Source organism: Flavobacterium sp. GW823-FHT04A11, from assembly GCF_058796535.1.
The window spans coordinates 807,400-865,070 of record NZ_CM179503.1 but is presented as its reverse complement, the minus strand read 5'-3'; the positions used below and the strand labels follow the sequence as shown (position 1 = coordinate 865,070).

At 33.7% G+C, this 57,671-nt stretch carries 50 protein-coding genes (2 of these 50 only partly in view); 17 read left to right on the top strand and 33 right to left on the bottom strand.

The annotated features are described in order from the left end of the window. Positions 1-417, top strand: partial view of an ADP-ribosylglycohydrolase family protein gene (locus AC3QL1_RS03930; RefSeq protein WP_492495289.1) — the final stretch only. 531 nt of this gene lie to the left of the window's left edge; the window shows 417 of its 948 coding nt (coding positions 532-948); its start codon lies off the left edge, out of view; its stop codon occupies positions 415-417. Then, complete coding sequence (locus AC3QL1_RS03925; RefSeq protein ID WP_492495288.1) at positions 414-1,883, top strand: nicotinate phosphoribosyltransferase; 1,470 nt, start codon at positions 414-416, stop codon at positions 1,881-1,883. Before AC3QL1_RS03930 ends, AC3QL1_RS03925 begins: the two co-directional genes overlap by 4 nt. 155 nt (positions 1,884-2,038) lie before the next feature. Here the strand turns inward: AC3QL1_RS03925 and nadD are convergent, their stop codons facing one another. The 5 genes from nadD to AC3QL1_RS03900 all read right to left on the bottom strand — a co-directional run bounded on the left by nadD (position 2,039) and on the right by AC3QL1_RS03900 (position 5,457). Beyond that, positions 2,039-2,620: a nicotinate (nicotinamide) nucleotide adenylyltransferase gene (gene nadD / locus AC3QL1_RS03920; protein ID WP_492495287.1), complete on the bottom strand. Its 582-nt coding sequence runs from the start codon at positions 2,618-2,620 to the stop codon at positions 2,039-2,041. 86 nt (positions 2,621-2,706) lie between these two features. Continuing rightward, entirely contained in the window at positions 2,707-3,279 is a 573-nt protein-coding gene (gmk, locus tag AC3QL1_RS03915) for a guanylate kinase (RefSeq protein WP_492495285.1), read from the bottom strand. 17 nt (positions 3,280-3,296) lie between these two features. Continuing rightward, a complete protein-coding gene (locus AC3QL1_RS03910; protein ID WP_492495283.1) occupies positions 3,297-3,905 on the bottom strand; it encodes a hypothetical protein in 609 nt (202 codons plus the stop codon). A 6-nt stretch (positions 3,906-3,911) separates the two neighbouring features. Continuing rightward, a complete protein-coding gene (locus tag AC3QL1_RS03905; RefSeq protein ID WP_492495281.1) occupies positions 3,912-4,772 on the bottom strand; it encodes a YicC/YloC family endoribonuclease in 861 nt (286 codons plus the stop codon). Between the two features lie 331 nt (positions 4,773-5,103). Next, positions 5,104-5,457, bottom strand: coding sequence for an arsenate reductase family protein (locus AC3QL1_RS03900; protein WP_492495279.1), 354 nt, complete (start codon positions 5,455-5,457; stop codon positions 5,104-5,106). 77 nt (positions 5,458-5,534) lie between these two features. Here AC3QL1_RS03900 and AC3QL1_RS03895 point away from each other — a divergent pair, with 77 nt between their 5' ends. After that, positions 5,535-5,990 (top strand): DinB family protein, encoded by a 456-nt coding sequence (locus tag AC3QL1_RS03895; RefSeq protein WP_492495277.1) that lies wholly within the window; start codon positions 5,535-5,537, stop codon positions 5,988-5,990. Positions 5,991-6,022: 32 nt separating this feature from the next. Here AC3QL1_RS03895 and AC3QL1_RS03890 read toward each other — a convergent pair whose 3' ends face one another. The 6 genes from AC3QL1_RS03890 to AC3QL1_RS03865 form a co-directional block, all read right to left on the bottom strand. After that, entirely contained in the window at positions 6,023-6,514 is a 492-nt protein-coding gene (locus tag AC3QL1_RS03890) for a septal ring lytic transglycosylase RlpA family protein (RefSeq protein WP_492495275.1), read from the bottom strand. Positions 6,515-6,603: 89 nt separating this feature from the next. Further along, complete coding sequence (locus tag AC3QL1_RS03885; protein ID WP_492495273.1) at positions 6,604-7,026, bottom strand: hypothetical protein; 423 nt, start codon at positions 7,024-7,026, stop codon at positions 6,604-6,606. A gap of 105 nt (positions 7,027-7,131) precedes the next feature. Next, on the bottom strand, positions 7,132-9,867 hold the full coding sequence (locus AC3QL1_RS03880; RefSeq protein ID WP_492495272.1) for a TonB-dependent receptor: 2,736 nt from the start codon (positions 9,865-9,867) through the stop codon (positions 7,132-7,134). Positions 9,868-10,258: 391 nt separating this feature from the next. Next, a complete protein-coding gene (gene pgi, locus AC3QL1_RS03875; protein ID WP_492495270.1) occupies positions 10,259-11,902 on the bottom strand; it encodes a glucose-6-phosphate isomerase in 1,644 nt (547 codons plus the stop codon). A 128-nt stretch (positions 11,903-12,030) separates the two neighbouring features. After that, positions 12,031-12,522, bottom strand: coding sequence for a lipocalin-like domain-containing protein (locus AC3QL1_RS03870; RefSeq protein WP_492495269.1), 492 nt, complete (start codon positions 12,520-12,522; stop codon positions 12,031-12,033). A gap of 10 nt (positions 12,523-12,532) precedes the next feature. Further along, positions 12,533-13,093: a short chain dehydrogenase gene (locus tag AC3QL1_RS03865; RefSeq protein ID WP_492495268.1), complete on the bottom strand. Its 561-nt coding sequence runs from the start codon at positions 13,091-13,093 to the stop codon at positions 12,533-12,535. Positions 13,094-13,185: 92 nt separating this feature from the next. On the opposite strand from AC3QL1_RS03865, the gene AC3QL1_RS03860 reads away from it, so the two are divergent. Next, on the top strand, positions 13,186-14,034 hold the full coding sequence (locus tag AC3QL1_RS03860) for an AraC family transcriptional regulator (RefSeq protein WP_492495266.1): 849 nt from the start codon (positions 13,186-13,188) through the stop codon (positions 14,032-14,034). 9 nt (positions 14,035-14,043) lie between these two features. Here the strand turns inward: AC3QL1_RS03860 and AC3QL1_RS03855 are convergent, their stop codons facing one another. From AC3QL1_RS03855 to uvrC, 10 genes are all read right to left on the bottom strand, one after another. Then, on the bottom strand, positions 14,044-14,664 hold the full coding sequence (locus tag AC3QL1_RS03855; protein WP_492495264.1) for a hypothetical protein: 621 nt from the start codon (positions 14,662-14,664) through the stop codon (positions 14,044-14,046). Between the two features lie 53 nt (positions 14,665-14,717). Continuing rightward, positions 14,718-15,323, bottom strand: a complete 606-nt coding sequence (locus tag AC3QL1_RS03850; protein WP_492495262.1) for an SMI1/KNR4 family protein — start codon at positions 15,321-15,323, stop codon at positions 14,718-14,720. Between the two features lie 61 nt (positions 15,324-15,384). Continuing rightward, on the bottom strand, positions 15,385-16,608 hold the full coding sequence (locus AC3QL1_RS03845) for a M23 family metallopeptidase (RefSeq protein ID WP_492495261.1): 1,224 nt from the start codon (positions 16,606-16,608) through the stop codon (positions 15,385-15,387). A 21-nt stretch (positions 16,609-16,629) separates the two neighbouring features. After that, positions 16,630-17,571: a tryptophan 2,3-dioxygenase family protein gene (locus tag AC3QL1_RS03840; protein WP_492495259.1), complete on the bottom strand. Its 942-nt coding sequence runs from the start codon at positions 17,569-17,571 to the stop codon at positions 16,630-16,632. Beyond that, positions 17,571-18,341 carry a DUF3108 domain-containing protein gene (locus tag AC3QL1_RS03835; RefSeq protein ID WP_492495257.1) on the bottom strand — a complete coding sequence of 257 codons (771 nt, stop codon included), beginning with the start codon at positions 18,339-18,341 and terminating at the stop codon, positions 17,571-17,573. The genes AC3QL1_RS03840 and AC3QL1_RS03835 overlap by 1 nt, the downstream gene beginning before the upstream one ends. Before the next feature lie 298 nt (positions 18,342-18,639). Beyond that, the gene (gene hppD, locus AC3QL1_RS03830; protein WP_492495255.1) at positions 18,640-19,800 is read right to left on the bottom strand and encodes a 4-hydroxyphenylpyruvate dioxygenase; all 1,161 of its coding nucleotides are present in this window, start codon (positions 19,798-19,800) and stop codon (positions 18,640-18,642) included. Positions 19,801-19,892: 92 nt separating this feature from the next. Continuing rightward, positions 19,893-20,252 (bottom strand): four helix bundle protein, encoded by a 360-nt coding sequence (locus tag AC3QL1_RS03825; protein ID WP_492495253.1) that lies wholly within the window; start codon positions 20,250-20,252, stop codon positions 19,893-19,895. Between the two features lie 177 nt (positions 20,253-20,429). After that, positions 20,430-21,587 (bottom strand): homogentisate 1,2-dioxygenase, encoded by a 1,158-nt coding sequence (locus AC3QL1_RS03820; protein ID WP_492495251.1) that lies wholly within the window; start codon positions 21,585-21,587, stop codon positions 20,430-20,432. Positions 21,588-22,239: 652 nt separating this feature from the next. Next, complete coding sequence (locus AC3QL1_RS03815) at positions 22,240-24,594, bottom strand: patatin-like phospholipase family protein (RefSeq protein WP_492495249.1); 2,355 nt, start codon at positions 24,592-24,594, stop codon at positions 22,240-22,242. Positions 24,595-24,603: 9 nt separating this feature from the next. Continuing rightward, a complete protein-coding gene (uvrC, locus tag AC3QL1_RS03810; RefSeq protein ID WP_492495247.1) occupies positions 24,604-26,397 on the bottom strand; it encodes an excinuclease ABC subunit UvrC in 1,794 nt (597 codons plus the stop codon). A gap of 136 nt (positions 26,398-26,533) precedes the next feature. Between uvrC and AC3QL1_RS03805 the strand changes: the two genes are divergently transcribed. Both AC3QL1_RS03805 and AC3QL1_RS03800 read left to right on the top strand, forming a co-directional pair. Then, positions 26,534-27,520 (top strand): succinylglutamate desuccinylase/aspartoacylase family protein, encoded by a 987-nt coding sequence (locus AC3QL1_RS03805; RefSeq protein ID WP_492495246.1) that lies wholly within the window; start codon positions 26,534-26,536, stop codon positions 27,518-27,520. Beyond that, positions 27,507-28,076 carry a 5-formyltetrahydrofolate cyclo-ligase gene (locus AC3QL1_RS03800; RefSeq protein ID WP_492495244.1) on the top strand — a complete coding sequence of 190 codons (570 nt, stop codon included), beginning with the start codon at positions 27,507-27,509 and terminating at the stop codon, positions 28,074-28,076. The genes AC3QL1_RS03805 and AC3QL1_RS03800 overlap by 14 nt, the downstream gene beginning before the upstream one ends. Positions 28,077-28,347: 271 nt before the next feature. Here the strand turns inward: AC3QL1_RS03800 and AC3QL1_RS03795 are convergent, their stop codons facing one another. The 8 genes from AC3QL1_RS03795 to AC3QL1_RS03760 all read right to left on the bottom strand — a co-directional run bounded on the left by AC3QL1_RS03795 (position 28,348) and on the right by AC3QL1_RS03760 (position 37,861). Then, entirely contained in the window at positions 28,348-29,094 is a 747-nt protein-coding gene (locus AC3QL1_RS03795) for a tetratricopeptide repeat protein (protein WP_492495242.1), read from the bottom strand. An 85-nt stretch (positions 29,095-29,179) separates the two neighbouring features. Next, positions 29,180-30,928, bottom strand: a complete 1,749-nt coding sequence (locus tag AC3QL1_RS03790) for a BatD family protein (RefSeq protein ID WP_492495240.1) — start codon at positions 30,926-30,928, stop codon at positions 29,180-29,182. Between the two features lie 108 nt (positions 30,929-31,036). Continuing rightward, the gene (locus AC3QL1_RS03785) at positions 31,037-31,807 is read right to left on the bottom strand and encodes a tetratricopeptide repeat protein (RefSeq protein WP_492495238.1); all 771 of its coding nucleotides are present in this window, start codon (positions 31,805-31,807) and stop codon (positions 31,037-31,039) included. Between the two features lie 145 nt (positions 31,808-31,952). Beyond that, entirely contained in the window at positions 31,953-32,987 is a 1,035-nt protein-coding gene (locus AC3QL1_RS03780; protein WP_492495235.1) for a VWA domain-containing protein, read from the bottom strand. Between the two features lie 108 nt (positions 32,988-33,095). After that, entirely contained in the window at positions 33,096-34,097 is a 1,002-nt protein-coding gene (locus tag AC3QL1_RS03775; protein ID WP_492495233.1) for a vWA domain-containing protein, read from the bottom strand. Further along, a complete protein-coding gene (locus AC3QL1_RS03770; protein ID WP_492495231.1) occupies positions 34,097-35,731 on the bottom strand; it encodes a hypothetical protein in 1,635 nt (544 codons plus the stop codon). The genes AC3QL1_RS03775 and AC3QL1_RS03770 overlap by 1 nt, the downstream gene beginning before the upstream one ends. A gap of 183 nt (positions 35,732-35,914) precedes the next feature. After that, the gene (locus tag AC3QL1_RS03765) at positions 35,915-36,778 is read right to left on the bottom strand and encodes a DUF58 domain-containing protein (RefSeq protein WP_492495229.1); all 864 of its coding nucleotides are present in this window, start codon (positions 36,776-36,778) and stop codon (positions 35,915-35,917) included. A 78-nt stretch (positions 36,779-36,856) separates the two neighbouring features. Then, on the bottom strand, positions 36,857-37,861 hold the full coding sequence (locus tag AC3QL1_RS03760; RefSeq protein ID WP_053473368.1) for an AAA family ATPase: 1,005 nt from the start codon (positions 37,859-37,861) through the stop codon (positions 36,857-36,859). 224 nt (positions 37,862-38,085) lie between these two features. Here AC3QL1_RS03760 and AC3QL1_RS03755 point away from each other — a divergent pair, with 224 nt between their 5' ends. From AC3QL1_RS03755 to AC3QL1_RS03745, 3 genes are all read left to right on the top strand, one after another. Then, on the top strand, positions 38,086-38,961 hold the full coding sequence (locus AC3QL1_RS03755) for an aldo/keto reductase (RefSeq protein WP_492495227.1): 876 nt from the start codon (positions 38,086-38,088) through the stop codon (positions 38,959-38,961). A 140-nt stretch (positions 38,962-39,101) separates the two neighbouring features. Beyond that, positions 39,102-39,857: an SDR family NAD(P)-dependent oxidoreductase gene (locus tag AC3QL1_RS03750; RefSeq protein ID WP_492495225.1), complete on the top strand. Its 756-nt coding sequence runs from the start codon at positions 39,102-39,104 to the stop codon at positions 39,855-39,857. Positions 39,858-39,933: 76 nt separating this feature from the next. After that, positions 39,934-41,073 carry an ATP-binding protein gene (locus tag AC3QL1_RS03745; protein WP_492495223.1) on the top strand — a complete coding sequence of 380 codons (1,140 nt, stop codon included), beginning with the start codon at positions 39,934-39,936 and terminating at the stop codon, positions 41,071-41,073. A 127-nt stretch (positions 41,074-41,200) separates the two neighbouring features. Here AC3QL1_RS03745 and AC3QL1_RS03740 read toward each other — a convergent pair whose 3' ends face one another. The 3 genes from AC3QL1_RS03740 to AC3QL1_RS03730 form a co-directional block, all read right to left on the bottom strand. Further along, on the bottom strand, positions 41,201-41,509 hold the full coding sequence (locus AC3QL1_RS03740) for a hypothetical protein (RefSeq protein ID WP_492495221.1): 309 nt from the start codon (positions 41,507-41,509) through the stop codon (positions 41,201-41,203). A gap of 10 nt (positions 41,510-41,519) precedes the next feature. Beyond that, entirely contained in the window at positions 41,520-41,996 is a 477-nt protein-coding gene (locus tag AC3QL1_RS03735) for a DUF6932 family protein (RefSeq protein WP_492495219.1), read from the bottom strand. A gap of 69 nt (positions 41,997-42,065) precedes the next feature. Then, the gene (locus AC3QL1_RS03730) at positions 42,066-42,809 is read right to left on the bottom strand and encodes a DUF3298 and DUF4163 domain-containing protein (RefSeq protein ID WP_492495217.1); all 744 of its coding nucleotides are present in this window, start codon (positions 42,807-42,809) and stop codon (positions 42,066-42,068) included. 105 nt (positions 42,810-42,914) lie between these two features. Here AC3QL1_RS03730 and AC3QL1_RS03725 point away from each other — a divergent pair, with 105 nt between their 5' ends. Beyond that, on the top strand, positions 42,915-44,057 hold the full coding sequence (locus AC3QL1_RS03725; protein WP_492495215.1) for a cystathionine gamma-synthase: 1,143 nt from the start codon (positions 42,915-42,917) through the stop codon (positions 44,055-44,057). A gap of 58 nt (positions 44,058-44,115) precedes the next feature. Here AC3QL1_RS03725 and AC3QL1_RS03720 read toward each other — a convergent pair whose 3' ends face one another. Then, entirely contained in the window at positions 44,116-44,907 is a 792-nt protein-coding gene (locus AC3QL1_RS03720; protein ID WP_492495213.1) for a THC0290_0291 family protein, read from the bottom strand. Between the two features lie 321 nt (positions 44,908-45,228). Between AC3QL1_RS03720 and gdhA the strand changes: the two genes are divergently transcribed. The 7 genes from gdhA to AC3QL1_RS03685 all read left to right on the top strand — a co-directional run. Then, positions 45,229-46,572, top strand: coding sequence for an NADP-specific glutamate dehydrogenase (gene gdhA, locus AC3QL1_RS03715; protein ID WP_492495212.1), 1,344 nt, complete (start codon positions 45,229-45,231; stop codon positions 46,570-46,572). Between the two features lie 345 nt (positions 46,573-46,917). Further along, positions 46,918-49,203, top strand: a complete 2,286-nt coding sequence (gene porZ / locus AC3QL1_RS03710) for a type IX secretion system anionic LPS delivery protein PorZ (protein WP_492495210.1) — start codon at positions 46,918-46,920, stop codon at positions 49,201-49,203. Between the two features lie 179 nt (positions 49,204-49,382). Then, positions 49,383-50,096 carry a DNA repair protein RecO gene (gene recO / locus AC3QL1_RS03705; protein WP_492495208.1) on the top strand — a complete coding sequence of 238 codons (714 nt, stop codon included), beginning with the start codon at positions 49,383-49,385 and terminating at the stop codon, positions 50,094-50,096. A gap of 86 nt (positions 50,097-50,182) precedes the next feature. After that, a complete protein-coding gene (locus AC3QL1_RS03700; RefSeq protein ID WP_492495206.1) occupies positions 50,183-52,075 on the top strand; it encodes an outer membrane protein assembly factor BamB family protein in 1,893 nt (630 codons plus the stop codon). Between the two features lie 53 nt (positions 52,076-52,128). Beyond that, positions 52,129-54,048, top strand: a complete 1,920-nt coding sequence (locus AC3QL1_RS03695) for a hypothetical protein (protein ID WP_492495204.1) — start codon at positions 52,129-52,131, stop codon at positions 54,046-54,048. A 201-nt stretch (positions 54,049-54,249) separates the two neighbouring features. After that, complete coding sequence (gene ileS, locus AC3QL1_RS03690) at positions 54,250-57,651, top strand: isoleucine--tRNA ligase (protein ID WP_492495202.1); 3,402 nt, start codon at positions 54,250-54,252, stop codon at positions 57,649-57,651. A gap of 10 nt (positions 57,652-57,661) precedes the next feature. Further along, positions 57,662-57,671 carry the 5' portion of a TraR/DksA family transcriptional regulator gene (locus AC3QL1_RS03685; protein WP_026983623.1) on the top strand. 371 nt of this gene lie beyond the right edge of the window, so 10 of the gene's 381 nt are visible here — the first part of the coding sequence; the start codon lies at positions 57,662-57,664; the stop codon falls past the right edge of the window.

Sequence of the window (57,671 nt, the reverse complement as noted above, 5' to 3'; positions counted from 1 at the left end):
GAGATTCTAAAAGATAAAGATAAATTCGAGGCTTATAATGAAATGCAAAATGTTCTTTCAAAATTTCTGGAAGATAAAAAATACAATCCTATCGAAATTCAATTTTTTGATAGGGTTTTAAATAATGATATTTCAAAGTATCCTGAAGTTAATATTCATTCATCAGGATATGTATTGCATAGTCTAGAAGCAAGTTTGTGGTGTTTTTTAAATTCAGATTCTTATGAAGAAACAGTTTTAAAAGCTGTTAATTTAGGAGAAGATACAGATACCACTGGAGCAATTGCTGGAGGGTTAGCAGGAATTTATTATGGAATAGAAAATATTCCAAAAAAATGGATTGAGGATTTGGTTAGAAACAACGATATAAAAGAATTAGCACAAAGATTATCAAAAAATATAAATTTAAGCCTATGAACCCACTATTATTAACAGACGGTTACAAAGTTGACCACAGAAGACAATACCCGGACAAAACAACATTAGTATATTCTAACTGGACACCAAGAAAATCAAGAATCGAAGGACTTGATGAGGTGGTGTTTTTTGGATTGCAGTATTTTATCAAAAAATATATTATTCATGATTTTGATGCTGATTTCTTCAAAAAACCAAAAGAAGAAGTAGTTAAAAAATACGCGCGAAGAATCAATAATTATTTAGGCGAAAACCAGGTTGGAACAAAACATATTGAAGATTTACATGATTTAGGATATATTCCGATGGTTTTTAAAGCGTTGCCGGAAGGATCAAGTGTTCCGTTGCGAGTTCCAATGTTTACGATGTATAACACGCTTCCGGAATTTTTCTGGTTAACGAATTATTTCGAAACCTTACTTTCTGCCGTGATTTGGCTGCCTTGTAACTCTGCTACAATCGCCAAAGAATACAGAAAAGTTCTGGACAAATATGCTGATGAAACTTCATCTGTTCCTGAATTTGTAGATTGGCAGGCGCATGATTTCTCAATGAGAGGAATGGGCGGAATCGAAGCGGCAATAACTTCTGCAGCCGGACATTTATTAAGTTTTACAGGTTCTGATACGATTCCGGTAATTGATTTCTTCGAAGATTATTACAATGCCAATTCTGATTCAGAATTAATCGCAGGTTCAGTTGCAGCTACAGAACATTCTGTAATGTGTATGGGAACGACGGAAGGCGAATGTGAAACTTTCAAAAGATTAGTGACAGAAGTGTATCCAAAAGGAATTGTTTCTATCGTTTCTGATACCTGGGATTTATGGAAGGTTTTAACTGATTATTTGCCACGTTTAAAAGAAGATATTGTTGCCAGAGAAGGTAAAGTTGTAATTCGTCCTGATAGTGGGGATCCGGTTGATATTATCTGCGGAAATCCAAACGGAAAAACCGAACAAGAAAAGAAAGGTGTTATTGAGCTGCTTTGGGATGTTTTTGGAGGAACAACCAATGCAAAGGGATATAAAGAGCTTATTCCTCAAATTGGAGCTATTTACGGCGATAGTATTACGGTAGCAAGAGCAACTCAAATTGCAGAAAGATTAAAAGAAAAAGGATTTGCATCTACAAACGTGGTTTTAGGAATTGGTTCTTTTACTTATCAATACAATACCAGAGATACTTTTGGTTTTGCCATGAAAGCAACTTACGGAGAAGTAGACGGTGAAGGAAGAGCGATCTTTAAAGATCCAATTACTGATGACGGAACTAAAAAATCGGCTAAAGGATTAATGAAAATTGATTTAGTTGATGGAGTATATCATTTAACGGATAACGTTTCATGGGAAGAAGAAAAACAAGGAGAATTGAAAGAAGTTTTCAGAGATGGTAAACTTTTAAAAGATCAATCTTTGAGTGAGATTAGAGCGAGAGTTAAAGCTCAAATTAGCGTTTCATTATAAAAACAAAAAGCCTGAATTTTTAATTCAGGCTTTTTTTTGTCTTATTTGTCATTTCGACGGAGGAGAAATCACATCCAGAGAGAAACGTACTTTATGTCTTTACTTTATGTGATTTCTCCTCCGTCGAAATGACAAAAATGCTGTAAATAGTTTTTTTACTTCTTATAAAAATTATTGTGATAAATATATTGCCAAACTTTTGCAGGCAATAAGGGCTGAATATTTTTCCCTTCCTTTATACTATTGCGAATAAAAGTCGAAGAAATCTCTACAATTGGCGCATCAATAATATGTACTTTTGGATGTGATTTTAATTCAATATTTTCCTCTTCTTCAGAAATTCTGGGATAAACATAAATATCATAATGATCCAGAATCACTTCGTAGTTTTTCCATTTATGAAGCGTCTTTAAATTGTCTTCGCCCATAATTAAAGAAAAATCATGAGTTGGATATTTCTCCTGCAAATGGACCAGAGTATTTACCGTATAATTGGGCTGAGGTAATTTGAATTCAATATCCGAAGGTTTGATTTTTGGATAATCTTCTGTGGCCAGAAAAACCATTTCCAGTCGTTGATGATCGTCCAATAGGGTAGATTTTTTCTTTACCGGATTATGAGGCGTAACGACCATCCAAATCTGATCTAAGTCAGCAAACTCAGCCATATGATTCGCAATGATCAAATGACCAACATGAATGGGATTATACGTTCCGAAATAAAGGCCTATTTTCATTTTTAAGAGTTTCGCAGAGATTCGCTAAGATAGCACAAAGATTCACGAAGTTTTAAAGGTGCTTTGTGAATCTTCGCGGAATAAAATTATTTATTTACGAAATCCTTCACTAACTGATATGCTTCTTCTTTAGCGGTATCCAAATCGTAATTTTTTATAATAGTATCAAATTGCGGAGCAGTTGCCAACTCAACTGACGCTTTTGCAATTCGCATATTGATTTTATCGTCACTTTCGGTAGAGCGCTCTTTTAAGCGGCGTTTTAGTTCATCTACACTTGGAGGTTTTACAAAAACGGCAAGAGTTTGTTCCGGAAATTTATGTTTAATACGTAATCCGCCAGCAACATCAATGTCAAAAATCACATTTTTACCCAAAGCCCAGATACGTTCGATTTCAGCTTTTAAAGTACCGTAGAAATTATCACGGTAAACTTCTTCCCATTCCAGGAAATCTTCGGCTTTAATGTGTTTTTTGAATTCTTCCAGTGAGATAAAATAATAATCTTTTCCGTGTTCTTCTTCTCCGCGTGGATCGCGTGAAGCCGCTGAGATCGAAAATTCTAAATTTAAATCCTCTTTCCCAAGTAAATGCCTTACTATAGTTGTTTTTCCTGATCCTGATGGTGCAGAGAAAACAATTAATTTTCCTTTGTTCATTCTTTATTTATATGTGATCAATCGGTCCAGAGATTAAGCTCTTTTTTTAGGATTGATAATATTTCATTATATGCAATTAACTCGTCTACTTTTGGATAAAATTTTAAATAGGTTTCTGGATTATAAAAAGAAAAGTTATTTTTCATCTTTCCGTTTTTAATATAAACCTGATATCCCGCTCCATCTGTTACAAGAACTTTTTTTCTGTTAAATACCTTTTCTCCGTTTTCTAAATCTATAAATGGAGCACTTAATTTATATTCTACGTTTTCCATATCTGGAAGAAATTCCACATTGGTTAACAGTAAATTGAGCCAAATCGAGTTTGGATCTTTTGGTTTTAGTTTTCCAATGTTTTCTTTAGGAAAAAGTAATCCATCAATTTTAGTTACTTGTTTTAACGTTTTTGAATAGGAATAGATATAAACTATCCAATTGTTTCTCCCGTTATCATACATTCTAAATATTTGCATGGTGCTGGTAATGGAATAATCTTTATAAATACGAATTTCCTTTTCAAATTCTAACATATCCGGTACTTCTAAAACCTTATTGATTTCTGAAATTTCCTGGGCTTTAACATGAAAGCTAAACAAAAGAATAATCGAAATAAAAAAAAGTTTCATTAAGATCTAAAGCACATTTAAAACCTGTTCTTTAATCTTCTCCAATTCATCCTTCATCATTACCACCAATTTCTGCATTTGCGCGTGATTCGATTTAGAACCCATAGTATTGATCTCGCGACCCATTTCCTGAGTAATAAAACCTAATTTACGGCCATTAGCTTCAGTACCTTTTATAGTTTCTAAGAAATAATCTAAATGATTTGTCAAACGAACTTTCTCCTCAGTAATATCCAGTTTTTCTAAATAATAAATCAATTCCTGTTCAAAACGATTTTCATCAACATTTACTTTCAATTCAGAAATTGCAGTTTGCAAACGATCTTTTATAGCCTGAACACGTTCCGGATCAAGAGCCAAAGCATCATTCATGTATTGGCGAATATTCCCGATTCTAAGATTAAATTCTTTTTCAAGCGATTCACCTTCGTCTTTTCTAAAGTTTAAAATGTTCTGAATCGCTTCTTCGATAATAACCTGAATTTGCTCCCAGTCATTTTCGTCAATTTCTTCACGTTCAGTTTTTAAGGTGTCCGGCATACGAACCGCCATTTTCATTAATTCAGTTTCATCTGCAGCAGGATATACTTCTCTTAACTGAGCGATATAATTTTTTACAACAGGAACATTTACTTTAGTCGAAGTTTGTTCGGCAGTACTTTCAATGTAGATTGCGAAATCAATTTTTCCTCTTTCAAGTTTTGTAGAGATAAAAGTTCTTAGACCTAATTCCATTTCGCGATAAAGAGACGGCATTCTTACGTTTAAATCTAAACCTTTACTATTTAAGGATTTTACTTCGACGGTAATTTTTTTTGTAGGCAATTGCAAAGAAGCTTTGCCAAACCCTGTCATAGATTGTATCATATAATTGAGTATAAAGGCGCAAAGATAAATAAAAGTTTGCTGTGTTTAGTTGTAAAATGTCTAATCTGTTCAGAGCAAACGGTTTTAAAGTTTTTTGCCACGAATTTCACGAATTTACACTAATAAGAATATTAATTTGTGAAAATTGGTGCAATTAGTGGCTATCTTTTTTAGAGTCGAAATTTTAATTTGGGCGTTCCCTCCGGTCGGGCTATGCGCTCCCAATCTTTTTTTGAGCAGAAAAAGCTCAAAAAAAGGATTTCCGCTTCAAACGAAGTTCACTGAACACTAAAATAAAATTATAGTGAAGTAATCCCTGCATTTTAAAACTTTATTTTTCTAAAGCTTTCATAACCTGCAAAGTCACAGGTTGCGTATTGCCAACATAAATTTTTTCATCAATAATAAAAACCGGACGGCTTATAAAAGTATAATGCTCTAAAATGTACTTTTTATAATCAGCTTCCGTAAGGTTTTTATTTTTCAAATCCATTGACTTATACAATTGTGCTTTTTTACTGAACAAAGCTTCGTAACTGCCGGCAAGCTTGTACATTTCTTCCAATTCGGCTTCAGTTATTGGATTTTGCTTGATATCGTGAAAAACCAGATTATTATCTTTTGGCAAACCTTTAATAATTTTTCGACAAGTATCGCACGACGCTAAGTAATATATTTTGTTCATGATTTCTATTTTAGATCACTACAAAGAAAATCCATTTGAAATAGAAAATTGCCTAATTTTATAAAAAAAATATACCTATGAATTCAGTTTTTGAAACACAGAAAACCATTAGAGAAGTTCTTCTAAAAATTTTGGATAATTATTCATTAGAACAATTGAATAAAATTCCGCAGGGTTTTAATAATAACATCATTTGGAACGCCGCACATTGTGTTGCTGTTCAACAAGCTTTGGTTTATAAATTGTCCGGTTTGCCAACAAAAGTTTCTAATGAATTTATACTAAAATATTCAAAAGGAGCAAAGCCCGAAGGTGATGTGAGCCAGGAAGAAGTTGATGAAATTAAAACATTACTTTCTACGACTTTGCATCAGGTACAAAAAGATTATGAAGATCAAATATTTGTAAATTTTCATGAATATACAACCAGTTTAGGAAACACACTTTGGGAGATAAATGGCGCACTCGAATTTAATAATTACCATGAAGGAATTCACACCGGTGTAATTATGAGTATTAGAAAATTTGTTTAAAATAAAAAAGTCCCAATTAATGGGACTTTTTTTTATTCTATTATTCGTTCTATAGTGACTTTCATTGCGCCTGAACCCCTGCTTTTGGTTATTTCCATAAAAGCTCTTTTTGAGAGGTCTAATTCACGTGTTTTTACAAACGGACCGCGATCAGTAATTTTTACGATTACAAATTTTCCGTTTGCTTCATTGGTTACTTTTATTCTGGTACCAAATGGAAGTTTTTTGTGTGCTGCGGTGTATTTGTTATTGTCGAATCTGCTTCCGTTTGCTGTTTTTCTTCCTGTAAATTTATCAGCGTAATAAGATGCGTGTGCGTTTTTTTTGTAGGGTTTTAATTTTAAACCATTGTCGGTAAATATAGAATCATTTTCCGTAGGCGGGACTGATAATTTTCCGATTTTTACTGTGTCCTGAATTTTAGGAGACTCTATTGCTGCTTTGTTCTGACTCATTATAGTCGTAAAACAACTTAAAAATGTAACTGCAAATAGGGAGAGTGTTGTGTTTTTTTTAATTCTCATGGGTTATTGTTTTTCAGACTTGGGGACTTTGTACAAATAATATGCCGAGATAAAAAAAGCCCTAATTTTAGGGCTTTAGTTGATGGTTGTTAGAACCACAGATTCCATGGGATTCTACTTAAAATAAGCAATAATCCTAAACCGTAAAAAATAGCAAACGTTTTAAATTTTGCTTCGCTATTGATAAGTTTTTTATGTTTAGACCATCCGATAGTAATTAGGATGATAGCGATAATATTAACAAGAGGATGTTCTAATGAAGTTAATCGAAGTTCTGCGTTAGACATTTGTCCGAAAGCCGCCTTTCCTAATGGAGATACAAAATAAAGGATCAAACCGATTAATAATTGAGTATGTGTTCCGATCAAGGCAAATAAGGCAATTTTACGATCTTTACCGGTAAATTCTTTTTTTGAAGTAAATCCGATTATTGCATTTACAACTGCAATCAGTAAAAGTAATAATGCTAAATAAGCCCAACCGGAATGAAATTTTTGTAGAAAATAATACATAAATTGTTTTTTTGTTTAAAACAAATATAATAAAAAAGGGCATAAAAAAAACGGCGTTGGACTAAAAGTCAACGCCGTTTTTGATATTTATTTAGATTCTAAATATTAGAAATCGTAACGGAAAGTAAAGTTCCAAGTTCTTCCGTAACCGAAGTAAACTCTGTTGTCAGTTGCAACACCTTTATAAACAGCTCCAGCTTGTTGATAAGTTACTGCCGGATTACCTCCTGCAGCTGGTGTTTTTACGTCGTCTGCAAATATGTTAGTAAATGACTCATTGATATATATTTTATCAAAAACGTTGTTTACGTTAAGTCTGAAGTTTAATGCACCTAATTTATCGCTTAATACCCATTTGTAAGATATACCAGCATCTGTAGTTGCAAAACCAGGTAATTCCATAGCTCCTTTGTTGTCTTCTTTTATAAAACTTGAAGGAGTAATGTTTCCATATAATTTTTCAGAGTAGTTAAGGTTTGCATCCACATTCAAACCGTTGAAGATTTCGTATGCAGCTCCAAGTGCCATTGTAGTCTGAGCAGCATTTCCAACTTTAACTCCGTCAAGGTATAAAGTTTGAGCTGTTCCTCCAGCAACTGGTTGGTATTGATTGTCAAAACGATTACTTTTTGCATTTCCATCATATTTCCAGTCACCAACAGAAATCATTCCGTTTAATTTTAACTTATCAATTGGTCTTGCAGTAACGTCTAATTCTACACCTGTATGAATTTCATTAACACCGTCAAAAGTGTATAATCCTCCTGGGTTTGATGCCGCATCAGGATCAGGACCAGTTGTAAATCTGTCTTTCCAAGTTGTATAATAAGCATTTAAATTTGCAGTAAAGATTCTTGAACGGAAACCATAACCAAGTTCAATAGCGCTAATTTTCTCATTCGTTAAATTTGGATTAGTAACTGAAAGGAAGTTAGGATAAACTGATGTAAAGAAAGGTTGTTTAGAGTAGTATCCTCCATTAACAAAAACATTATGTTGCTCGTTAATGTTATAATTAACTCCCGCTTTTACGTCACCACCTGTAAGGTTTTCGTAATCTGTACTTGAAAGAGGGTTTGTTGGAGCATAGTTAAAGTGATCTTCTCTTTTGTATCCTTGTGAAGAAATAGCACCTTGAAGGAAAGCAGATAAATTACCTTTTGAATACTCTAATTGAGAGAAAGCACCATAGTAATTAACTTTACTGTCATAAGAATAACCAAGTCTTTCCTGATAATCTGTACTTACAAATGGATTTCCAGTTGGTCTGGCTGCATATGTAGTAGATAGAACTGTGTTAATTGGAGTTACACTATCGCCGCTTTTATTTGTTCTGTCAAGGTAGTTAGTCGCTCCAAATAAATCGATAAGTGTTTGATAGTGAACTGCAGTATAAGTTCTTCCTTCAACTCCGAAGTTTAAATTAAAACTGTCAGATAATTTTTTATCTAAATTTAAAACCGTACCGTACCAGTTATGAGAGTTTATAGAAGAATACTCTGTAATACCTGTAGATAAGTTTGTTGCACTTCCAGTAACAGTACTATTTTGGTAAGCACCACCTGCAATAGGAGTTCTTGTTCCTAATGTTGTTGGTTGTCCTGAGTTCCATGCCTGAATTAAATCAAATTTAATCAAACCATCAGCATCTCTTAAATTGTTAGGCGCTGTTGCAGTTCCTATAGTGTAAGGGTTTTGACCTTTTATTCCACCGTTAGAAGTTGTTCCTCCACCACGACCCCAAGAACCGTAAACAACTGTAGAGAATTTTGTAGTTGAGTTAATATCATAATCCCAGTTTAAACTCATTACCGGTTTGTGGTAGTAATTAGTTTTTAAGCTGGTTTCTTCACCATTTCTATATCCCCAATCAGAGTTATATTTGATGTTTGGTTCTTTACCATCACTTCCATATTTTAAGAAATCAGTTAAGTATGGAGAAGTTGATCTTTGGTTGTGCCATTGAGGCGCACCTGTAAAAGTAAATTGAATACTGTTTTTGTCATTTATTTTGTAACCAAAAGCCATGAAATAATTGTATCCTTCAAATTTAGTTCCGTCAACGTAACCATTTCCTTCAGTTCTACTAAATAAAACAGAAGCAGAAAGACCATTTTTCATTACTCCAGTATTGTAAGAACCTTGAACTTTAAGGTAGTTATCGTTACCAAAACTAGATGAAATATTTCCACCTTCTTTCATGTCAGAAGTTTTTGTTATAACATTGATAGTTCCTCCAATTGAAGAAATAGCAAGTTTAGACGCTCCTAAACCTCTTTGAACTTGCATTGCTGAAGTTACATCAGACAAACCTGCCCAGTTACTCCAATATACAGAACCACCTTCCATGTCATTAACAGGAACCCCGTTAATCATTACAGCAATGTTTTTTTGATCAAATCCACGAATAACAATTCTTGAATCACCAAATCCACCACCTGCTTTTGAAGCATATACAGAAGGAGTGCTTTTTAAAATTTCAGGAAATTCCTGAGAACCTAATTTTGCTTGAATTTCAGTAGCTTTGATAGTAGAAACTGCCACTGGAGTTTTTCTATCTTGTACTAAGTCAATTACACCACTTTTAACTACTACTTCAGTTAATTCGTTAGAATTTGAACTTAAAGTAATAACCCCTAAGTTAACAGTTCCTCCGTTTGAAACAGTAAATGAAATTGTTTTTGATTCGTATCCAAGATAAGAAACAACAATCTGTCCAGATGTAGCTGAAGTTGTAATGGTAAATTTACCATCAAAATCACTTGAACCAGCGTCTGAAGAGCCTTTAACTGCTGCATTAGCACCAGGCAAAGAAAGAGCACCATCTGTAATAGTACCCATAATTTTGTTTTGAGAAAATGCGGTTGAAACTATCATGAACAATAGTCCCGTGAGTAACCAATTTTTCATTGTCTTCATTTGTTTATTTAGTTTATTGTTTTTGGCAAAATTATAACATTTAATTCGGTTAATGTTATCAAACTGTTAAGAAAAACAACTTTTGTTTAATCCGTTACGCATTAAAATGATTTATTCTTTTTCTATTACAGAAAATAAGATATTTTTAAATTTACTGTGTGGTTTTTTGTTAAAATCGTAATAATGTGGACAGTGTTGTAGTGTTCGCCTTTCAAATAAAGTTGATTTCTTTGTTAAAAACCGCTATTTATACGAAAAAACGCCTTAATTTTTAGTAAATCAAGGCGTTTCAAATCGTTAGGTAATTTTTAATTTATTTATTTTTCAGGAAATGATTCAACAAAAAGGATGTTGAGCTATCGTGAGTTTTAACTGTTTTAGTATTTATTTCTTCCAAAATAGAATTGGCTAATTGTTTTCCTAATTCAACTCCCCATTGATCATAACTAAAAATGTTCCAGATAATTCCCTGAACAAAAATTTTGTGTTCGTATAATGCAATTAATGAACCCAAGGATTTTGGTGTTAATTTTCGAATTAAGATTGTATTAGTTGGTTTATTTCCGGTAAAAACTTTAAAAGGCAGTAAATAAGATGCTTTTTCTGCAGAAAGTCCTTGTTTGTCAAATTCTGCCTGAACCTGAGCCGAAGTTTTTCCGTTCATCAACGCTTCCGTTTGAGCAAAAAAGTTTGACATCAATTTATCGTGATGATCTTCGTTTCTGTATAATGGTTTTACAAATCCGATAAAATCAGTCGGAATCAATTTTGTTCCCTGATGAATTAATTGAAAGAAAGCATGTTGAGAATTCGTTCCCGGCTCTCCCCAAATAATAGTTCCGGTTTGATAGTTTACTGGTTTTCCGTCACGGCCAACACTTTTACCGTTACTTTCCATAGTTGCCTGTTGTAAATATGGAGCTAATTTTGATAAATATTGTGTGTACGGAATCAAAGCTTCACTTTCGGCACCAAAGAAATTGTTGTACCAAACGCTTAATAAAGCCAAAATTACCGGAATGTTTTCATCAAATTCAGCCGATTTAAAATGCTCGTCCATTTCATTGGCGCCTTTCAATAAATCATTATAATTATCAAAACCAATTGCCAATGCGATACTCAAACCAACAGCGCTCCATAAAGAGAATCTTCCTCCAACCCAATCCCACATCGGGAAAACATTGTCCGGATTAATTCCAAATTCAGTTACTTTTTGAATATTTGTAGAAACAGCAACGAAGTGTTTTGCAATATCTTCTTTCGAAGCCGATTTTAAAAACCACTCTTTTATAGTTTCAGAATTGGATAATGTTTCCTGAGTTGTAAAAGTTTTAGAAACAATCAGAAACAATGTAGTTTCAGGATTCAATTTTTTGATTACTTCGTTTACGTGATCGCCATCAACATTCGAAACAAAATGTGTATTTAAATGATTTTTGTAAAACTGTAAAGCTTCAACCGCCATAACCGGACCAAGATCAGAACCTCCAATGCCAATATTTACGATATCAGTAAAAGCTTTTCCTGTAAAACCTTTTCTTTCTCCCGAAATAACTTCACTGGTAAATTTTTTAATTTTACTTTTTACTTCGTAAACTTCAGGAATTACATTTTCGCCATCAACCTTAATAACTGCAGATTCCGGTGCACGCAAAGCTGTATGCAAAACCGCTCTGTTTTCAGTTTGGTTGATAATTTCGCCACCAAAATATTGTGAAATCGCATCTTTTAATCCAATTGAATTGGCCAATTCTAATAATAGCGAAATAGTTTCCTGACTAATATTGTTCTTAGAATAATCAACTAAAAAATCATTCCATTGTAAATTGAATTTTTCAACACGGGCATTATCCTGTTGAAACAATTCTTGTATCGTAGTTGCTTGAATCGCATTATAGTGGTTTTGCAGATTTTTCCACGCTTCAGTCCCGGTTGGGTTTGTTGTGTTTAAAGCCATTTTTGTTTTTTATTGAAAGTTTGTTTATTGAAACACAAAAATACTGAAATTACTTTTAATAGCTTTAAGCTTCATAATTATATAACAATTAGTTACGAAAACGTTTTTCCAAATGATAACGATTGTGGCTAAATCTTTTCCCAGACCACTTTTGCCGTAACAGATTTTCCGCCTTGAGTGGTGTTAACTACAATATATTCTAATTTATTATTGTTGTAATTGTAAGAACGCTTTTGTTCTGTTTGTTCCCAATTTGGAAATGAAGCCGTTTCTATTTTGAAAGTGATCGTTTTGTCCATAGTGTTAATTCCATATTTTCCAAAATGCGAATTACTTCCCTGTACAATCGCCGCATTTTCTTCAGGCGTGCATTTGTTCTTGTCGCCCGAAACTATTTTTGGTCTGTCATTCTTATAAATCTGAATCGCATAATTTCCTTTTTCATCAAAAAATAATGCACCTTTTACATCTGTTCCGTACGGAAATGTTTTGATGCCGTCTGAATCTGTGTTTTCAACAGAAACCAATTTCCAGGAACCGATAAGTGTTTTTTCTACTTTCTGCGCAAAAGCAAAATTGGAAATGATGACCGCCAATAATAGGATTTGTAGTTTTTTCATTGGAATTGATTTAATAGTTAACTTTAATAATTTCTCCGTTTATGGAACTTTCAACACTTTTCAAATATGCATTTGTTAAGTCATCGATAGGAATATCTGCAACTTTCGCCGGACTTATGGCGTTAATCCTGATTCCTCTTTCTAATTCGAGTGAAGCGGCAAGAACAAAACTGTTAATTCCGCCATTTACGATTGCTTTTGCGATATTGTTTTTTACCGGTTTGTCTCCCATTTTTCCTGATGTCAGGGTAAAAGTACCATTATCATTCAGGAATTTTTGACCAGTTAAAACCAGATTTATCTGTGCCAATAATTTGTTTTCAATACCAATGTTTAATTTTTCTTCGTCAAGCGAAAGTAAATCTCCCGTGTAACAATCGCCTGCAACGCAAATACACGCATCAATTTTTCCAATCTGGTGAAATAATTTTTCAATCGAATTTACATCCGCTATATTTACATGATAATCACCGCTATTTCTTCCGGCAGAAATAATTTCGTGATTTTTGGCAAATGCAGGTTTAATTATTTTGCCAATTTCCCCATTTGCACCAATTAAAAGTATTCTCATTTTGTTACCATTTAAGTTGTTATCTTTCACAAAATTAAAGAGCGTGCTTTCATTTAAAATTGTACGTTTTTGTATTAAAATTGTATTCTGCGATGATGACAGATAGAAATTTATATCTCCCTTTTGAAGTTGATTTTAAAGAACTGCAGCAGTTTCCGAAGATATCGCGAAAGATTACTTTTTTTGAATTGATTTATATTGTCGATGGAACCGGAATTCAGATTATAAACGAAAATAAATTTCCATATCGCGCAGGAAATCTTTTTCTTGTTACGCCGCAAGACACACATTCATTCGAAATTTTAACTTCAACCAAATTCTTTTTTCTTCGTTTTAATGAATATTTCATCAAGACCACTTCTCAAAACGGATTGCAGGAAACCGTACAGCGAATGGAATATATTTTGCAAAACGCAAGCCATCGTCCCGGATGTATTTTAAAAAACACGATCGACAAACCTTTGATTGCTTCGCTTATTGAAAGCATCATCAACGAACAAACCAATCAGCAAATTTATCATCAAAAAATAACGGAGCAGATTGTAAATGCAATCATTACAATTGTGGCAAGAAATATTGCGTTGAAATTGCCAAAGAATATTAAAGAAGCAACAGGCGAAACCGTACTTGAAATATTGCATTATATTCAGGAAAATATTTTTAACCCGAAAGAATTAAAATCCGATAAAATAAGTGAACACTTAAATATCTCGGTAAATTATCTGGGAAGGTATTTTAAGAAACAAACCGGCGAAACATTACAAGATTATATTTCAAATTATAAATTACGATTGATCGAAGCCAGGCTTTTAAACACCGATATGCGTATAAACGAAATTGCAGACGAACTTCATTTCTCTGACGAAAGTCACTTGAATAAAGTTTTCAGGAAACACAAAGGAATGAATCCTTCTGAGTTTAGAAAAAAGTTTGGGAAATAAGTATTTGAATTACCAAACCTTCCACCACGGCTTTTTATTAATCTCAATTTTTTTCTCAGCCTTATTAATTTCAATTATTTTTGGTTCTTCAGCAGTTATTTTTGCATCATCAAAAAAGAATTCGCCATTATCACTCATTCCAATTGGTGATTTTGTTCTTTCTTTCCAGTCTTCAGTTTGTAATTCGGGTATTAAAGCAGAATCGACTTTAGAAATAAATTTTTGTCTTGCTTTCTCTGTGATTTCTTCTTCAAGATTTGAAGTGGAATTTTTAAAAAGAATCAGTGAGTTTCCGGGAATATTTAAAAGGAAAATTTGCGTTTTATTCTTCACTTTCTGAATATCCAAAACTTTAAAAAAGGAATTATCATCTAAAAGAGCGTGTCCGTTTTTTACTGAAGCAGGATTAAATTTAGATAAATCCCTCGCATCCGAACTTGCGATTAAATAACGGCAATTTCCTGAAAGACCGCCACCGATATAACTCATATCAGTAAAACCTTTCTCCTTGATTATTTGCCCAATTTTATATTTTAAAATTAGATCATCAGATAAAGTAGTGTCTCTGTAAAATAGTTTTAAATCTGAAAAAGTTTCATCAAGAATATCTTTAATGCGTTTGTTTTTCATGTGATTTCTATTTTTTAGAATTGTATATTAATGCCTTTTGTTGGGTTTGTTTTTTAATAACGCCATTTTCTAACAGTTGCCTGACTAAATAAATCTTCTGCAATTTCTTCGGTCCATTTTTCAACTTGCTCTTGTTTAACTTCTCCAAAAAGATCGGTTTGGGCAAAAATCAAACAACCTTTGATATAATCGTCGGCAGTATCAAACATTTTTGTTATATACGGTCTCGTGTCGTGATCGTAGTAATAGATTTGTTTTGTTTCACTATGAAAGCAAAACATATTACCGTTTCCTAAATAATCACTAAATGAAATTAAATGCTGTAGTGGTATGTTATCTTCTTCCGTGAATTCTGGACCATAAGGATTATCTTCTCCCCAAAGCTCTTTTATCCACATGATGTCGTCAAAATTTTGTAATTCTTCGCCTATATCAGAAATGCCAAAAGTACTGTAAAAAATCTTTAACCCATCCGGAAGAGTAGTTCCAATGTGGTTTTCTAATTTATTAATTTCTGTTATTGAAATGGGTTTTTCTAAATCTTTTCTCCAGTTTTCGGCCAGAGATTCAATAATCGATTTTGTTTTTTCTTCCCAGCCAATTTCACCTATTTTCTCAAAAGGAATAATGATGTCTTCTTTTCTGTTTATTTCTATCATTTTGTCCTTGCTTTATGTAGCGCTTGAATTTAAAATTGTTGTTTAGAAAAAAGTGTTATTTCTATAAATTCCCAATACTATCCAATTCTCTCTTTAAAGGTTCCATTTGTTTTAAGAAGCGGGTTTTGTCATTTCCGGTCAAAGATTCTCCTGTTGGAAGATTTAAACGAAGTGCATCGACCTGAACGCCGTTTTTCCAGAAACGATAACAAACGTGTGGTCCCGAAGCTAGTCCTGTGCTTCCAACCAAACCAATTTTTTGTCCTTGCGTAACTCTTTGTCCGCGTTTTACAAGGATTCTGGACATGTGTAAATATTGAGTAGAGTAGGTGCCGTTGTGTTTTACTTTTACAAAGTTTCCATTTCCTGCAGTATAACCTGTGGCTTCAACAACTCCCGAGGCCGTTGTAGAAATTGGCGTTCCTGTTGGAGCCGCATAATCTGTACCTTTGTGTGCTTTCCAGGTATGCTGCACCGGATGAAATCTGTTCATCGTAAATCTTGAAGTGATTCGGCTAAATTTGATTGGTGTTTTTAAGAAGAAATTTTTCAGCGTTTTTCCTTCATCATCATAATATTCTACTTTTCCTGAAAGGGTATCTTTTTCAAAAGGAAAAGCATAAATGATTTTTCCTTTATATTCAAAAAAGGCAGCTTCAAGATCTTCAACGCCGTCATAAACTTTTCCGTTAATAAAACGTTCTGTGAAAATTAAACCGTAACGGTCTCCTTTTTTAAGTTTAAAAAAGTCAATAGACCATGAAAATACTTTGGTGATTCTGTTGGCAAGTGCCGTTTCAACGCTTTCGTTTCCTAAAGTTTCAGATAAAGAACTTTTTAAAACGCCGCCAATTATTTTACGTTTAAAAGTAACCGGTTTTATTTTTTTGTAAGCTTTTGCAATACTGTCTCTGACATCAATAACATAATATGTTAAAGCGTCAGGCTGATATATAAAAACTTCAAGATTGTTGGTTTTATTTTTAGAGCGAAGAATTGTATAAGGTTTGTTGTATCGAATTGTTCTAACATCAAAGGAATCTTTTACCTGCTCAACAATATCAAAGACTTTTTTGTCTCCAATATTTTGGCTTTGAAAAATAGATCCAAAAGAATCTCCTTTTTTTATAGTATCCTGAACAACATTATAGTCAGCGTAATTAAATCCAAATTCTATTTTTTTAGTTTTTGGTTTGGGTGTAATTTTAGTTTCTGTTTTTTCAGCGGTTTTATTACATGAAAAAATTGAAAATAATACTATTATAACTACGAATGCTTTTTTCAAACTTTTAATTTTTTTGGGAGATTAAACGGTAGCTTCATTTCCCCAATTGGACAATTCTTCTTCGGTCCACAATTTAGGAAAAAAGATGCGTCTTTGAAATTTTGGATGCATATATTTTTGCCAATCGCTTCCGCCAGTTGCTTCGCCATTTCCTTTCCCACTTTCTAGTATGTATTTTCTTGCAGTATTAAGATGCTGCATGACCCACGTAATATTTACGGTTTGATCATAATGGCGCATTGCCTTAATAAGTTCCTGATTTTGCTGGTCTTCGATTGGTAACTGAGTAAATTTTTGCCAGATGTTTTTTGTTTTGAAAGAAGACATTTGACGCAAAAACTGATCTTTATATTTGTTTTCAAATTCCTGAAGCAAATACGATTTTTTGCCGGTGTGATAATCTTTTCCTGCAGCCTGCCAGTACAAATGTTCAAAAGTAGTTTCAGGATCTGTGTTTTCGTCAAAGCTGTCTTTGTATCGGCGATCTGTTAAATTGATAACATCTGTAGAAGCAAATTCAATTAATCGGTATTGTGCACTTTGAAAACCACTTGCCGGAGTCAGGGTATTTCTGAATTTCATGTATTGATCCACTTCCATACCATTTTCCATGATACTGAATGAATTCGTAAGCATATCAAAATAACGTGTAATTCTGGATAATCTTTCGCTGAAAAAATCTACCTGAATGTTTTGGGTTTCGGCAATTTGATCAATTTCCCACAGGATCATTTTAAAAATCAATTCGTTTACCTGATGATACATGATAAAAACCATTTCGTCAGGAAGCGTCGTGCGCTGAATTTGTAGATTTAAAAGTGCATCAGTCTGAATGTAATCCCAATAAGTTATTGGTTTTGACCAAAGTAAACCTTCAAGCTGAACGTCTGTTTTTTGATTTATAGCTTGAAATTTTTGATCAATTTCTCTTAAAAGTGATTCAGAATTATCGGTGGTATTCATTATTTTTTTACTTTAAATGGACTTTTTAATCCTTTATATTCTTCAAGATCCGCTTTGAGCGATCCTACTGCAAGATCTGCCTTAATTCTTACTGGAACTTTGTTGTTATCGTCTGTTATCCAAAGCGTAACACTTTCTTTTTCTTTAAAAACGCGGCCTGTTTGTACCAATGGTTTAAACATCATCGTAGAAACGGTTCCAAATTTAGTTGTAATATCCTGACGACCTACATATTTTAACTTAAATTTTGTGATTTCTTCATCAAAAAACATGTCGATAGAAATAGATTCGCCAGATTTTAATTTGTCAATGTTGGGATGATTTCTCAAATAATAAAAAGAAGAAATAATATCTTGTACATTGTCAGTAAGAAGAATTGTTTTTTCTGATTTTCTCTTATAATCTTTTACTAATATTCTGTTTTCGCTCTGATTAAAAATACCTTCCTGATTTTTGGTGTAACCACCTTCGTCAATTTTTCGAATATAACGATACGGTTCACCGGTTTGTTTGTCAAAATAGCTTTCGTATAAATCTTCAACCTTGAAGAAAAATTTTGACATTCCGGTGGTATAACCTTTGCCAATGGCATGAAATACTTTTTTGTTATTTATGGTGGCATCTTTTACTTCAAGTGTCGCATAACCGGCGTTTACAATTCCATAATGGATTCTAAATTTAAAGTATTCTCCTGTGTCGAAGGCATCTTCACGCTGGCTGTCAAAACTGAGAACGGTGAGGGCTAATATGATGAGAACTAACTTTTTCATAGTACAATATTTACATTTTATTATAAAGATAGATAAATGCAAATTCTATTCCAAATGTACCAAAACAAAAAAACTCAGTCAATAATGACTGAGTTTTTATGCTATTAACTAACCAAAAAACTATAAATTATGAAATTTATATCAATTCGAAAGGAAACCACCCCTTTCTGATTTGCGAGTGCAAAGATAGATAGAAAGTTCAAAAAACAAATAGCAAAAGGCAAGTTTAACATAACATTTGCATAAAAAGCATCACTTTACAGAGAATTCTTCGATTTAATGTAAAAATAATGCGATTTTACAAAGTTCCTCTCAATTCTTGTTCTCTTTCGATTGACTCAAAAAGTGCTTTAAAGTTCCCTGCACCAAATCCTTTTGCACCCATTCTTTGTATAATTTCGAAAAAAAGCGTTGGTCTGTCCTGAACTGGCTTGGTAAATATTTGTAATAAGTAACCATCTTCATCGGCATCGACCATGATGGCTAATTTTTCAATTTCATTAATATCTTCTTTCATCATACCCATATGAACACCCAATCTTTCCGGAATTGCTTCGTAATAAGTATGCGGAGGAGCAGATAGAAATTCAACACCACGTGCTTTTAACTGTGAAACTGTTTTTATAATATCATCTGTTGCGATCGCAATATGCTGAATTCCGGGACCGCCATAAAAATCCAAATATTCTTCGATTTGAGATTTTTTCTTTCCTTCTGCCGGTTCATTGATTGGGAATTTAATTCTTCCGTTTCCGTTAGACATTACTTTACTCATTAAAGCAGAATATTCTGTGGTAATTTGTTTGTCATCAAAAGACAAGAAATTCACGAATCCCATCACTTCTTCATAGAATTTTACCCAGGTATTCATTTCATTCCAACCCACGTTACCCACCATGTGATCAATATATTTTAATCCTGTTGGTTCCGGATTATAGTCTGATTTCCATTCTTTATATCCTGGAAGAAAAACTCCGTTGTAGTTTTTTCTCTCTACAAAAATGTGAACCGTTTCTCCGTAAGTGTAAATTCCGGAACGAACTACTTCTCCAAATTCATCTGATTCGACCGTTGGTTCCATAAAGGATCGGGCACCGCGTTTGATAGTTTCTTCATAAGCGCTTCTCGCATCTTCAACCCAAAGAGCGGCAACTTTTACACCGTCTCCATGTTTTTTAAGGTGTTCGTGAATTGGCGAATCCTGAGTTAAAGGCGTTGTCAAAACAATTCTGATTTTGTCTTGCTTTAAAACATAAGAGGCTTTGTCTCTAACTCCGGTTTCTAATCCTGCGTAAGCTAATGACTGATATCCAAAAGCTGTTTTATAATAATGTGCAGATTGTTTTGCGTTTCCTACGTAGAATTCTACATAATCGGTTCCTAATAATGGAAGGAAATCCTGTGCTCCTTCAAAGATTTTTTCTAAACCGTATTCTACTGATTTTACTTCTTTACTCATGATAATTAGATAATTTGATAATGAGAAAATGAGATAATTTTTGAAATGCTAATAATTAAAAATAATTTCTAATTGACACATTTTCTAATTTTCTAATTCCTCTTAGATGTTGATATTATTTTATTTAAAATTTTTAAAATTTCTGAGAGATCATTTAGTAAACGACTGCACTTAGGATATTCGTTATGTGCATCGCATAAAAACAACCAATATTCTGTTTCATCTGCTTCCTTAATCGCGATTTTTAATTTATGTATAAAATCGGCTTTACTTTCTGCGTTTTGTGATTCTTTTGAATTTGCTCCAATTGATGTTCCACTTTTTAATAATTGATTGGCAATTACAAACTTTTTTTGATATTGAAGTTGAGTTGTGTAGTCAATTATATTTAATGCAAAATTGAAAGTTTTAATTAAAAGAGCGTTATCCTTGTATTTTTCGTTGAAAGTCATGTTTTAATTTGATAATTAGAAAATGTGTTAATGAGATAATTTATTATAATGCTTGGCAAAAGTAAATAAATTGTAATCCAAAGACTACTTTTTAATCTCGTTAGAATTGACTAATTTTCTAATTCCATATTCCCCAATTTATAAATTATCTAATTATCAAATTGGCACATTAACTCATTATTCAGTCCAGGATTTGTAATATTGTCCGTCATCAAGCCCCATTGCTTCTTCTGTTACCATTAAAGGATGAAAAGTATCCACCATTACGGCTAATTCCTGGGTTTCTTTGTGGCCAATACTACGTTCCATCGCGCCTGGTGCAGGACCGTGCGGAATTCCTTTTGGGTGCAACGTAATATGTCCCTGCTCGATATTATTACGGCTCATAAAATCGCCATCAACATAATACAAAACTTCGTCAGAATCTATATTGCTGTGATTGTATGGCGCCGGAATCGCTTTTGGATGATAATCGTAAAGTCTCGGACAGAAAGAACAAACGACAAAAGTTGCCGTTTCAAAAGTTTGATGTACCGGAGGCGGTTGGTGCACACGTCCCGTTATAGGTTCGAAATTATGAATCGAAAATCCGTATGGGAAATTGTAACCGTCCCAACCCACAACGTCAAAAGGATGTGTTGCATAAACCACTTCGTGAATCATGCCTTCTTTTTTGATTTTAATTAAAAAATCGCCTTTTTCATCATGTGTTTCCAATTCATTTGGCAAAATAAAATCGCGTTCGCAAAATGGCGAATGTTCTAAATGCTGGCCAGATTGGTTTTTGTAACGTTTTGGAGTATAAAAAGGAGAGTGGGACTCAACGTAAAAAAGTCGGTTTTCCTCAGTCTCGAATTCTATTTGGTAAATAATGCCTCGGGGAATAATCAAATAATCGCCATATTCAAAAGGAATATTTCCTAACATGGTTCTTAATTTTCCTTTTCCTTTATGGATGAAAAGCATTTCATCGGCATCCGCATTTTTGTAGAAATAATTTCGAAGCGATTCTTTTGGAGCAGCCAGACCAATGATACAATCTTTATTGACCAATAAAGCTTTGCGGCTGTCAAGAAAATCGTTTTCAGGTTTTAATTCAAAACCTTTAAATAATAACGATTTTATATTTTTTCCGATTGCAATTTTTGGTTCAACCGAATAAGAGTTTAAAATTTCTTTAACCTGAGTTGGTCTGTGAACATGATATGATAATGATGAATGTCCGTGAAAACCTTCAGTTCCAAACAATTGTTCGTAATAAAAACCTCCGTTAGGTTTTTCGAATTGCGTGTGTCTCTTTTGAGGGAAATCTCCAAGTTTGTGATATAATGGCATGGCTTTTCAATTAGATAATTTGTAAATTAGATAATTCGAAAAAGGTGAATTGGAACAGATAATCAGATCAATTTATGATTGACTAATCATCTCAATTCGGTGGTTTCACTCAGGATTTCTCTTGATGAGGAATTGAAGATATTCTAATAAACCTGTCCATTTTGTTTTCATTATAACAAATGTCGTAATTTTTATTGATTTAAATTATAAATCATATCATTTATAACCGCAAATTAATCTAAATTTTTTGACATTACAACGATATAGTAGCAAAATAATTCAATTTTTTTCTCAATTAAGGTAAAGAATGAAATTGTAAAAAGATCTGATAATCTTAAGGAGTAAAAAATAGTAACCGCAAAGTGCGCAAGGTTTTTTATCTAATAGTATTTCTTAGAAACGGTAAGTTCGCAAAGCGTTATGGGAAAAACATAGCCAATGGTTTCAACCATTGGAGCGCAATGGATTGCCGCAATATAAAGATCTCAATACGTCTCAGTCATCTTAATACGTTTCCCAAGGTTGAAACCTTGGGCTATATTTGAAATACAGCAACAATTAATTCAGATTTAGTTTTGCGAACTTTGCGCTTTTTATAAATCCTTATTAGTAAAAAAAACTTTGCGGACTTTGCGGTTAAATAATTTTGAGACTAAAACAAAAATCCGATACTGAACCACGTATAACTTTTTGACATTTCAGGAGACCACGAATGTTTAATTTCTATTGGGCCAATAATAGTTTCTAATCCGTAACCTACCGCATAGCCGGAATATTTTGGCATCGATAACCAGTCAACGGTAGAAAAAATATCGTCGCCTAAATTGGCATAATTAGCAGAAACATTAATATGATTTTTTTTGAATATTTCATAATCAAGTGTCAACCCCGATTTTATGTAACTGTTTCCGGCAATACTTAAAAAATCATATCCGTAGAAATAATTAAAATTGTTGATTTTATTGTATCCATATCCACCCAAAATATAATCAAAAAACGGAACGCTGTCGCTGCCAATATTAAATCCGGCATCGGCTTCGATTTTAAAAGTGGCTTTTCTGAATAATCGGTCAACAAATGCAATTTCTGCTTTTGCCGTAGAAAAAGGTTTGAATTGTTTGGTGTAATCGGATGAAGCTAAATAGGTCTGTACTTCTGTAGAAAAATAAACTCCTGAATGCGGAAAACTTTTACTGTCTAAAGAATCGTATTTTAAATAACCAAAAACACTAAAGTAATTGCTCTTCTCAATAACATTGTCTGCATTTGAAAGCGTTGGAGAGTTTATTTTTAAATATTTGTATTCCAATCCGCCGCCCATTAAAAACTTCTGCACAAAAATAGTTTGAAAATAAGCCTGATTTGTTAAGTCCAAAAAGTCAACATTAATAAGGCTTCCCGGGCTTTCTGTAATTAAACTGCTAAAACTATTAGTCACATTTCGGTTAAACTGATTTAATCTCGAACGAAATCCAAAGCTGATATTAAAACCATTTTCGACATAATAATTAAAATCATATCTAAAATTATCTCCCAAAATAATGTCTAAAGAAGTCACATCATTTTTTAAGAATGTTTTTTTATGGGTAAGATTTAATAAAATTCCGCTTTTATAAAGACCATCATAATGCAAACCAAGTTTTAAATAGGTTTGAGTAGGATTTTCTCTTAAAACCAAATCCAAGTCATCCTGATTTCCGGCTGGCTGAAGGCAATAAGAAATCGCACTAAAGTTTTGTGTTGCATCAAGATTGTTCATTCCGGTTTTTAAATCATCATATGTAATTGTACTTCCGGGTTTGAAACGCAATTTTCCGCGAATATATTCTTTTGTATAATTGTCTAGTTTATCACTGTTTATTTTATTGATCTGAAGTGTATCAGAACCAACTTTTAATTTCGGTTTTTTATAATAAGTCGTTTCATTTGACAAAGCCTTAATTTTTTCGTAAACCGCAAAAGCAGCTTCTTCCCCTTTTCTGATAATTTCTTCGCCTTTGTCAAACGAAATCACGCCATAATCACGAATATCCGGTTTTATATAAACATCCGTATCTTTTATTTTGTCTTTCATTTTATCAATCGACTGCAGATTGGTAATCTGAACCAGGATTCGGGTTGCATTTTTCAGGTTTTTTCGTTTCATCAAATCATCCTGAACGTCAACGCCAATGATGATATCTGCACCAAGATTACGAACTTCTTTTATAGGATAATTGTTTACAACACCGCCATCTACCAATAAATTTCCGTCGATTTCTACCGGAGTAAACAGGGAAGGAAAAGCAGCACTCGCCATCATTGCCTGAACGAGATTTCCTTTGTTCAATAATACTTCTTCACCGGTTTCAATATTTGTACCAATACATAAAAACGGAGTTGGAAGTTTGTTGAAATCACGAACATGACGCACGTTTCTGGTCAAACTGCTCAATAAGTTATAATTGTACATTCCTTTTGAAAGTGCTTCAGGAATTCCGACTCTAAATTTACTAAAGGGTAAAACTATTGCATATAATTCGTCGTTTTTCTTGCCGTAAAAGTTTTTAGACGAACGCGGAATGTAGTCGTTTATCAGTTCGTCAAAATTGGTTTTTTTGAAAATAGAATCAATTTGCGATGCGTTGTAACCAGAAGCATAAAGTCCGCCAATGATAGAACCCATACTGGTTCCGCCAATATAATCGATTTTTATTCCGGCTTCTTCCAGCACTTTTAAAACGCCAATATGTGCAAAACCTTTGGCTCCGCCGCCACTTAAAACCAAACCGATTTTAGGTCTTTTAATACTGTCTTTTTTTTGTTCCTGAGAAAATGTTTGTTGTGAAATTAAAAACAGGAATGCCAAAAATGCCAAATGTACGCCCCAGATGGAAATGGAAAACTGCGAGTGGCAAAATGATATTTTTTCCTGCAAAAAAAGAGCGACTTTAGAAGCTCCTTTTTTTGAAGTAGAAAAAAATCGTTTTGACCGAGTATTTGAAATGGACAGCTGGAATGGGCGCATAAGAAATAACTAGTTGGTTTTGTAAAAGTCGACAATTTTTTTGGCTTTTGATACTCCTACGACATTAGATATTTCTTTTTCGCTTGCCAATTTTAATCTTTTAACACTTTTGAAATGTTGTATTAACGTAAGCATCGTTTTTTCGCCAATTCCCGGAATACTTTCTACAGACGAATTCAAAGCGGCTTTGCTTCGTTTGTCGCGGTGAAATGTGATCCCAAATCGGTGCGCTTCGTTTCGCAATTGCTGAATTACTTTTAAGGTTTCTGATTTTTTATCCAGATATAACGGAATCGAATCTCCGGGATAAAATAATTCTTCGAGACGTTTTGCAATCCCGATGATCGCGACTTTTCCACGCAAACCTAAGTCATCAATACTTTTTAAAGCTGCAGATAATTGCCCTTTTCCACCGTCAATAATAATTAATTGCGGAAGCGGCTCATTTTCATCCAGTAATCTTTTGTAACGGCGATACACAATTTCTGTCATCGAAGCAAAATCATCAGGACCTTCAACGGTTTTTACGTTAAAATGGCGATAATCTTTTTTGCTCGCTTTTCCGTCTTTAAAAACCACACAAGCCGCTACAGGATTTGTTCCCTGAATATTCGAGTTATCAAAACATTCAATATGGCGTGGTTCAACCGGCAAACGCAAATCTTTTTGCATTTGTGCCATGATACGATTTACATGTCGGTCAGGATCTACAATTTGAAGTTGTTTCAATTGTTCAATTCTGTAAAACTTGGCGTTCCTGATCGATAAATCCAAAATTTGTTTTTTATCTCCCAATTGCGGAACTGTTGTTTTGATTTTTTCTCCCAAATCTATTTCAAACGGAACGATGATTTCTTTTGATAATAAATTGAAGCGCTCGCGCATTTCTACAATCGCAAGTTCCAGTAATTCTTCATCGGTTTCGTCCAGTTTTTTCTTGATTTCCATCGTATGCGAACGAATGATTGATCCATGCGAAATTTGTAAAAAGTTCACATAAGCCGCACTTTCATCTGATACAATTGAGAAAACATCGATATTGGTAATTTTCGGATTTACAATCGTTGATCTGGATTGGTAATTCTCGAGAATTTCTATTTTTTCCTTTATTTTTTGCGCTTCTTCAAAATGCAGATTCTGCGCATATTCATTCATCAAACGCTTAAAATCTTTCATACTTTCTTTAAAATTTCCTTTCAGAATTTCGCGGATAGCATCAATTTGCCTTTGATAATTTTCAAATGATTCATGTCCTTCACACGGACCTTTGCAGTTGCCAATATGATATTCAAGGCAAACTTTAAATTTGCCCGAATTAATATTAGATTGACTTAAATCGTAATTGCAGGTTCTTAACGGATATAATTCTTTGATTAAATCCAAGATTGTATGCACCATTTTGAAATTGGTGTACGGACCAAAATATTCAGAGCCGTCTTTGACCATTCTTCGGGTCAAAAATATTCTCGAAAAAGGTTCTTTCTTAATACAGATCCACGGATAACTTTTATCATCGCGCAACAACACATTATAACGCGGCTGAAGTGTTTTGATTAAATTGTTTTCTAATAAAAGCGCATCGGTTTCCGTAGGAACAACAATGTGTTTTATGGTTACAATTTTTCGAACCAGCACATTTGTTTTTCGTGTATCATGTATTTTATTGAAGTAAGAAGAAACCCTTTTTTTAAGATTTTTGGCTTTTCCAACATACAATATTTTGTCGTCTTTGTCATAATATTGATACACGCCGGGATTGTCCGGCAAGGTTTGTATTTGAAGTTCTAAAGACGGTTTTTGCATTCTGTTTTTTGTTTCTGGAGATGTCCGAAAAGCGTTCCAAAAACCATTCCGATTTTCATTTGAAGCTTAACATTGATTTAGTTCCAAATTTACGAAATCAAAAGAATAATTTCTATATTTAGATTTTATAATTCATATGAAAAATAACAAGCCCATGATTATCTTTGGCGAACCGGTTTTGCCAGGAGAACATAAAACAATCAACGTTGAAATTGCCCGATTACACACGACTACAAAGCTCAATATTCCTATCATTGTACGTCGTTCAAAACTTGATGGCCCGGTGGTTTTATTTTCAGCCGGAATTCACGGCGACGAAATAAATGGAGTTGAAATTGTGCGCCAGATTATTAGCAAAAAAATAAACAGGCCAACAAACGGAACTATTATTTGTATTCCAATTATTAATATTTATGGTTTTGTGAATAAATCCCGCGAGTTTCCTGATGGACGCGATTTAAATCGTGTTTTTCCGGGAAGTAAAAAAGGCTCTTTGGCAAGTCGTTTTGCCTTTCATATCGTGGCCGAAATTTTGCCAATTATAGATTATGCGGTCGATTTTCATGCCGGTGGTGCGAGTAGATTTAATGCGCCACAAATTAGAATCAGCGAAAACAACAAGGAATTAAAACTTTTGGCCGATATTTTTAATGCGCCATTCACGCTTTATTCTAAAAATATTACCGGTTCGTTTAGAAACACATCTGAAAAAGCAAATGTAAAAATGCTGCTTTTTGAAGGAGGAAAATCGCTGGATATTAATAATGTTATTGCAAATGAAGGTGTGATGGGAGTGAAGCGTTTGCTGAATTACCTCGGAATGCTCGATCCAATTCAAATTGTTGAAGAAGCCGAAAGTCCGTCAATTTTTATTAAAAACTCAGTTTGGCTGCGCGCCAAATGTTCCGGTTTACTGCACGATTATAATTTGATTGGAAAGTTTGTGACCAAAGGAACTATTCTGGCCATTATTACAGACCCGTTTGGTAAATTCGAACAAAAGGTAAAAGCGCCACACGAAGGATATGTCATCAACGCCAATCATTCGCCAATTGTTTACGAAGGCGACGCGATTTATCATATTTCTAAAAATAATCCAGACGAAGAAGATGCTGACCAATAAAAAAGAATTACGTTTAGAATATAAAAATCTTCGAAAGGAACTTTCGCCTGACGAAATTGAAGAAAAAAGTCTGGCTATAGCCAATGAATTACTCCAATTGCCTATTTGGGATAAAACCTATTATCATCTTTTTTTGCCAATAGAAGAACAAAAAGAAGTCAATACCGAATATGTTTTGCATTTGCTTTCCGGAAAAGATAAAGAAATCGTGATCTCAAAAAGTGATTTCGAAACCAGAAAAATGTCTCACTTTTTATTGACGGATAATACCAAAATCAAGAAAAACGAATATAATATTCCGGAACCTGTAAATGGTTTGCCAGTTCCGTCAGAAAGTATTGAAGTTGTTTTTGTGCCGCTTTTGGCATTTGATGTTTTTGGAAATCGTATTGGTTACGGAAAAGGTTTTTACGATAAATTTCTGGCAGAATGCAAACCGGAAACCATCAAAATTGGCCTTTCTTTTTTTGAAGCCGTAAATCAAATCGATGATGTCTTTGAATCTGATGTGAAATTGGATTATTGCGTTACGCCTTTAAAAACCTATACTTTTTAATTTTTCACCATATTTTGTAGAGACGCACAGCAGTGCGTCTACATCCAGCATGTCGACAAACATTGCGAAGACGCACTGCTGTGCGCCTCTACGATTTGCTGTGCGCTAAATACGAACTGATTTGGTATAAGTAAATATTTATCTAAATATAAAAATTATTTATATTTTCTTATATCACTTATATGGTTTAAAAAATCAAAAAAACTAAAAATCCCAAACTCCATTGTTATATTGGAATTTGGGATTTTTTTTATTTAATATTTTCAAAAATCTACTTCACTTCTTTAATCGTCAAGGCATCAATCCAGCCTTCTGTTCCGTCTGTTAATTCTATTTTTTTCCATTGGCCTAAAGTTTCCGTAACGTACACTTTTGCACCTTCATGCAATAAGAAAATAGCCGAACCTGCTTTTTGCGGTTCGCTTCTCACTTCACTAACTTCTGAAAAAACAATTGCCGGACGATCATTGTCGTAATGATCTTTTTCAGTTATTCCGGCTGAAACACTTAAAAGTAAAGCAACTAAAAGAACAAACATTCCTATGAAATAAATTCTTTTTGAAACCGTAAGCTGCGAAAAGTAATAACCAATAAAACTTAATAAAAAGGCAAAAGCAATTCCAACAGAAATCATTGCCCAGGTATTATAAGTAAAAATACCGGTAAAGTTTTGAATCAGTTTTGCAAAACCTACTTTTGGAACTTCTTTAATCTCGTCAATCGTTAGTTTTTTGGCGAATTTTAAGTTGTTTAAGGTTTGTGCGTCATTTGGTTTTAAAACCAGAGCTTTCTCATAATTGTAAATAGACGGCGCTACTTTGTTGAGTTTGTAATAAGAATTTGCCAGATTAAAATACAATTCAGCCGACTGTAGTTTGTCTTCCTTAATCACATTTTCATATTCCTGAACGGCTTCCTGATATTGCCCTTTTTGATATAAAGCATTCCCTTTTTCAAAGCCGTTTTGAGCAAAGAAAACCTGAGAGATTAATAAAAAGAGATATAATATATTTTTCATTTTCTAAATATGTAAATTTTCAAAACTTTGCGAACTTAAATCAACGCAATCTAAATCACTTTTCTTAGCGCACTTTGCGGTAAAATCAAACGATTTGCTTTTCTAATTCCGATATAATCAAAACAGCTTTATCATAATCCTGCTGAATCGAAGCGCTCGAAGCCGGAGCATAACGCGCATATTCGCAGTTTTCTGTCAAAGTAATAAAACTCTGGACCGTTTCCGGATTTGCATTTCTTGATAATAACAATTGACGAATGTTGTCTTTGCTCATTTCTGAAGTTTCAATATGCAATTTGGCTTTCAGAAAATTATGCATTGCTTTTTCAAGCGCAATATAAAATGGCTCTTTATTGTTAAGCTGTTTTTTGGCTTCAGATAAATATTTCTTCGCCAGTTTATTGTTCATTTTGATTCTGTTTCCGGTCACATCGCTGTCAATCGCTTCTTTTTTCTTCTTAGCTAAGATGATAATCGGTAAAATCACAAAAGGAAGGAACAATAAAGTATAATATAAATTTGAACCGTAAAAATCATCTTTAGCAATTGAAACTAAAGTTGTTTTTGGTTTTATGTATTTAAATTGCTCCGTTTTCGAGATTACATTTCTAGACGCACTTGCTGTTGCATTTGCTTCTGCCTGCATTGGTCCGTCAAGAACATCAATCATAATTTCCGGTGAATTGATGGTTTTGTAAGAACCTGTATTCAAATCAAAATACGAAAACTGCATCGGTTTAATCGCATATTTCCCTTTGTATTGCGGGATAATAGTATATTTATCTGAAATCTTTCCTGACATTCCGGACAATGTTGTCGTTACTTTCTCGTCATGAACAGGATCGTACATTTCAAGCGCATTTGGCACAACCGGTTTTGGTAAAGTAAATAACTTCATGTTTCCGCTTCCGCTCGCACTTACAAAAAGATCCAGGCTTTCGCCACTTTTCAAAGTAGTTCTTGATGGAGTAACCGTAAAATTGAATTGACCAACTGCTCCACTAAAACCTTCCGGTTTAGTAGCTTCAGGAAGAGGTCTTACATTGATCGTTTTTGCTCCCGCCGAAACAATTTTATTGTCATCAGATAAAATCATTTGGCCAAACATATCGCGGCGATTTGTTGGCAATTGCACACCAATGTCTAATGAAAGTGGTTCAATGGTTAATCGACCTGATTTTTGAGGATATAAGATTGTTTTTTTCAGGATAACAAAATAACAACGCTGTCCCTGATAAGTACCTTCTTCAATTTTTAATTGTTTGATATCGATATTCTGATTCCAGAAATCATTGTATTTTGGTTTTGCCAGTTCTTTAAAACCGGTAACTCCAATATTATTAAAATACAATTTATAAACGGCAGTAATAGGTTCGTTTAAATACGGACTCGTTTTCGAAATTTCAGCAACAAGATTTAAGGTTTCACTTCCGGAACCCTGTGGTCTGTCATTAGGGTCTCTTTCCTCGGCAACCGCATTGGTAACGACAATTTTTATAGGTGCTGTTTTGTAGATTTGCCCATTAAATTCAATAGTCGCCTGTTTAATCGTTACAGTACCTTTTTGAACAGGCTGCAAAATAAAAGAGTATATTTTTTGAAAAGAACTTCGGCCGTTTATCCACGACTGACTTACTTGTTGACTTGGACCCGCAACGATTCTAAAACCATCAAAATTAGGTCTTTCAAAGTTATCTCCATCAACATTCATCATAAAGTCAATACGAATTCTTTCGTTAAGTCCAAGCGTGTTTTTGCTTACTTTGGCTTCAAATTGAACTTGAGCCATAAGCCCTTGAAAAGTGAATAGTAATAGAATTAAATATCTTCTCATTAATGTTTAATCGTTTTTGTGTTTAACCGTTTAATTGGTAAAATATTGTTTAATCGTTTTAGAATAATTCAAATAAACAAATTAACGATTAAACGAATCAACCAAATTTTACCAGTCTTTTTCTGTTTTTCTAGGATTTCCTTTTACTTTTTGAGCATTTACTTTATCCTGAATTTTCTTTTCTTCGTTATTTACAGCATCTAATAAATTCTGAACACGATCTTTTGAGATTCCGCCAGGTTGTGGTTTTGGTTCTCCTTTGTTGTCTGATTTATCATCTTTCTTAGGATCATTTTTACCATCTTTTTTATCCTTGTCTTTATCACCTTTGTCGTCTTTCTTGTCTTTATCTTTATCCTTGTCCTTGTTTTTATCTTTGTCCTTATCTTTATTTTTATCCTTGTCTTTGTCTTTATCTTTATTCTTGTCCTTGTTTTTATCGTTTTTCGGCGGATTCTCTTTTAGTTTTTGTTTGGCGTAAGCATAATTATAACGCGTTTCATCATCTGTAGGATCATTACGCAAAGCCTGTTTGTAAGCTTCAACCGCTTGCGTATAATCTTTCTCTTTCATAAAAACATTTCCTAAATTGTGATAGGCTTTGTGTTTATCAGCGTTTGATTTGGCATTTTTTATTGCTTTGGCATAAGCCAGTTTCGCTTCTGAAGCCTGGTTTTGTCTGTAAATCGTATTTCCTAAATTATAAGAAGCAACACCTCGTTTTGCAAATTTTGATTCCGAAATTCTATAATTTGCTTCAGCATCAACAAATTTATTCTGCTTATATTCTTCATTACCTTCAGGCAACGTTTTGTCCTTTTCCTGAGCCGAAACCGCCAGGGAAACCGTTAGTAAAATATAAAGAAGTAAATTTTTCATTCTAATTTTTTATGTTTTTTTTAGTTTGCCACGAATCCACCAATTATCACTAATTAGATTGTTTTTTATATTTGAATTTCACAAAAGAGAATAATTAAAAATGGCTTCTTTTTCGTGTAAATTCGAGTAATTACGGCGAAACTTATTATTTCTTTTCGTTAAATAAATTCAACTCTTTTATCCAGTTTGTTTTTCTTTCCAAAAGGAAAATGTCTATAAATAATAGCAGGAAACCTAAACCAAGAAACCATTGAAACTGCGACTGAAAATCGGCCATTTGTGTCGCTTCAAACTCTGTTTTCTGAATGTTATTTAAGGCGTTTTTTATGTACTCTAAAACCTCTTTCGTATTTCCGCCATACACATAACCGCCTTTTGTTGCTTTTGCGATGGTTTTTAATCCTTCCTGATTCAGTTTTGTAATAACCGTTTGTCCGTTTTGGTCTTTTTGGTAATTTCTAATAATACCATTTTCCCTTAACGGAATCGTTCCTCCTTTTTCAGTTCCGATACCAATCGTAATGATTTTCATTCCCAGTTTATTGGCTTCTTCTGCTGCAGCTGAAGCTCCTTCAGAATGATCTTCTCCGTCAGAAATCAAAATCAGTAATTTGCTTGTTTTGCTTTTTTCGTCAAAATAAGTCGATGATAATCTGATGGCTTCATCAAGCGAAGTTCCTTGGGACGAAACCATATCAGGAGTCATACTTTGCAGGAACATTTTAGCAACGCTGTAATCAGAGGTAATTGGTAATACAGGAAACGCACTTCCGGCATAAGCCACAATGCCAATTCTGTCGCTTCCCAGATTGTTTATAATTTGCGAAACCAGTTGTTTACTTTTTTCTAAACGACTTGGCGCCACATCCTCAGCAAGCATACTTTTAGAAACGTCGACAGCAAAAACAATGTCAATACCTTCACGTTTTACCGTTTCCATTTTCGTTCCAATCTTCGGATTTACCAAACCGATAATTAAACACGCAAGCGCTAACAGTAAAACAGATAATTTTAATACAGGTTTAAAAACAGAGCTTTCAGGGCTTAGTTTTTTCACCATTTCAATATCACCAAATTCACGTTGTTTTTTTCTTTTCCAATACAAATTGAAAAAGAAAATACATACCACAATTGGCAGTAAGAATAAAAGGTATAAATATTTTTTTTCGTCTAATTCCATTTTTAGTTCTAGTTTTTAGTCAGTTTCCGGTCTCAGTTTTTCAGTATCAGTTTTCAGCTTAAAACTGAGAGAGACTGAAAACTGAGACTAAGAGTTGCGACTAAAATATTATATAAAGCTTCTGTAAACTGTATTTCTTAAACCAACTTCCAGTAATAATAAAAATGCTGCGAGTAGAACAAAAGGTCTGTATTTTTCGTCGTAATCGTAGAATTTTAATTCCTGTATTTCAGTTGTTTCTAATTTATTAATCGATTTATAAATTTCGGCTAATCTGTCATTACTTGTTGCTCTAAAGTAGGTTCCATCTGTTTTGCGGGCAATACTTTTCATTAATCGCTCGTCGATTTCTACTTTTTGCATTTTGAATAAAAATCCACCGTTTGGTGCATAAGCATAAGGGGAAGAAGCCATTCCGTTACTTCCAAGTCCAATTGTGTATACTTTTATGCCGTATTGTTTCGCGATATCAGCAGCAGTTTCCGGTTCAATAAATCCGGCATTGTTTACACCATCTGTCAATAAAATTATAACGCGGCTTTTTGCTTTACTGTCTTTAAGTCGGTTTACGGCAGTTGCTAATCCCATTCCAATTCCTGTACCGTCCTGTAAAAGATTATCGTATTTGATTTCTTTAATAGCTTCCAGAATTATGGGTTTATCGCTTGTTACCGGAGTTTTTGTATAAGCTTCAGAAGCGTATAAAACCAATCCGATTCTGTCATTTGGTCTTTCCTCAACGAAATCTGCTGCTACTCTTTTTAAAGCTTCCATACGGTTTGGCTTTAAATCTTTGGCAAGCATACTTCCGGAAACGTCAATTGCCATTACAATATCAATTCCTTTGGTCGTTTTCGTTTGATTGCTGATATCGACTGTTCTTGGTCGTGCCAATGCAATAATCAAAGAACATAATGCAATAATTCTGAAAACGTACAGACAAGGTTTTAGTTTTGTCCAAAACGACTCGCTGTTTTTAAAGCCCTGAGTTGAACTCATTTTTAACGTAGCCGATTGCTGGTTGCGTTTCCAGAAAAACCATGCAATTGCAATTGGAATTAAAAGAAACAACCAAAAAAAATCCGGATTTAAAAAAGTTATTTTATTCATTAGTTACTAGCTTTTCTAAGTTCAACAGAATTTAAAATTCGGGTTGCAATATCGTTTCCGTAAGTGTCGCCTTCTTCGTGCAAAATCATAATTTGTTGTAATCCCTGATCTTGTTTGAATAATAAAATTTCGTAATATGCTTTTGTGCTCGATTTATCCACCGGATTCAAAATACTCATTGTTCCATATCCTTTTAATCCCTGAACACCTTCGTTTGTTTGAAAATCTTCTTGTTTTACGATGATGTTTTGTCCGCCTTGGGCTTCAATTATTTTTAAAGTACCTTCTAAAGTTTTTCCCAAATCCAGATCTACCGGATTTTTAAATTTACTTGTCGAAACGGTAATATAAAAGTTATCAATCATGCTTCCGTATGTAAAAAGCTGCATTTCCTTAATCAGCGCCATCGTTTCTTTTGGAAGCACTTTTTCGGTATCCATACGTTTTAAAACCTTTGGAGTTTCAATAAGAACGCCCGGATTTCCGTATTCACTTTTTACCCATTCTCCTTCTAATAATTCTTTTGTTGGATGCCCGACGATATTATCTTTTACATAATTGAAACCTTTGGTAACTATGAAAAAAGTTGTAGTTGCAACCAATAAAAACACAACTGTACCAACAGCAATTGCAATACGTTTGTTACGTTTTTTAAGCATTTGAAGTTTAATCTGCTTCTGTCTTTGGGCTTCGTTCAATAATTGATCTTCTTCTTCAGCCGGAACTTCAGTTGGAATTGCATTATCAAGCGTTAAAATAACTTTCTGAATTTTATTTCGATCCTCGCTGATTTCAAAATCAAGCGGTTTCGATTTTGCAAATTTCACTAAATCTGCCTGACGTAAAACACGCTCTAAATTCTCAACGGTTTCAGGAGTTAAAGTCATCTTCTTTTTTGTAGAAGCTAATCTTATTGCCTGAATCAATTCAGAAGTTGTGCTTTCCATTGCCGGAATATGAATTGCTTCTTCAATATAATTTCGGGCAATATCAGTCAATTCACTATAATATTCTTTTATTTCCCCTTTTTGAACCAGTTCTTTTTGCTCCAGATTATTTAATAAACTTGTCGCTTTTTCTATCGGCGTTTTATAAACTTCTTCTTCAATTTTTTTCTGTTGGCGTTTCTTAACAAACCAGTATACAAAAACACCAATTCCGATAATAACCAGTACAATTAAAACGTAAATCCACCAATCACCAAAACCGTTATCAACAGCTGTAATGTCTTTGATGTCATACATTTTTTGCTGTAAAGTGTCTACTTTTACATTGGCAACTTCAACACGAATAGAATCTGATAAAAAAGGTTGTTTATCAATTAAAATTTTAATGCTTGGAATAGTATATTTTCCTGAGTCAAATTGCGTTAAACCATATTTTTTGATCAGTTCATAAGTATCGTTTTTCTTCACCGTATCAATTGGGTACGATTGAATTACTTCAAGCGGACCAATGTTTTTTAGTTTCGGGAAAACAACTTTCGATTTTGAACTCACAACCGTTTTAAGCGTTAACTTAAATTCGGCTCCAATTTTATTTTTTGTAGTATCAATGCTTGTCTCCACTTGTTTTTGCTGGGCAAAAATAGAGGAGGAAAGTAAAAATAAAAATATGTAAAACTTTAATTTCATTTGATTTTGTTTTCAGATTTTAGTCTAAAACGAATGCTTAATTATGGCACGCGAATGACGCGGATTTGCTTCGCCAGTTCGCTAACGCTCGTGTAAGCTGATTTTTTATTTGTGTAATGCAGAAAACATAAATTATTAATTTGAAAAAATCTAAATTCTAAAATCTGCAATCTAAAATTAATTTTATCTTGACTTGAAATATCCTAATAATTTTGTTACGTAATTTTCGTCGACTCTTGTATTTACAACGCCAGCGCCGGATTTACTAAAAATATCTTTGAAATAATTTACTCTTTCCTGATAATGTTTTTCGTAATTCATTCGCACTGTTTTTGAACCCGTGTCAACCAATTGGATTTTCCCGGTTTCAGCATCCAACATACTTACCATTCCTAAATTTGGGATTTTTTCTTCGCGGATATCGTAAACACGAACGCCTGTAATGTCATGTTTTTTGGATGCGATTTTTAAAGTCTGCTCGTAATTTTCAGACATGAAATCTGAAATAACAAAAACGATCGCTTTCTTTTTCTGAGTTCCCGATAAAAACTTTAAAGCAGCTCCAACATCAGTTTTGTTGCTTTTTGGCTCGAATTCAATCAATTCACGAATGATTCTCAAAACATGCGAACGCCCTTTTTTTGGCGGAATATACAATTCAACATTATCCGAAAATAATATCAAACCAATCTTGTCATTATTTTGTGTAGCCGAAAAAGCCATCGTTGCCGCAATTTCGGTGACGATGTCTTTTTTAAACTGACTTTTTGAACCAAAACCTTCAGAACCCGAAATATCAACCATTAACATCATGGTCAATTCGCGTTCTTCTTCAAAAACTTTTACGTGGGCTTCATTATAGCGTGCGGTTACATTCCAGTCGATGTTACGAATATCATCGCCATATTGGTATTGGCGCACTTCGCTAAAAGTCATCCCGCGCCCTTTAAATGAAGAATGATACTCTCCCGAAAAGATATGATTGCTCAGTCTTTTGGTTTTGATTTCTATTTTCCGTACTTTTTTTAAAAGCTCTTTTGTATCCATTTCTTTAGTTTTCAGTCGCAGTTTTCAGTCGCAGTTAATTGTAAAATGTTTACTGTGACTGAAAACTGAAAACTATTTTTAAGGTACTTCAATCTCGTTTACGATTTTGTTGATAATGTCTACAGAAGTAATGTTTTCGGCTTCAGCCTCATACGTTATCCCAACTCTGTGACGTAAAACATCATGTACAACGGCACGAACGTCTTCCGGAATTACATATCCGCGACGTTTGATGAAAGCGTAACATTTTGCCGCATTGGCTAAATTGATACTTCCACGCGGAGATGCTCCAAAACTAATAAGAGGTTTTAGGTCTGCCAATTTGTATTTCTCTGGATAACGGGTAGCAAAGATGATATCTAAGATGTATTTTTCGATTTTTTCGTCCATGTAAACTTCACGAACAGCTTCCTGCGCACGCAAAATTTGTTCTACAGAAACTACTGCATTTACTTTCTCGTAACTTCCTTTTAAGTTTTGACGAATTACAAAACGCTCTTCATCAATTTTTGGATAGTCAATTACAGTTTTTAACATGAAACGGTCAACTTGCGCTTCCGGAAGTTGGTATGTTCCTTCCTGCTCAACAGGGTTTTGGGTAGCAAGTACTAAAAACGGACGATCTAGTTTGAAAGTTGTATCGCCAATCGTAACTTGTTTTTCCTGCATCGCCTCCAAAAGTGCTGATTGTACTTTGGCAGGAGCACGGTTAATCTCATCTGCAAGGACGAAATTAGCAAAAATTGGTCCTTTTTTAATGGAGAATTCGTTTGCTTTAATGTTGTAAATCATCGTTCCGATAACATCGGCAGGTAATAAATCAGGGGTAAACTGGATACGGCTGAAAGAACCTTGCACTGCCTGAGACAACGTGTTTATCGCTAAAGTTTTGGCTAATCCGGGAACACCTTCCAATAAAATATGCCCTTGTCCTAAAAGCCCGATTAATAAACGCTCGACCATATGTTTCTGGCCCACAATAACTTTGTTCATTTCCATTGTAAGAAGGTCTATAAAAGCACTTTCTCTTTCAATTTTTTCATTTATCGCTCTAATGTCTAAAGTCGTTGTATTTTCTTCCATATAAATATTTTTAAAACCTTTTTTAAAACGCTGATTTTTATGTCTAACTTTTGAGAGTGCAAATTGAATATTTTTTGAGAAGTAAGATGTTAAAGAATGGTTAAAACTTCGACCAAAGACCTAATTTTAAGGACGAATTGTGAATCTATTTTTATATTTTTAAGAACTTTGGTCAATATGTTTTATAAAAGCATATTTATTACCAAAAATAACGCAATAAAACCATGAGCAAAACAACATTATCGCCCGTAATTTCGGGCACTATGAATTGGGGAGTATGGGATAAAAACCTTACAACTAAGGAAATGGAAAACATGATACAGATTTGTATCGAAAACAAAATTACCACTTTTGATCACGCCGATATTTACGGATCTTATACCACAGAAGCAGATTTTGGAAAAGCATTTCAGGCAAGTAAGATTGCACGCGAAAAATTACAGTTAATTACGAAGTGCGGGATTCAGATGATAGCTGAAAAACGTCCTGAAAACAAGATCAAACATTATGAATATTCGAAAGAATATATTGTTTGGTCTGCTGAGGAATCTCTGAAGAAATTAAAAACAGATTTTATTGATGTTTTTTTATTGCACAGACCGAGTCCCTTAATGCAGGCGGATGAAATTGCTGAAGCCGTAGAAAAATTAAAATCAGAAGGGAAAATTATAGATTTCGGACTTTCAAATTTCACCAGTTCACAAACCGAATTAATTCGCCAGAAAACAGAAGTAAGTTACAATCAGGTGCAATTTTCGGCTACTCATTATGAAGCGATGACTGACGGAAGTTTAGATTATATGCAAACGCACAAAATTTGTCCATTGTCATGGAATCCGCTTGGAACCGTTTTTAGGGAAGACACGAAACAAACACGTCGTTTGAAAAAGTTGCTTTCAGACTTGGTCAAAAAGTATGGTTTTGGTTCAGATACACTTTTATTGGCCTGGATTTTAAAACATCCTGCCGGAGTTGTGCCAATTGCAGGAACGGTAAATATTGCCAGAATTCAATCGCTGATGAAAGCGGTAGCATTAGAAATGGACAAAGAAGACTGGTTTGCAATCTGGACAGAAAGTATGGGCGACGATGTGCCTTAAGAACAGTTTGCAGTCTCAGTTTTAAGTATTCAACCAAATGTTAATCTAAAAAAATATTTGCCACAGATTACAGAATTAAAATGATTTTTTCAATCTGTGAAAATCTTTTAATCTGTGGCTTAAAAAAATAAAAGTCACGAATGAAAAAAACAATTTTAATTACTGGTGCCACAAGCGGAATTGGAAAAGCAACCGCGCAAATAATGGCAAAAAATAACTATAAAATTATCCTTTGCGGAAGACGTAAAGAACGTTTGGCAGAACTTGAAAAAGAACTTTCGGCTTTTACAGAAGTACATTCTTTATGTTTTGATGTTCGTGATAAAAATGACGTTCTTTCCACTATTAATTCATTGCCGGCAGCATTTTCAGAAATTGACGTTTTAATCAATAATGCAGGAAATGCGCACGGTTTAGATCCGATTCAAACAGGAGATTTAGACGATTGGGATGCGATGATCGATATCAATGTAAAGGGACTTTTGTATGTTTCGAAAGCGGTAATTCCACAAATGACAGCCAGAAATTCCGGACATATTATCAATATTGGTTCAACAGCCGCAAAAGAAGTTTATCCAAACGGAAATGTATATTGCGGAACAAAGCATGCAGTTGACGCGATTACTGCCGGAATGCGAATTGATTTGAATCCGTTTGGCATTCGCGTAGGCGCAATTCATCCCGGAATGGTGGAGACAGAATTTAGCGAAGTCCGCTTTAAAGGTGATGCTGAAAGAGCTTCAAATGTTTACAAAGGTTTTGATCCGTTGCAGGCAGAAGATATTGCAGATATTATTCATTTTGTAGTTTCAAGACCGTATCACGTTAATATTGCCGATTTGATGGTGATGAGTACAGCGCAGGCATCGTCGACAATTGTCAAAAAAAATATTTAAATAGAATTTAATCTAGAGACGCACAGTAGTGCGTCTTTTTTTTTAAATTAGTGAATTAGTGGCAAAAACCTAAAGTATGATCAACAAACGTCTTTTAATCAAAAACTTACTCGCCCATAATGACGAGAGCAGTTTTTATGATAAAAAAAGACAGCTTAATCTGCATACACGCGAAGGAAAAGGAAAATTTCTGAAACACATTTGTGCGCTTTCAAATTCGAATCCAACCAACAATTCTTATATCGTTGTTGGTGTTGAAGATCAGGATAATGAAATTGTAGGCGATGATTTTTTTGACGATAGCCGAATTCAGAATCTCGTAAATGCTTTTTTAGAAAATCCGCCAAAAATCCAGTACGAGAATGTGCCATTTCCGAATCTTCCAAAAGATAAAGTAATCGGATTGGTCACGATTAAACCCAAAAACAAAATATCATATTTCAAAAAAGGAATTCATACTATTTTGGCGAATAGCGTTTTTGTGAGGCGCGGCAGTAATTCGATTCCGGTTGAAGGTCCGGTTGAGAAAAATTATCAGAATACGGAAACTGTTATTGGTATCGAAAATAGTTCCCGAAATAGTATTCAGTATACTTTAGATGGTGTTATTGATTTTATGAATTTCAGGCATAAAGATATGTCGCCAAAATATCATGTTTTTAAAGAATTATTTGTGATTTGCTGGGCGGGAGTTCCTAAAAAATCCAGAGATAAAACCTTTCTTTCCCGTGTTGATATCGAATTAATCAATGAGCAAATTAAACTTTTTTATTCCGCTCAGGATGTTGTTACTATTGTTTTTGACGATGATAGTTTTACGATAACAGAATATGTTCCGTTAGGTTTAAACGACAAAACAAGTTATTATCCTTTAGAAGAACAAATGATTCGGTTTTTTGATAATGGTTATTATAAAATTGACCGTAAAATACTTTTTCAACCTCCGGAATTCAATCGCCCAATGTTATATCATATTTATAATTCGAATATGGCATTGCTTCAAAAACTGCAAAAAGGCTCTGTTTTGTCTGAACGTGAGGAGAAAGATCTGGAAAATCTTCCGTCGACTTTTATGATTTGTTATTTGAATGGTTTTGATGATGCGAAACAAAAACTAATTGATTCAAAATTGCTTTTAAAGCCTTTTCCGCAAGTTTATTTGTCTTTTAAAGAAGCGTTGAGAATTTTGAGGAAGATGAAGTATGATGTTGTTTGAGGAAGGTTCTAAGTTGCTAAGGTTCTAAGTTTTTTTAAAGGCAAAGGCCAAAGCGACAAAGGTTTTTCGTAGAGGCGCACAGCAGTGCGTCTAACGCAAAGGATTTAAGTTTTCCTGAATAGATATATTAAACGTAATTTTCAATAAACACGTTTTCAATTTTTTTTAAGTTATCATTTTCTTCAAAGTGTAAATGTCTCATTTCATTATTGTAGAATTTATCTATGAAGAGTTTGATGATATACATAATTTCGGCTCTATTGTCGCTATTGGTTAAAAGTTCTTTGACTAAATAATTACTTAGTTTTAGTTTTTGATTTTTGTACTGGTTTAACATTAGATCAGAATCAGAATCTTTATGTAAAACAAGCATTTTGTCGACCTTATCTATTTCTTCGATTAAATCTAAAATATGATATAGTTTGTTATCTTTCATTTGATGTAAATTAAAATTTTATTTCCAAAAAGCCTTTTGATAACCTATTTCCTCTAATTCTTCTTGTTTTTGTAAATCGATCCAGCCAATATGCTTTGTCGCTTATATATCTAAAATTATCGACATGATTTTTAGGATAAACTTCAATTATGTAAGCGTCGACACCATAAATAATCTCCGAATTCGGATATTTAAAATTATCTAATTTCGAGCCTAATTTCGAAACAATCGCATAATTTATAAATGTTACTAAATCAATATCTCCCGGATTGTTTTTTTGAGTTACATATGATCCGTTTATCCATTGATGCAACTCGTCTAAATTACATACTTTTTTGAAATCCTCATTATATTTAACATAAGCTTCAAAGATTTCTCTTCTTTTAGTGGAAGGAATTTTTAATACAAATTCATTTTCTAATTCCTGTATTGTAGAAGTGATTTTATTATCGGGCACTAATAGGCCTGAATGGTTAAAGGTTAACATAGGGTAAAATTAAAATTACCACAAATGTAAGAAAAGGATTTCTTTTTGAAAGAAAAATATTTTTAGAGTTTATTTGTATTTCAAATATTTACCAACTTGTTCATACGGAAATAAAATCTCCTTTGGACCATCTGCATAGGAAGCGGCTTCATACGAATTGTAATAGAGAAGCAAACCTTCTTCGGTATAAAAAATGTTTTGGGGCAAATGAAATTTGTCATTTTCAAACATTAAGCCTGTTGCGTTAATATTTGCTTTTGCGGGGATTTTATATTTATTGCGGAATTCTTTTTCGGCGAAAGCCTTAAACTCTTTTTCATTTTTAAAAATCTGATCACAAAAAATAGTTTTTCCCGTTTTGGGGTGAAATAACAAAGATCGATAACCCTGATAACCGTGAGCGCCTCCGGTAAAAGTGTAATGGTCTAATTTTATATTCAAAATTTGTTCAGATTCAAATTCTATATTTCCTTTAATTTTTGCTTCCCAACCAAATGTTTCGCTTGGAAATTTTTTATGCATTTCTTCGTAAGATGCAATAAAAGAGGTTGCTAATTTATTGTAATCATTGAGCTTTAAAGGTTCTTCTCCGAAATAAACAATTTCTTTTATGACTAAAAAAAGTTTTTTATTGATACTGTCAGCAACTACAGGAATATTTTTTGCCACAGGAATTTCGATTATAATTTGTGGACAATCAATTTTACAGGGAATGGTAGATTTTTTTTCAAATGTTTCATTATCAAATGAAAGCCCTTTGTTACAACTAGTGAATAATAGAAACAAAAAGACCAAAAAACTGTACTGTTTCATATCTAAAAGTGTTAATTATATACAAAGGTAAGAAGTTGTGTCAGGATTAAAATAAATTAAACGGTAAATTTGTACTCTAAATTAGATTTTAAAAATCGTAACTATATGAAATTCAATACTAAAGTGATTCATGGCGGTCAGCATCATGATCCAAGTACGGGTGCAGTTATGCCACCGGTATACCAAACTTCAACTTATATTCAAACAAGTCCGGGGCAGCCCTTGGGAGATTATGAATATAGCAGAGCATCAAACCCAACTCGTACAGCATTAGAAAATGCATTGGCAAGTATTGAAAATGGTACTCGCGGATTGGCTTTTTCATCTGGATTAGCAGCGACAGATTGTATTTTGAGATCGTTTAAAGCCGGAGACGAAGTGATCGCAATGGATGATTTATATGGCGGTACTTATAGAATGTTTTCGAGAATTTATAAAGATTCGGGAATTAAGTTTCATTTTGTAGATATGACGGATATTGCAAAACTGAAATCATTAATTAACGAAAATACAAAACTGGTTTGGGTTGAAACGCCAACAAATCCGTTAATGAAATTGGCTGATATTGCAGAAATTGCAAAAATCACAAAAGAACATAAAATTTGGTTTGCTGTAGATAATACTTTTGCGACGCCATATTTGCAAAAACCACTTGACTTAGGTGCTGATATTGTAATGCATTCGGCTACGAAATATTTAGGGGGACATTCTGATGTTATTGCCGGTGCTTTAATTGTAAAAGATGAAGCTTTAGGAGAACAATTGCATTTTCAACAATTTGCAACTGGCGGAACTCTTGGACCAATGGATAGTTTCTTGGTTTTGAGAGGAATAAAAACACTTTCGTTAAGAGTACAAAGACATTGTGAAAACGGAGAAAAAGTGGTGAAATTTTTAAGCAATCATCCAAAAATAAAAACAGTTTATTATCCTGGATTGCCAAATCATCCGTTTCATGAAATTGCCAAAAAACAAATGAAAGCTTTTGGCGGAATGGTTTCTTTTACTTTTGTTTCCGGCAAAAAAGAAGATTCGATTGCCTTTTTAGAAAAGCTGAAAGTTTTTACTTTGGCAGAATCTTTAGGCGGAGTAGAATCTTTGGCCAATCATCCGGCATTAATGACACATGCTTCAATTCCGGCAGATAAAAGAGCAGAAGTTGGTATTACCGACGACTTGGTTCGTTTGAGCGTTGGAATCGAAGACGCAGAAGATTTAATAGCAGATTTAGAACAGGCATTAGCATAAAAATAGAAAACCCCAACTCGAAAGAATTGGGGTTTTTATTTATATTGATTTTTTAATCTTAGAATTCTAAATACATAATATATCCAAGGTTAAACCAAACTTGAGAATCGTTAGATTTATTTTCCTTGTAAATATCTTTGTTTGGATTTAAACCATCAACCCAGTCAGAATTAAATCCCTGATAGCGAATATCAAACATTAAATCGCTCATTGTGGTTAATTTGTAGTGAACTCCAACTCCTGTAACTACAGATAGTACCACTCCGTTTTCGTTAGAAAAACCATGTGCACGTCCGTCAGAAGGAGTAAGGTATTTTGCGAAAGTCGTTTCAGGAAGTCCTAACGGTCCTAATTTTGAAGAAGCTTTTGCAGAATAATAACTCACCTGGAATCCTAAACTTAAATAAGGGCTAAAGCTGCCAACCGAGTTTTCGAAATCGTGAACTTTTATAAAAGAAAATTCTAATTGAGATCCAAGATTTACTAAAGTTGAACTTCCTTTCATCGCTCTTAGATGCTGTACTACTCCTTTTTGTTTTTCTCTTTCAACCCAGGCACCATAATGCTCCAGATTGGTTTTGCTAAACGATAATTCTGATCTAACTTTGAAGTGTTCCGTAAAGAAACTCTCGCGGTTATTATTTGCAGAAAAATTGATAAAGTGAACTAGTCCAACGCCAAAACCTGAGTTTCCAACATTGGTTTCCATATCATGGCGTTCCCCATAATCAGATTGAAAAGATACTGGTCCGAATATTATTCCTACTTCTTGTGCTAAGTCTGACTGGGCAGATACGGTAGAAGTGATCGCAAAAAAGGCGAATAATGTGAGTATTATAGGTTTAAGCATGGTATTTGGGCTTTCAAATCTTGGCAAATATATAAAAAACATGCACGAATCAAAATATTAAATTAACGTATTAAAAAATAAGTAACAAAATACTTAATTTCTTAACTTTAATTATAATGTTTTGAATTAAATAGACGAGTGCTAAATGCTATATTTAGGAATGTTTGAAAAAAATACAATTCACTCTTTAGAATTAAAAAAAATAACATTCGGTCAGCATTTTGTTATATCTTTGTCTGTTAAAACGAAAACGTTTTCTTAAACGTATTTTCTTATTTATTGTGCTTAAATTTAAATATTTACTTGAATAACTTATTTCAAATGGAACAAAAAATTAATGAGTTTATGGCTCTTGTTGAGTCAAAAAATCCAAACGAGCCAGAATTTCTTCAAGCCGTTAGAGAATTTGCAGAAACGGTTATTCCATTTATTGCAGAGCGAAAAAAATACGACGGAAAAAACTTACTTCTTAGAATAGCAGAGCCAGAACGTTCTATAATTTTTAGAGTTCCATGGGTAGATGACAAAGGAGAAATAATTGTAAACAGAGGTTTTAGAATTCAAATGAACTCTGCCATAGGACCTTACAAGGGTGGAATTAGATTTCACCACACTGTAAACTTGTCTGTTTTAAAATTTCTTGCTTTCGAACAAGTTTTTAAAAATAGTTTGACAACACTTCCAATGGGTGGTGGAAAAGGAGGTTCTGATTTTGATCCTGAAGGAAAATCTGATGGAGAAATCATGCGTTTCTGTCAATCATTTATGACGGAATTATGCCGTCATATTGGTCCTGATTTAGATGTACCTGCGGGAGATATTGGTGTTGGTGCTAGAGAAATTGGATATTTATTTGGTCAGTATAAAAGAATCAGAAATGAATTTACAGGTGTTTTAACCGGTAAAGGATTGGCTTATGGTGGTTCATTAATACGTCCTGAGGCTACAGGATACGGAGTTGTTTATTTTACAGATCAAATGCTGCAGACTATCGGGCATGATATCAAAGGTAAAAGAGTAGCAATTTCAGGATTTGGAAATGTGGCTTGGGGAGTTGCCTTAAAAATAAATGAATTAGGCGGAAAAGTAGTTACTATTTCTGGTCCTGACGGTTACATTTATGATGAGGAAGGAATCTCGGGAGAAAAAATTGAACACATGGTAGAAATGAGAGCAACTGGTGATAACAGAGCTGAAGTTTATACTAATAAATATCCAAATGCTGTTTTCCATAAAGGAAAAAGTCCTTGGGAAGTAAAAGTAGATATTGCTATTCCGTGTGCAACTCAAAATGAATTGACAGGAGAAGATGCTAAAAAATTAATTGATAATGGTGTTTTATGTGTAACTGAAGCTGCAAATATGCCTTCTACATTAGATGCTATTAAATTATTTTTGGATAATAAAGTTTTATTCGCACCAGGAAAAGCGGCAAATGCCGGAGGTGTTGCTGCATCTGGTCTTGAAATGACACAAAACTCAATTCGTTTAAACTGGACAAGCGAAGAAGTAGATTTGAGATTAAAAGATATTATGGTTGGTATTCATAACCAATGTAAAAAATATGGTATGGGCGAAGATGGTTATGTAAACTACGTAAAAGGAGCAAACATTGCCGGATTTGTTAAAGTTGCCGATGCTATGCTTGCACAAGGTGTAGTATAATTTCAATAAAAATTTTAAAAAGCCTTCATTTATCGTAAAGAGAAATGGAGGCTTTTTTTTGCCACAAATTCACGAATAATTTATTCATCTGATTTAAAAAAGTTTCAAGTTTTTTTAGTTTCAGGTTTCCGAAACTGAAACGACAAACTATATTAAGAAAAATTAATTCGTGAATTCGTGGCTAATCGCTGTTAAAAGAAAATTAGAAGAGTTTTATTTTGTTATGATGAAAAGCTTAATTTTTCTTAATCTCTTAATGGTTCCAAAAAAACAACTTTATTTAAAGCAGAACAAAAATCAAATACTTTCGTTTGTAGTATATTTGTCTGTCTGAATATATTTAATATGATGAGAAGGTTTCTGTATATTTTGTTTTTTCTCGTAATGCAATCAAGTTTTGCACAGAATGCTTTATCCTGGCAAGGTTATTTTTCGTTTAACGAAATAAAAGATATTTCAGATGCTTCGACAACCGTTTTTGCTGCTTCAGAAAATGCCTTGTTTTCTAAAGATGTTGTTTCAAACGCCATAAAAACAACTACGACAGTTGAAGGACTTTCGGGTCAGACAATTTCTGCTTTATACCATAGCGAAAAATTCAAAAAAACGATTGTTGGTTACGAAAACGGAATGATCATTGTCGTTAATGAAACCGACGGAACTATAGTAAAAAAGGTTGATATCATCAATAAACAATTACCTGCCAGCATAAAAAAAGTCAACCATTTTATGGAATATAACGGATTGATTTATGTTTCGTGTGATTTTGGTATTGTGCAGTTTAACTTAACAACTTCACAATTTGGCGACACTTATTTTATTGGCGATAACGGAGCTGAAATTAGTGTGAAACAAACGGCTCTTTTTAACGGTTTTATTTATGCTGCAACTTCCAGTGGTATAAGACGCGCCAATAGCACAAGTCCAAATTTGATTGATTTCAGTCAATGGGCAGTTGTAAATTCAGGTGATTGGTCAAGTGTTGAAACTCTCGATACAGAACTTATTGCGATTAATTCGGTTGGATATATTCATCGATTTAATTCGAATATTTTTGTGGGTTTTTTACAGCTTCCGCAGTCTTCAACAGATATGCGGGCAAAAAATCATAATTTGTTTATTACAACTGCGAGTTCAGTTTATGTCTACAACAATAAAATGATATTAAACCGTCAAATCACGACTTCGCAGGTTTTAGATAATACTTTAAATTTTACCTGTACAACTGCGGTTGGCGATTTAATTTATATTGGAACAAAAGAAAAAGGTTTGTTTGCATCTTCTCTTTCAACCGGTTCGTCTTTTGAGAATATCACGCCAAAAGGCCCTGATCGAAATAATATTTTTTCATTAGATGTAACACCAAACAGTGTCTGGGCAGTTTATGGTGATTATGATTTATTTTATAATCCGTATCCTTTGGATAGTTATGGCATTAGTAAATATAATACAACTGCTGGCTGGCTAAATATTCCGTACGAAGATGTTTTTGATGCCAAATCGATGACGCGCGTTATTGTGAATCCAAATAATGAAAACCAGGTGTATGCCAGTTCATTCTTTTCCGGTTTATTAAAGTTAGAAAATGACACACCAACTGTTTTATATACCGAAAAAAATAGCAGTCTGGAAAGTTTAAAAGTAGAGAATTACAATGTCACAGATATTCGTGTCAATGCTACCGCTTTTGATAAATCAGGAAATCTCTGGATGACCAACAGCCGCGTTAAGAACGGACTGAAAGTTTTAAAAAGCAATGGCCAATGGGGTAGTTATTCAACAACAGTGATTCTCAATAATGACGAAGACAGCGATTTTGGAAGCATTGTTATCGATAAAAACAATATTAAATGGATTGGTACCAACAGAGACGGAGTAATTGGTTTTAATGAAAATACAAATACATTTAAAAAAATGACTTTTGGTGAAGATGTTGGAAATTTGCCTAGCATAGATGTTCGTGCACTAGCAATTGACACAAAAAACCAACTTTGGATAGGTACTACGAAAGGACTTAGAGTTTTGTCGAGTGTGAATAATTTTCAAACCGAAAGTCAGTTGAAGGCAAATCCAATTATAATTATAGATGATAATTTAGCTCAGGAATTGCTGTACGAACAATTTATTACTTCGATTGTAGTCGACGGCGCCAACAACAAATGGATTGGAACTTCGGATTCAGGCGTTTTTATGGTTTCACCAAATGGACAGCAAACCAAATATCATTTTACAATTAATAATTCGCCTTTGCCAAGCAATACAATCAATGATATTAAAATTAATAGCTCATCCGGCGAAGTTTTTATCGCGACCAATAAAGGCCTAATTTCTTTTGGCGGAATTGCAACCGGAGCAAATGAAGATTTAAACAGCGTTTACGTATATCCAAATCCCGTGCGTCCTGAGTTTACAGGAACCGTAAAAATTGCAGGTTTACTGGATAAAGCAAATGTAAAAATTACTGATATTACGGGTAGTCTGGTTTATGAAGCTACTTCGGCAGGCGGAACAATTGAATGGGACACTACCGCTTTTGGAAGATATAAAGTAGCTTCGGGCGTGTACATGATTTTTATTTCTGCACAGGACGGAGGCGAAACTAAGGTGAAGAAAGTGATGATTATTAGATAGTTTTTAGTCTCAGTTTTCGGTCTCAGTTCTCAGTGTTTTTATAAAAACGTTCCGGAGGAACAAAACATATTTTAGGGATGTCCCGAAGCGTCGGGATTAATCCATCTTTTGTATCGAAAAGTTATCAATATAACATCATCAAATTTTTTTTAAAAAAATCTAAAATCTAAAATCAAAAGTTGTTAGTCAAAACCAAAGCAATCGTTATTTCGGCACTAAAATTTCAGGAGAAAAGTTTGATTGTAAAATGTTTTACACTTTCAAATGGCCTGAAATCTTATTTTGTGCGTGACGCTTTTTCGAGTAGAAAAACCAGTCAGAAGATTGCTTATTTTCAGCCTTTTTCTATTCTTGAAATTGAAGCTGTTCACAAAAACAAAGGAACTTTAGAAAACTTCAAAGAAATTAAAACAGCCGTTCCTTTTCAAACCATTCATACCGATATTGTAAAAAGTACCATTGTGATGTTTCTTTCAGAAATGCTGCATTATTCTATTCAGGAAGAAGAAAAAAATGAATCCCTTTTTAATTTTTTAGAAAGTGCTTTAATTTGGTTTGATCATCATGATGAAGTTTCCAATTTTCATTTAATTCTACTTTTAGAAGCAACAAAATATTTAGGTTTTTATCCTGATGTTTCAGAAATTGATTTGCCTTATTTTGAAATGAACGATGGCGTTTTTACTCTTTTTCACGGTTCAAACACTTTAACGGAACATGAGACAAATCTGTTTAAAAAATTAATTGATCTAAAATTCGATAACGATCAAAAGGTATTTCATGTGGTTGAAAGACAAATCTTATTAAAGACCTTAATTGAGTACTATAGTTTTCACTTAGAGGGATTTAAGAGACCAAAATCATTAGATGTTTTGAGGGAAATTTTTTCTTAATTAAATTATAAATTATATATATTCGCAAACGATTAGTGAGATCAAAATTGCCCATACTTAATTTATTAATTTTATAACTAACAACTATGAAGAAAATTACTTTTTCGATTATTTTGCTTTTCTTAGTTACCTTTTCGACTACGGCGCAAAGGAAATACGACGAAATAATCACCACAGAGAACAATGTACAGGATATTGTTCAAAATGAAATAACAGGAATTGTTGTTTTTAAAGAAGGCGGAACCGTAAAAGGTTTGGACCCTGAAACAAAAAAAATCGTTTGGACATTAACCAAAGAGGATTTTGGAACAATTACTACTAAAGATATATTGACAGATCCTGAATTTGGAAATATGTTTAAGGAAAAAAGAGACTTAACAACTGTTTCCGGAAGTCCTTATGTTGAAGCTTACATCAACTCAAAGTATTTAATTATCAATACAGATACAGGAAAAGTTGTTTACAATTCTTCTAAGGAATCTTTCTTTGTATTTCAATCAGATTTTATTCCTGAAACAAATGAATATCTTCTTACTTTGAAAAAAGACGGAGATATGGCAATCGCTTTATTGGATATGACAACTGGAGAACTTAAATGGACTACAACTGTTGATAAAGCAAAAGCAATGATTAGTTTTTCTTTAAAATTATCTGCTAATACAAATAAAGCTAAGATTAACGGTAACACAGTTTATTACTTACTATACGGTAATTTATATTCTTTTGATAAAGAGACTGGAAAATTAAACTGGAAAGCTGCTGAAGAATACACAAAATTCTATGAAACTCAAAACGATAAAAATATTGTTGTAGTTAATGCTGCAGGTTTATTTTCAAACAAACAATATTTGAATGTTTTAAGTACAGAGGATGGAAAAAGTATCTGGAAAGAATCTATCAAAACAAAACAAGTTGTTTATTTAGAAGATTGGGGAACAAAATTATTAGTGGCTCACAACAGTGGTTTTAACTTTTTCGACTTAAAAACAGGAGAAAAAATCTGGAAAAAAGATGCACGTGGAGATGGATTGAAAAGAGTAATTCCTATCGAGCAGGATTTCTTATATGTTGCAGAAAATGAAATGATGCTGATCAACAAAGATGGAGAAAAACTTTGGAAAAAATTCATCGAAATTTCTGATGACAAAGAAGATCCAATTTATTATTTAGGAAAAGTGGGTGAAAAAGTAATGTACTTAACGGGTACTTACGGAAACATGGTAGATTACAAAACCGGAGTTAAACTTTGGAAACGTAACATCAACTTTGATAAAAACCGTCCGGTATTGCCAACTTACGACGAAGCAACAAATTCGTATTTAGTTTACAATGATGAGAAATTATACAAATTTGATCCAAGCATCAGCGATAAGCCAGAGCCGTTTGCTAAAGTAAACATCAAAAAAGAAAAAGAATTAAACAGTATCGAATTATTCCCTTGGGGAGTTGTTCTTTCTGGACCAGTTGAGGTAATGGGTGTTAATATGGATGGAACTGTAAAATACCACCACGTATACACACAACCGGGTGAAGGTACAAGACGTTTACTTAAAAGTGCTGCAATTGCAGGAAGTATTGGTTTAGGAGTTGGTTCTGCAGTAAGTGCTGTACAAGCTTCTGAGTTGACAATGACTTACCGTGATTCTAACGGAAACATGAGATCTACTGTTCTTAAAGAAGAAGATAAATCTAAAATGAAACAAGCTAATAATATGGCAGCAGGTTCTGCAGCTTTAGGATTGGTAGCGGCTAAATTTAACTCTCGTTTTAATGCAATGAAACAAAACAGAGATTACTCTTATATTTTTGCAAAAGCAGATACTGGAGAAAAAATCCTTGTTAAAGTAAGTAAAGCTGACGGAGCTGAAGTTGATAAAATTATTTTCAACAACAACAAACCGCTTTATGAAATTGATCCTGCGACACAAAACATTTTTTATGTGTCTGACAAGTCTATTCAAATCTTCAATAAGAAATAATAATAAAAACAGAAAGCCATCAGGATTTACTTCTGATGGCTTTTTTTTTGCCTATGAAAAAAACATTACTCTTAATTGCTTTGCTTGTAATTGGTTCAATTCAGGCACAAGAAAAAATAAGCTCAAAAAAGAAGAAATTTTATATACCTGTAATTAAATATTCAGAATTTCCTGTTCTTGATAATGCATTAACTCAAACTACTTTTTATCAAATGGACAAAGAGTTAGTTCAAGAAGAAATTATTTTGAAGAAAAAATATTTTCACATTGATGGTTTTATAAAAGATCCTGCAAACGGAAAACTAAAAATTTACTTAACCGTTGCATTGCCCAAGTTTAATGCAACAAAAGTAGATAGTACGTTTGATAAGAAAAAAAACAGCTGGCAATTTCAGGTTTATTCTAACTATGATGTAAGAATAAAAGTTGATGCCAAGTGTGGAGATAAAATTTTATTTACCCAGGATTTTAATAGTACTGAATCTCACATAGTGGGAGGTACGTACGAAAAAGGCAAGGTGAAACTTGCTGTTGAGTTAAGTAATAAAAGAAGTGCACTAGCCGAAAAAGATGGTGATTATTCTGCAGAAGAATTAGGAATGGATCATATCATTTTTAGTTCTGTCGACCGAATTCAGAATTATCTAAATTATAAATTGGCTTATTACGTAGATGAATCTAAAATTAAGTTTGAATTTGTAACTTCAAAAGGACATTCAGAATACAATCAGATGCTGGCGTTTGAGAATGAAATTACAGCTCAAATGGAAAAAGTTACGCTTGAAAAAGGTTTAGATGAAAAGCTATTAACGCCACATTTACAATATCTGGAAAGTTTACTGGTTAAATATCCGCCTTCGCCTGCAAACGAAAATATCCGGTTTATTGTAACTAACAATTTGGCTGAAACTTATTTTTTACTGGAGAATAAAGAAAAAGCATTATTGTATGCTAATCTGTTAGTTGAGAATGACAAACAGGATTCGAGAGGATCTTCGATTATTAAAAAAGTAAATAATGGCTATTTTGCCGATAAAAAAATAAGAAGCCATACGACCCGTTTTGCCGATCTTAAAAAATTAGGCGTTCAGATTGCCGAAGAAAAAGAAGAACGAAGATTAGCCTTTTTTGAAAAAATAGCGCAACAGGATGCCGAATGGGAAGTTGAGAAAGCAACCCGGGAAGCAAACGTTGAGAAAGCAAGAATGCAAAGATTCAATATGCTGGATTCGATTCCTTATCAGCTAAATGCTAATTTACTGGCTAAAGTAGTGGCGAATTTAGGCGGAAGCGATGCATTAAAAAAAGTCGAAAAAGCGCATTTGTTTTCGAAGCTTAAAATTGAAGGAAATAATGTGCCTCAAACGGAAGAAAAATGGGCAACGAACTCTAATTATCTTCTTAGAAAAAAAATGCCGGAGAGTTATTATGAGATTGTAAACGGCGCCGAAGCCTGGAGCCACGACGATCGCGAAAGCGGCTTAAATGCAAAATGGACGAAATTAACCGCTTATGATTTTGGCAATTTGTCTAAAAATGTTGATTTAATAAATTTCCTTACAGATTTAAGACTGGATTTATGGAATAATTTTGAAGTCCTGCCAGATGAAATGTATGAAGGAAGAATGTGTTATCACCTTAATTATTTTGAAAAAACGTTAAGTACCGGAAACAGAACAATTCCTAAAACAGATTATCACGTTTTTATAGATAAAGAAAATTTCAATATCGTTTCTACAGAAAAAACAGAATTTGATAACGGAAATAAGAGTTTCTTCGAAAGAAAACTTTTTGGAGATTATCGTCCGGTTGCAGCATTAAATTCAGGGAAAATTCCATATAAAGTAAATTATGAAATTGAAGATTTTAACGGTGAAACCATTTTTCAGGAACAAAGGGAAAAAATTGAAATAAATCCTGTTTTTGGAAATCGAATCTTTATGAAAGAAGTTTATTTCGGCGGATTTAAATAATTGTTACCATCCTATTAAGGATAATCAGAATTGATTAGTTTTTGGTTTATTTGCTCAGCATTTTGAGAATAATACCGGAAACTAATCAATTTTTTTGTTTTTGTATCTATTATCTCAACAAAAGTTTGTGAAATTTCGAGAAATTGGTGGTCAATAATTCAAAATTTCTTACTTTCGCACCTCGTTTAAGAAAAGGATAAAATGAGTACAAAATTTACTGAATACAAAGGACTTGACTTGCCAACAGTAGCGTCAGAAGTTCTTGATTTTTGGAAGAAAGAAAATATATTTGAAAAAAGTGTAACAACCCGCGAAGGTGCTGAGCCTTACGTGTTTTTTGAAGGTCCGCCTTCAGCAAACGGATTACCGGGAATTCACCACGTGATGGCACGTGCGATTAAGGATATTTTTTGCAGATATAAAACTCAAAAAGGTTTTCAGGTAAAAAGAAAAGCAGGTTGGGATACACACGGATTACCTGTAGAATTGGGTACCGAAAAAGAATTGGGAATCACTAAAGAAGATATTGGTAAAACAATTTCTATCGAAGAATATAACGAAGCGTGTAAAAAAACCGTAATGCGTTATACGGACGTATGGAATGATTTGACCGAAAAAATGGGGTATTGGGTAGATATGGAAGATCCGTATGTGACTTATAAACCAAAATATATGGAATCTGTTTGGTGGCTTTTGAAACAAATCTACAATAAAGGTTTGTTGTACAAAGGATACACGATTCAGCCGTATTCTCCAAAAGCAGGAACAGGATTATCTTCTCACGAAGTAAATCAGCCGGGAGCTTACAGAGATGTTACAGATACTACGATTGTAGCACAATTTAAAACGTTGCCGGAAACACTTCCAAGCTTTTTACAAGGATTTGGAGATATTCACATCCTGGCCTGGACGACAACGCCCTGGACATTACCTTCAAATACCGCTTTGACAGTTGGACCTAAAATCGATTACGTTTTAGTAAAAACATTCAATCAATATACTTTTGAGCCTGTAAATGTTGTTTTGGCTAAGAATTTAGTTGGAAAACAATTTGGGAAAGGATATTTTGCAAGTGAAGACGATTCTGATTTCGATAATGTAAAAGAAGGGGATAAAAAACTTCCTTATAAAATTTTAGCGGAAGCAAAAGGAATTGATTTAGTAGAAATTCACTACGAACAATTATTGCCTTACGTATTGCCATATCAAAATGCTGAAAATGCATTTAGAGTAATTTCCGGAGATTTCGTTACAACTGAAGACGGAACAGGAATCGTTCATACCGCTCCAACTTTTGGTGCTGATGATGCTAAAGTAGCAAAAGAAGCAACGCCGGAAATCCCGCCAATGTTGGTTTTAGACGAAAACGGAACTGCAGTTCCTTTAGTAGATTTACAAGGAAAATTCACTTCACATTTAGGAGATCTTGCCGGTAAATATGTGAAAAACGAATATTATGATGCTGGACAAGCGCCGGAGCGTTCTGTTGATGTTGAAATTGCTATTCGATTAAAAGAAGAAAATAAAGCCTTTAAGGTTGAAAAATACGTACATAGTTATCCACACAGTTGGAGAACAGATGAGCCGTTATTATATTATCCACTAGATTCATGGTTCATTAAAGTAACCGATGTAAAAGATAGAATGTTCGACCTGAACGAAACTATCAACTGGAAACCTAAATCTACTGGTGAAGGACGTTTTGGAAATTGGTTGAAAAATGCCAACGACTGGAATTTATCTCGTTCTAGATATTGGGGAATTCCGTTGCCAATTTGGAGAACTGAAGATAAAAAAGAAGAAGTTCTTATTGGTTCTGTTGAAGAATTATACAACGCGATCGAAAAATCTATCGAAGCAGGTTTTCAAACAGAAAATCCGTTTAAAGGTTTTGAAATCGGAAACATGTCTGAGTCAAATTATGATTTGATCGATTTGCATAAAAATGTAGTAGATCAAATTACTTTAGTTTCGGCTTCAGGAAAACCAATGAAACGCGAAAGTGATCTAATTGATGTTTGGTTTGATTCTGGTGCAATGCCGTATGCACAATGGCATTATCCTTTTGAAAACAAAGACAAAATTGACGAGAATAAAGATTTCCCTGCAAATTTCATTGCAGAAGGTGTCGATCAGACTCGTGGATGGTTTTATACCTTACACGCAATCGGAACTTTGGTTTTTGATAAAGTAGCGTATAAAAATGTAGTTTCGAATGGTTTGGTTTTGGATAAAAACGGACAAAAAATGTCGAAACGTTTAGGAAATGCGACAGATCCTTTTGAAACAATAAAGGAATACGGTCCTGATGCCACACGCTGGTACATGATTTCAAACGCAAATCCGTGGGATAATTTAAAATTTGATATTGAAGGAATAGCTGAGGTTCGTCGTAAATTCTTCGGAACATTATACAACACTTATTCATTCTTTTCGTTATATGCCAATATTGATGGTTTTAAATACGCTGAAGCGGAAATTCCGTTAAACGAAAGACCGGAAATCGATCAGTGGATTATTTCTGAATTGCATACATTAATAAAATTTGTTGATGAATGTTATGAAGATTATGAGCCAACAAAAGCAGCAAGAGCAATTTCTGACTTCGTTCAGGAAAATTTGAGTAACTGGTACGTTCGTTTATGTCGTCGTCGTTTCTGGAAAGGAGAATATGCACACGATAAAATTGCAGCTTATCAAACACTTTATACTTGTCTGTTAACGATCAGTAAGTTAAGCGCTCCAATCGCTCCTTTTTTCATGGATAAATTGTACCGCGATTTAACAAGTTCAACGCAATCTGAGCAATATAGCAGTGTTCACTTGGCTGAGTTTCCAAAATTTGTCGAAAACTTTGTTAATAAAACGTTAGAAAGCAAAATGCAGAAGGCGCAAACGATCTCATCTTTGGTTCTTTCGCTTCGTAAAAAGGAAATGATTAAAGTGCGCCAACCGTTGCAAAAGGTAATGATTCCGGTACTTGACGAGAATCAGAGAGTTGAAATTTTAGCTATTTCTGACTTAGTAAAGGCTGAGGTAAATGTAAAAGAAATCTTGCTTTTGGATGATGATTCAGGAATTCTGGTAAAACAGATTAAACCTAATTTTAAAGCATTAGGACCACGTTTTGGAAAAGATATGGGATTGATTTCTAAGGAGATACAAGGTTTTTCTGCAGATCAGATCAATGAATTAGACAAGCAAGGGACGCTAGATATTGTTATTGCTGGAAATAACGTAACTTTATCATTAGAAGATGTCGAAATAACATCTCAGGATATTGAAGGATGGCTGGTTGCAAATTCAAACGGAATTACAGTTGCGCTAGATATTACAATTTCTGAAGAATTGAAAAATGAAGGAATCGCGAGGGAATTGGTAAACAGAATTCAGAATATCCGTAAAGATTCAGGATTTGAAGTTACCGATAAGATTAAGGTTCAAATACAAAGAAGCGGTCTTTTAGAAGAGGCGATTCTTAAAAATGAAGACTATATTAAGTCTGAGACATTAACAGACGATTTAGTTTTTGTAGACGCTTTAGAAAACGGCACAGAAATTGAATTCGATGATATTAAAACAGTGATATTAATTTCAAAATAAAAGAAATACCATGATAGATG

Coding starts and splice junctions, on each gene's coding strand:
- AC3QL1_RS03765 (WP_492495229.1), bottom strand. CDS start 36,778: ATGGATACAAAAGAGCTTTTAAAAAAAGTACGGAAAATAGAAATCAAA.
- AC3QL1_RS03730 (WP_492495217.1), bottom strand. CDS start 42,809: ATGAAACAGTACAGTTTTTTGGTCTTTTTGTTTCTATTATTCACTAGT.
- AC3QL1_RS03815 (WP_492495249.1), bottom strand. CDS start 24,594: ATGCGCCCATTCCAGCTGTCCATTTCAAATACTCGGTCAAAACGATTT.
- porZ (WP_492495210.1), top strand. CDS start 46,918: ATGATGAGAAGGTTTCTGTATATTTTGTTTTTTCTCGTAATGCAATCA.
- AC3QL1_RS03800 (WP_492495244.1), top strand. CDS start 27,507: ATGCTGACCAATAAAAAAGAATTACGTTTAGAATATAAAAATCTTCGA.
- AC3QL1_RS03735 (WP_492495219.1), bottom strand. CDS start 41,996: ATGTTAACCTTTAACCATTCAGGCCTATTAGTGCCCGATAATAAAATC.
- AC3QL1_RS03785 (WP_492495238.1), bottom strand. CDS start 31,807: ATGAAAAATTTACTTCTTTATATTTTACTAACGGTTTCCCTGGCGGTT.
- AC3QL1_RS03895 (WP_492495277.1), top strand. CDS start 5,535: ATGAATTCAGTTTTTGAAACACAGAAAACCATTAGAGAAGTTCTTCTA.
- AC3QL1_RS03760 (WP_053473368.1), bottom strand. CDS start 37,861: ATGGAAGAAAATACAACGACTTTAGACATTAGAGCGATAAATGAAAAA.
- AC3QL1_RS03850 (WP_492495262.1), bottom strand. CDS start 15,323: ATGATAGAAATAAACAGAAAAGAAGACATCATTATTCCTTTTGAGAAA.
- AC3QL1_RS03870 (WP_492495269.1), bottom strand. CDS start 12,522: ATGAAAAAACTACAAATCCTATTATTGGCGGTCATCATTTCCAATTTT.
- AC3QL1_RS03880 (WP_492495272.1), bottom strand. CDS start 9,867: ATGGGTACTATTACAGATGGTGCTCTTTCTTTGCCTGGTGCTAATGCA.
- AC3QL1_RS03750 (WP_492495225.1), top strand. CDS start 39,102: ATGAAAAAAACAATTTTAATTACTGGTGCCACAAGCGGAATTGGAAAA.
- ileS (WP_492495202.1), top strand. CDS start 54,250: ATGAGTACAAAATTTACTGAATACAAAGGACTTGACTTGCCAACAGTA.
- AC3QL1_RS03775 (WP_492495233.1), bottom strand. CDS start 34,097: ATGAATAAAATAACTTTTTTAAATCCGGATTTTTTTTGGTTGTTTCTT.
- AC3QL1_RS03825 (WP_492495253.1), bottom strand. CDS start 20,252: ATGACTTTCAACGAAAAATACAAGGATAACGCTCTTTTAATTAAAACT.
- AC3QL1_RS03885 (WP_492495273.1), bottom strand. CDS start 7,026: ATGTATTATTTTCTACAAAAATTTCATTCCGGTTGGGCTTATTTAGCA.
- AC3QL1_RS03925 (WP_492495288.1), top strand. CDS start 414: ATGAACCCACTATTATTAACAGACGGTTACAAAGTTGACCACAGAAGA.
- AC3QL1_RS03745 (WP_492495223.1), top strand. CDS start 39,934: ATGATCAACAAACGTCTTTTAATCAAAAACTTACTCGCCCATAATGAC.
- AC3QL1_RS03905 (WP_492495281.1), bottom strand. CDS start 4,772: ATGATACAATCTATGACAGGGTTTGGCAAAGCTTCTTTGCAATTGCCT.
- AC3QL1_RS03790 (WP_492495240.1), bottom strand. CDS start 30,928: ATGAGAAGATATTTAATTCTATTACTATTCACTTTTCAAGGGCTTATG.
- AC3QL1_RS03770 (WP_492495231.1), bottom strand. CDS start 35,731: ATGAAATTAAAGTTTTACATATTTTTATTTTTACTTTCCTCCTCTATT.
- AC3QL1_RS03900 (WP_492495279.1), bottom strand. CDS start 5,457: ATGAACAAAATATATTACTTAGCGTCGTGCGATACTTGTCGAAAAATT.
- AC3QL1_RS03890 (WP_492495275.1), bottom strand. CDS start 6,514: ATGAGAATTAAAAAAAACACAACACTCTCCCTATTTGCAGTTACATTT.
- AC3QL1_RS03910 (WP_492495283.1), bottom strand. CDS start 3,905: ATGAAACTTTTTTTTATTTCGATTATTCTTTTGTTTAGCTTTCATGTT.
- AC3QL1_RS03795 (WP_492495242.1), bottom strand. CDS start 29,094: ATGAAAAATATATTATATCTCTTTTTATTAATCTCTCAGGTTTTCTTT.
- AC3QL1_RS03860 (WP_492495266.1), top strand. CDS start 13,186: ATGATGACAGATAGAAATTTATATCTCCCTTTTGAAGTTGATTTTAAA.
- pgi (WP_492495270.1), bottom strand. CDS start 11,902: ATGGCTTTAAACACAACAAACCCAACCGGGACTGAAGCGTGGAAAAAT.
- uvrC (WP_492495247.1), bottom strand. CDS start 26,397: ATGCAAAAACCGTCTTTAGAACTTCAAATACAAACCTTGCCGGACAAT.
- AC3QL1_RS03840 (WP_492495259.1), bottom strand. CDS start 17,571: ATGAATACCACCGATAATTCTGAATCACTTTTAAGAGAAATTGATCAA.
- nadD (WP_492495287.1), bottom strand. CDS start 2,620: ATGAAAATAGGCCTTTATTTCGGAACGTATAATCCCATTCATGTTGGT.
- AC3QL1_RS03720 (WP_492495213.1), bottom strand. CDS start 44,907: ATGCTTAAACCTATAATACTCACATTATTCGCCTTTTTTGCGATCACT.
- AC3QL1_RS03855 (WP_492495264.1), bottom strand. CDS start 14,664: ATGAAAAACAAACGCATTAAAGATATTCTTGATGAAACTTTTTCAGAT.
- AC3QL1_RS03695 (WP_492495204.1), top strand. CDS start 52,129: ATGAAAAAAACATTACTCTTAATTGCTTTGCTTGTAATTGGTTCAATT.
- AC3QL1_RS03700 (WP_492495206.1), top strand. CDS start 50,183: ATGAAGAAAATTACTTTTTCGATTATTTTGCTTTTCTTAGTTACCTTT.
- AC3QL1_RS03780 (WP_492495235.1), bottom strand. CDS start 32,987: ATGGAATTAGACGAAAAAAAATATTTATACCTTTTATTCTTACTGCCA.
- AC3QL1_RS03820 (WP_492495251.1), bottom strand. CDS start 21,587: ATGCCATTATATCACAAACTTGGAGATTTCCCTCAAAAGAGACACACG.
- AC3QL1_RS03740 (WP_492495221.1), bottom strand. CDS start 41,509: ATGAAAGATAACAAACTATATCATATTTTAGATTTAATCGAAGAAATA.
- AC3QL1_RS03865 (WP_492495268.1), bottom strand. CDS start 13,093: ATGAGAATACTTTTAATTGGTGCAAATGGGGAAATTGGCAAAATAATT.
- gdhA (WP_492495212.1), top strand. CDS start 45,229: ATGGAACAAAAAATTAATGAGTTTATGGCTCTTGTTGAGTCAAAAAAT.
- AC3QL1_RS03805 (WP_492495246.1), top strand. CDS start 26,534: ATGAAAAATAACAAGCCCATGATTATCTTTGGCGAACCGGTTTTGCCA.
- AC3QL1_RS03755 (WP_492495227.1), top strand. CDS start 38,086: ATGAGCAAAACAACATTATCGCCCGTAATTTCGGGCACTATGAATTGG.
- gmk (WP_492495285.1), bottom strand. CDS start 3,279: ATGAACAAAGGAAAATTAATTGTTTTCTCTGCACCATCAGGATCAGGA.
- AC3QL1_RS03835 (WP_492495257.1), bottom strand. CDS start 18,341: ATGAAAAAGTTAGTTCTCATCATATTAGCCCTCACCGTTCTCAGTTTT.
- AC3QL1_RS03725 (WP_492495215.1), top strand. CDS start 42,915: ATGAAATTCAATACTAAAGTGATTCATGGCGGTCAGCATCATGATCCA.
- hppD (WP_492495255.1), bottom strand. CDS start 19,800: ATGAGTAAAGAAGTAAAATCAGTAGAATACGGTTTAGAAAAAATCTTT.